Source organism: Oribacterium sp. KHPX15, assembly GCF_900107835.1.
In the GTDB taxonomy this organism is placed as follows: Bacteria; Bacillota; Clostridia; order Lachnospirales; family Lachnospiraceae; genus Oribacterium.
In genome coordinates this window covers 1-57,671 of record NZ_FNRG01000017.1, presented here as the reverse complement: position 1 = coordinate 57,671, position 57,671 = coordinate 1, and the positions used below count along the sequence as shown (strand labels likewise).

The window sequence follows — 57,671 nt, the reverse complement described above, 5'->3', positions numbered from 1 at the left end:
CTTTTGTGATATAAGTCAATTGATCACTACTAACACATGCCTATATAGAGCTTTTCACAATATATTTCGGGATGTATGTATCAAACATTATGGAATTGACCGGTTCAGCTTGCTAAACCCGGCACCTGAGTGTACAATCGACGCTGTGTTTTAATGGATGCATTGTCGCCTGCGGGCGCCGGCATCCTGAAATTGAGCAATCAAAAGACGCGGGCGCTCCAAGCCCCGCATTACTAATCAGAGGAAAACAAATTTGAAAACCATCAGCATAGTAGTACCCTGCTACAACGAAGAAGAAAACGTAGAGCCCCTTTACGAGGCCATAAAAGCCATATTTGCTGAAAAACTCAGCGACTACAGATATGAGCTCATATACATAGACAACGATTCAAAGGACCAGACCCGCGAAAAGATCAGAGGCCTTTGCGCCGCCGACAAAGACGTAAAAGCCATTTTCAATGCCAAAAACTTCGGCCAGTTCAACAGCCCCTACTATGGCATGCTCCAGTCAACCGGTGACGCGACAATGCTTATGGCGGCGGACTTCCAGGACCCGGTGGAGATGATCCCCGAGTTCGTAAAAGCCTGGGAAGAAGGCTACAAAATCGCCATCGGCGTAAAGACCCAGTCCCAGGAGAACCCGCTCATGTACTGGATCAGAGGCATTTACTACAAAACCATCAAGAAAATGTCATCAGTTGACCAGATTGCCCAGTTCACCGGTTTCGGACTCTATGACAAAGCATTCATCAACGTAATGCGAAACCTCAACGATCCGACTCCGTTCCTGAGAGGCATCGTGGCAGAGCTCGGCTTCCGCCGCAAGGAAATACCCTACACCCAGCCCAGAAGAAGAGCCGGAATCACCCACAACAACTGGTATTCCCTCTATGACGCCGCTATGCTCAGCTTCACCAGCTACACCAAAGTCGGCCTCAGAGTTGCGGTATTCTTCGGCGGTGTGTGCAGCGCCATCAGCATGCTGATCGCCATCGCCTACCTCGTAATGAAGCTGATCTGGTGGGACCGTTTCCCCGCCGGCATGGCGCCAATGCTTATCGGCATGCTCTTCCTCGGCTCAATCCAGATCTTCTTCATCGGACTCCTGGGCGAGTACATCCTCTCCATCAATCAGAGGGTAATGAAGAGACCTCTGGTAGTAGAGGAAGAAAGACTCAACTTTGGGGATGCGCCCATTTACCGCGGCGTAAAAGACATGGAGAAAACTCCCAAAACCCCGGAAGTGAAACCCGAATAAGCAACGGAGAATAACATATGATGCGATATAAAGTAGATGTTGCCGTTTCGAGAGAAGGAAAGATTACATTTCTTGGCTGGGCCTTCGGCAGCGACCCTGAGACCCCGGTGGAATTCGACGTGCTGGACGGCGCGGGAAATTCCGTGCCCGGCACCGTCGTGGAGTCCGTAAGACGAGACGAAGTGGTGGAAGCCTTCTTTAAAGATTATGAAAAGCAGCACGGACCCATCAAAAGAGAACTGGGCTATGACATTAACACCCCCTATCAGAAGGGCGAAGTCAGATACCTGGTCATCAAAGCCGATGGAAAAACCAAAAAGATCAAGTTCGATGACAAGATCCTGGAAGCCTTTAACTCAGTGGCTCACAAAAAAAGAGAAAAGCTTCTGGCGCTGTTTCATTGGGAGACAGTGGAAGTGGCCTGGGATTACTTCAAGGAGCACGGCTTCAGGGCACTTTACAAAAAAACCGTACACCGCCTGAAAGGCATTCAGGAGGATTACGATTATAACGAGTGGTACAAAAAGCAGAAGGTGACAGAGGCGGAGCTTCAGGAGCAGAGGAACACTAAGCTTCCTTTACAGCCGAAGTTTTCTATTGTTATCCCGGTATACGAGACTCCCGAAAAGTTCCTCAGGAAAATGCTTAAGTCCATCCAGGACCAGACCTACGGAAACTTTGAAGTCTGCGTTGCGGACGCAACACCTTACGACAAGTATGACCGGTCACAGGCAAACGGAAAGCTTCCAAAAGAAGTTCTGGAGGAGTTCCACAAGGCGGACCCCCGATTCAGGTACGAGATCCTCGAAAAGAACCTGGGAATTTCCGACAACACCAATGCTGCCATCGAAATGGCCACCGGCGATTACATTGTCCTTGCAGACCATGACGATGAACTGGAGCTCAATGCTCTCTTCGAGTGTGCCAAAGCCATAAATGAGCACCCGAAGGTGGACGTGATCTACTCCGACGAAGACAAGATCGACTTCGAGGACACTTACTATTTCGAGCCTCACTTTAAGACGGACTACAACCCGGATCTACTCAGATCTGTAAACTATGTCTGTCATCTTCTGGTGCTGAAAAGAGAGCTTCTGGATGCTATCGCCGAGACTGACGAAGCAGGTCACAAAATATATGAAAGAAAAGCCTATGACGGCGCCCAGGACCATGACCTTATATTGAGGGCAACGGAAAAGGCTCAGGAGAGGGAAAGAGAAGAGATCGGCGGCGACCTCGCCAACTTAAGTGATGCTGACAAAAAGCTTCTTAAGGAAGGCCGATTCACCAGCTCAAGGATCTACCATATACCTAAGGTCCTTTATCACTGGCGCTCACACCAGGCTTCAACAGCCCAGCACCCAGAGGCAAAGCTTTATGCCTTCGATGCAGGTGCGAGAGCAGTTTACGACCATTGTAAGAGACTGGGCCTGCCTGTGAAAAAGGTGGAAAAAGGCATTACCTATGGCTTCTATCACACCATTTATGAAAACGAACAGCCCCTGATTTCAGTGGTTATCCCCAACAAGGACCACACCGCGGACCTCGACAAGGCGATACAGTCCCTGGCAGGAAGCAATTACAAGAACCTTGAATTCATCATAGTTGAGAACAACTCCGACCAGGAAGAAACCTGGAAGTACTATGCTGAGATACAGAAACAGTATCCGGTAGAGGGATTTGTTGAGAAGACGGCGGAAGAAATAAAGAATGAGGGACAGACGGAGATAATTGACTCTGTAGCTGGAACTATTTCAGGAAATAATACTGAAATTATAAATTCCAAACCTGAAGACATGTCAGTGACTGATTCCGGGGTTGCTGCTGATTCATCTTCAGTAGATACACTGGTGTCGGCGCGGGCTGTAAATCAGTGTTCTGAATCAGATTCAGTTGTCAATCCGTCTTTTGAATCAGATCAGTCCGGTAAAACCGTTCGAGATACAAACACCGTCATAGGAGATGAGACACATTTACAAATCACCGTTCGCGTCGTTAAGTGGAAGGGACCGTTCAACTATTCAGCTATCAACAACTTTGGCGTAAAGTTCACAAGCGGAAAGTACATTCTGTTCCTGAATAATGACATTGAGCTTATCGATCCCGACTCAATCGACGAAATGATAGGCTACGTTCAGAGAGAAGATGTAGGCATTTGCGGAGCAAGACTCCTTTATCCGGACGAAGACATCCAGCATGCCGGCGTCATCATGGGAATGGGCGGCATCGCAGGCGCTGCCTTTGTAAGAACCCACGATGCAGAGCTTTCATACATGCACAGAGCAAAATGCGTCCAGGACTACTCCTGCGTGACCGCAGCCTGCCTCCTGACCAAACGGGAGCTTTTCGATGCAGTTGGCGGCTATACCGAAGAACTGGCGGTGGCCTTCAACGACGTAGACTTCTGCATGAAAGTCCGCGCCCTTGGTAAGCTGGTAGTCTACAACCCCTACGCCAAGTTCTATCATTACGAGTCAAAGTCCCGCGGTATGGAAGACACCCCGGAAAAAGTACAGCGATTCAACGGCGAAATAGTAAAATTCGCAAAACGCTGGCCCGAGTGCCTCCGTTACGGCGACCCCTACTATAATCCGGCGCTCACCTTTATGAAGTCGAATTTCACTTTGAAGAATTTGGAGAAGGAAAAGGTAGGTGAGCCTTTCCATATGGATATTCTAGATGGGATTGTATAGTTTTTATTGCTTGCATTTTGTTATATCTAAAAATATTAGGAGCCGGAGGAATTCAAATTGATGCCCTCCGGCTCCTTTCGGTTATAAATAAATATCCAAGATGAAAGGCTATACTGAATCTTGGAAATGAAGGCATCGCTCCCGACAGGCTCTCCGAGGGCTTAGGGCGCCGCCCTAAGAACCCGCAAGGGACTTGTCCCTTGACCCTGCACTCGGGCTCTGCCCGAACCCGTCCTCGCCGGAAGCAGGCCAGCAAGCATACTTGCTGACCAAAACACTAGGATAATCCGTGAACCTTTTGTCAAGGAACTTTCGCGGCATATCCTCGCGCTATTCGCGCTCCGGTATTCCACGGTTTCCTTGACAAAAGGTTCCGCTCCATGTTACCTACTAGATACATTTACATGATTCGTTCTTGACAACAGTTTGGGATTAGAGTAGTTTCTTCTTAAGAAAGAGATGTGGTTTTTTACCGTATGGCATATGCCTAGGCGGGCTACTACGTTTCTTTTTTTATGTCTATAATGTTGGATAAATACATCTTTTCATAGATATTTTTCCTGATAGGCATTTTTTATTTAAAGGCATTGGGTTTTGGCAATCTTTAAGTATGATATTAATTTTCCAACCAGTCATCTCAGATATTTATTTACCAGATTAGTTACAATCTTTGTGTTTAAAACGTCTTTTTCGGTCTCGAAAGTAAGAATCAGCCTCTCCCCTGGGAGGATTCCGTTCATTTGATAGTTGTTAAGTTTTTTTATTGCTGCTGTTGCATATTCCGGGTTATCCATCATTCCCTCATGTTCCCAATAGATTTCTTTCTTAAGTTTCTTCGAGAAAAACGTAAAGTCCGGATAGACAGTTCCGTATCCTGCTAATGTAAGGGGCTTTTCGTATTTATACAAAATATTGTTCCTGTAGAAATAATCAGCAAGTATCTTTTCAGATTTTGATCGTACTCGCTCACCTTTTTCCGAAATAATCACAGGTGTGCCTTCATTGAATTCTTTACCTATGTATGGTTCTGAATACCATTTTTGTTCCAGCTGTGCATAGGTTGGTTCAACAGGAGTAATTAGCTTTTGCCTCTCAGGGTGTAAAGATGTAAACAGTTCTTCGATTTCATTTTCTTTGTAATCTTTTAGAAAGCCGTCTATCAGTTTTTTATGCGCCTCTGCGGCTTTAAGAATAGAATCATTATAAGTTTTCTGCGCTAATTGACGTGGAAGAAGTTCGTTCTCCTTTGGGATATAATCTCCATCTCTACCATTAGTGCAGTTGTAATATCTGACATTGCCATGATTCATTGATATGCGGAGCCTTCCTTCAGGTGTTGAGCTGTTGTTATTGCTTGTCTTAGCCAGTATAGCTTCCAAGTGTTTTTGCTCTTGTAATAGCATTTCTTTCAGTCTGTACATTAGTTTTTCCTCGTTTCTTTAGAATATTTGGTTAAGTTTTCTGATATTAAGGGTTTGAATGATGATTTTTGAAAGGCATCTGTTATTCTTGGATTTGTAGTCACCATATTTAATCAATGGGAAGCTCAAATGGGATGAAATTTGATATGAGGCATGCAATCGCCTTACGACGGGTGACTCAAGAAGAATTATTTAGGATATGAGGTCATGTCTGCAGCGGCCATCGGATGACCCAAAAGGAAGATTCCTTGAAATTAAGTCAAGCCGGCACCTTGTGGTAGATGACCCAAATAGAGCAATATTGGATTTTAGGTCACGCTTACAGCGGCCATCGGATGACCCAAAAGGAAGATTCCTTGAGATTAAGTCAAGCCAGCACCTTGTGGTAGATGACCCAAAAAGAGCAATATTGGGTTTTAGGTCACGTTTACAGCGGCCATCGGATGACCCAAAAGGAAGATTCCTTGAAATTAAGTCAATCCGGCACCTTGGGGTAGATGACCCAAATAGAGCAATACTAAGCTTGAGGTCATGTCTACAGCACTCATCGGATGACCCAAAAGGAATATTTCGTGATATGAGGTCAATCCGCTACCTAGTGGTAGATGACTCAAAAAGAGCAATACTGGGTTTGAGGTCATACCTTAAGGTCTCGTGGTATGACTTTAATTGGATGGAAGCAAGTTTTGGGTCATATAAGAACTATAAGATTGGGTCATATAGGAGCTTAAGATCAAGAACTTAAGATTGTTGATTCGCTTTGAAGAGTATGAATCTGAGATCAAACAACAATAAAAAAATATAGGTCAAACAACAATAAAAATGTATATTGTAATATACTAAATATTGATTTACTATATAGATGTAGAAAGTGCTCGCCGATAGACGGTTAGCCCTTTGCTTGGTTAATAATAACCGCCCAAGTTGTTAGGCTTGTGGGCGGTTATTTTTTTGAGATCTTATAAACAAGACCAATGATAGCAACTATCAGAATCCCAAATTGGAATAAATCAGAATAACTTACCATGGCGCCACTGCCTTCGATTTTTAATCGAAGGAGCCGCGCGGCTTTGAGCGGTTCAAAGGAATCCGTGAGGATTCCCACTTTATCCTTTCTGAAGGGACTTACAAAATGCCCTTCGTGATGAAAGGGCTAACCGCCTACCGCTTTGGCAAGCACTGGATGAGATTGTAGCACAGGATACAGAATTATCCTATAGTCTGAATTTCTACCATATTTCTACCATATATCAAAACTTATGTCTGACATTAAATTTCCGATCCGTCATATCAGATATTTATTTACCGGATCAGTTACAATCTTTGAGTTTAAAACGTCTTTTTCGGTCTCGAAAGTAAGAATCAGCCTCTTCACCATTCCCCTCTCGACTTCCTAAGAAAAAAATAAACTCATTTTTATGGAATTTTTCAAAATCGGGAGTATACTTCCATATATGATAAAAGATAACCAACAATTCCTAAACAATTTCCATGTCGTCCTTGACGCGCTGATCATAGCAGGATCCTACGCGCTGGCATGGTTCCTGGTGATCGCATCACCCATATTCCCTGCAGGCCACGGAGTACTCCCGCCGCAGGTCTATTTTAGTGCCCTGATCCCTGTGATCCCGGGCTACCTCTTTTTGTACTGGATGTTCCACCTCTACGAGCCGAAACGCACCAGAACCAAAAGAAAAGAATTCTTCAACATACTAGAGGCCAATATCGTCGGCCTGATGATCTTCGCCTCAATCCTCTTCGCCTTCAGACGATCAGGCTACTTCGCCAACTTCTCCACCAGGATGATCACCGCCTTCTGCGTAATCGACATCATCGCCACAACAGTGGAAAGATTCGGCATCAGATTCATCCTCACGAGACTCCGCCGCAAAGGCTTTAACCAGAAACACATCATGCTGGTAGGCTTCTCCGACGTATCGGACAAATTCATCGACGCCTGCCACAGAAACCCCGACTGGGGCTACAAAATCTTCGGAATCGTGGACGACATCACAGAATCCGGCACCTCCTACAAAGGAGTGAAAATCGTCGGAAGAATCTCGGAACTGGAGAAAATCCTCTCCACAAACACAATCGACGAGATCGCCATCACTCTGCCCCTGGCAGCCTATGAAAAACTCGGCAGCATCGTGGCAGTATGCGAGAAATCCGGCGTACACACAAAGTTCATCCCGGATTATAACAATGTCATCCCCTCCCGCCCCGTCACTGAAGACATGGACGGACTTCCGGTCATAAACATCAGAAACGTGCCCCTTACAGATCCGGTAAAAGCAGCAGCCAAGAGAGTTATAGACATCATTGGAGCCCTGGTGGGCATCGTACTCTTCAGCCCGGTAATGCTTATAGTTTCCATCATCATCAAACTCACCTCCCCTGGCCCCATCATCTTCAAACAGGAAAGAGTGGGACTTCACAACAAGCCCTTCATGATGTACAAATTCCGCTCCATGGTAGAGCAGAAGCCGGAGGACGAGCAGAAAGGCTGGACCACCCCGGGAGACCCGAGAGTCACAAAGATCGGAAAATTTATCCGAAAGACTTCCATCGACGAGTTCCCTCAGTTCTTCAATGTCCTTTTCGGCAGCATGTCCCTGGTGGGCCCGAGACCTGAACGTACCCAGTTCGTGGAAATGTTTAAGGAAGAAATCCCCCGCTACATGATAAAACACCAGGTCCGCCCCGGTATGACCGGCTGGGCCCAGATCAATGGCCTGAGAGGAGACACCTCCATCCACGAACGAATAAGATTTGACATCTGGTACATCGAAAACTGGACCATGGAATTGGACATTAAGATACTTTTCCTCACCATATTTAAGGGATTTGTTAACAAAAATGCCTATTGAAAAAAGCTTCGTTAAAGATTAGGATTCATTAGAAAAATATTCGGAATCAATTGGTAAGCTTGGGTGCTTTAAGGCAAAAATGATTTGCTGAATATCAGGATTCATAATAAAAACACACTAATTCAATTGATAATCCCGGATGTTTTAAGGCAAAATAAAGAATAGATTTGCCGAATCGACATATATGTGGTAAAATCCCTAGGTTTATAAGATGCGCGTTATGCGAAAAAACGAATCACCTATGTGGTATGAACAGATGCACATGATGTGAAAATCCATTCATGCTGCACAACCAAAGGTTTCACTTATACTTCCAAAGTATATTAATGAGGATATAACAAATGGCACTTGATAACGGCAAGGACACCAGACGACCACACTCCCTTGAGGGTGCTGAAAGTCACCAGAGTGAACTTGAAGACAAGATAGTTAATGACAAAGCCATGGGCGACAAGCTCATGGAGAAGGCGACGGACAGCAGGAGACCTGCCTCTCATTCCGTAGAAGGAAAAGACACCCGTCTCCCTGGAGATGCAGCGGAAAGAGTCTCCGAAATAAAAAAATCCGCAACCCTCAGCACCAAGAGTACAGAGCCCCGAACCGGCACCGAGAGACCCAGAAGAACCGCTCCCGGGGATCCATTGAGGATGGAAAACCGTCCCCAGGTCAAGACCCTTAACCACACCACAGAAGTGGAAAAGGACCTTGAGTACGAGCGCAGAATGCGTGACAAGAAAAAGAAAGCCTTCCGCACCAGGATCATCCTTATGGTAGCCGTAGAGCTCATCACCCTTGTATGTATCTTAGGCTTCGGCTCAGTGTACAGATACATGCACATGACCCAGGATGTATCCTTCGATAAATCAAAGGTAGAAAACAACAACATTGACATCACCCAGAAGCAGAAGATGTCCGGTTACTGGACAGTTGCGGTATTCGGCGTAGACTCCCGAGACGGCGGAGTAGGCAGCGGTGCCAATGCTGACGTCCAGATCATCTGCAACGTAGATATGGCAACCGGCGACATTAAACTGGTTTCTGTATACAGAGACACCTATCTCAAGACCGGAAAGAGCAACAGCCGATATGCAAAGATCAACGAAGCTTACGCCATCGGCGGACCGGAGCAGGCAGTATCGGCCCTTAACGCTAACCTGGATCTGAACATTGAAAACTACGTAACCTTCAACTGGAAAGCAGTTGCGGATGCAGTTGAGATGCTTGGCGGCGTAGACATTGACATCACGGACAAAGAGTTCTATTACATGAATGCCTATATCCACGAGACCTCTGTCAAGGCAGGCATCAATCCTCAGAACCCGGCGGCCAACTACATCAAGGGACCGGGCCCGCAGCACCTTAACGGTGTTCAGGCAGTTGCCTATGCAAGACTCCGTTACATGGACAGCGACTTCGAGAGAACCAAGAGACAGAGAGAAGTTATCTCCCAGTGCCTTGATCACGCAAAGAAGGCAGACCTTGCGACACTTACATCCGTTATCGACGTAGTGCTCCCGCAGGTGGCATTCAACATAGACACCGCAGACATCATCGAGCTTGCCAAGGGCATCTCAAGATACAACATCAAGGAATCCACAGGCTTCCCTAAGGATCTCAAGGATCAGATGATGGGCAAGAAGGGCGACTGCGTTATACCTGTAACCCTTGTTTCCAATGTTAAGTGGCTTCACAGCGTGCTCTTCGATGACGAAGACTACAAGGTATCAAACGCTGTAGAGTCATATTCGCAGAAGATCGCCGATGACTCAGGCTACTATGCGAGCCATAAGGACGAAACAAAGTCAACAAGCAGCAGCAAGTGGGAAAGCAAGTCTACGGAGGAGACTGAAGAGGACGAGAGCGTTATAGAAGAGAACGGTGAAAGTACCGGAAAGAAGTCATCTTCCAAGGAGACAGACGCCGACGGCTACATCATCAAGGGTACAGACGAAGACGGAAATAACATCTACGAAACAGATCCGTCCGGCAACAAGGTTAAATCCGTAAAGGAAACCAAGTCTAAGACCGACGAAACCGAAGAGGGCGAGGAGACCGACGAGGACGAGACCGAAGAAACGGATGAGGACGGAAACGTTATAGAACCGACAGCTCCCGGCCCCGGAGAAGACACAGACGAGACCACAAAGTCAAAGAGCAGCAAGGAAACCACCGAAGCTGACGACGAAGACGATGATGAAGACGGACCATCCGGAACAAAGTCTTCCGATAAGAAAGAAACCACCTCATCTTCAGAGGTTAGTGAACCCGGCCTTATAGATGATAGCGAAGATGATTCAGGAGCAGGCCCAAGCGGCGGCAGCTCATCAAGCTCATCATCTTCCGCAGATTCAGGTGGCCCGGGATCTATCGATTCCCTGGATGACCTGGAAGGCCCCGGCGGAGCAAGCTCAAACGACAGCGTTGGTCCGGGCGGAGCAATATCCGATGGACCGGCGTAAAGAAAAAAGAATAAGAAAACGAAAAAAACTCGGCTCAATTGCCGAGTTTTTTTATGTAAAAAATGAAAATATTATACTGAGGTTTAATTGATGTTCACTCTATAATGCCGTATTTCTTATAAAGCTTATTTCTTTGTTTAGCGGTGGCGTTTAGAGCCTTGTCATAATCCTTGCTGCCTGGAGTTAAAACCTTAAGGAGTTTAGCAAGCATATCAGCTCCTTCCTCACGACCTTCCTCACGACCTTCAGCTCTTTCGTCTTCCAATAATTCCTGGAATGCCTGACACACTCTCATTTTACCTCCTTTCACGTTTCTTGTAGGGATTTTTGTACCAACATAAGTGTTGATCATATCAACGGTATTGAGGTGAATACTTTCTTCAGCCCTTGATTTAATTATATCACGGAGCTTCGCCTTGTCATCTGAAACGTGTATAAACTCCATAATAGTACCCAATTCTGAAGAAAATTTTGAGAAATCTTCTATCTCGTGTGGTGTGATTAAATTTAGCTTGTAATCATTAATATACTCAGATATTCGTGGATCAACTATGCTGAACATATCGGAAAGACGTCTTGGAGCATCCCATTTATCTTTATCAAAGCAGATACATAGTGTAATTACCGGTAATATACGATCATTCTTGGAAAAACCGGATATTTTCTCGTTTCCGGATAAATCATCATTTTCTTCGTGCTTTTTACTGATATCTGCAACCTGTGAAGCATAATTGAGAGCATCGTATAAATAGTCTCTTACCGGCATGGCATAATTAATACCTGCTTGGGCCTCGATTCCCAAAAGAACCAGGCTGCCATGCCTGGAATGTTTGATTGTACATGATTTAAGTACATCCCTGATCTTTTGGTTGGTGAATACTTTGTTCATTTTCCTTATGATTGCCGATTCTGTCGGATCTTGCTCTATAAGATCGTCAGGATTAATTACTTTCTCTCCTTTAAAAAAATAGTAATTAAAGGCGTCAGCAAATATTTCATTTTGTGATAAATATCGTTTGGCCAAAGTATCTTTTGTTCCCATATAGTTCCTTATCTATTATTCAATCACTTCTGTGACTTCAATCTTTTTTCGTTCATGACTTTATATGCTATTAAACGAAGTACATATTCCGGCATAACTCGCCGGCCAAGTTCCCATTCTTGCATTGTTCGGTATGGTATGCCGAGCCATTCTGAAAAATCTTTTCTGTTCATTCCTGACTGTTCCCTTATCATTTTAAAGGCGTATGCCATCTTGCGGCGTTCTGCATCATCACGATCATCAGATATAACTTCATATTCGATTTCAATGCCTTCAACATAATATATTTCAGTTTTCATCCTTCGTACTCCATGGAAAAAGTAGTCAATGCGTATATGTATCTATAAATATAATGTAGTCAAAGACTACAGTCAATACTAAAATTTATATTTGTAACGGACTTTCCTCCATTCGCCCACCCCTATTTCGGTTGATGTTAGATTTGAGTTACGGCCCCACCCCAGCTCATGGAGGAAAGTCTGATTGACTGCTGCAAAGAGATTAGATTAATTGCCTATATGTGAAGTACTTGAGGGTTAAAAGAATATAAGAATACAAAACAAATATCGTCCCCCTTAGAGGTATAGGTATGTTATGAGCCTCTAAGGGGTCTTATTTTAGGTTTTTAAGTCAGAATCGATATGCAGCTTCCTTGTTGCCTCCTAAAACCTGTGGTATCATGTAACGGAATTTGCAAAATATCAAGAAAAACGAGGCAATCAAAACATGAGTGATTCAATGTTTGAAATAATAAAAAATACCGAAGAACCTGAAACTGCCGGGAAGGCAGAAAAAAAGCAAAAATCTGAAACAACATCTAAATCTGAAAAGTCGAAAGATTCATCCGGCAGCGGAACTAAAACAAAACCCGATGACTTATCCGGCCCAACCCCCGCCCCCGGAAAGACCACCAAGCAGCTAAATCGCATCTTCGGCAACATCACCAGATGGCTCATAGACATCTACGTGCTTTTCTTCCTCTGCATCTTTGCCCTCTGCACCCATGAAAAGTATTTTGACGTCCTGAAATTCAGATTCGAAATCTACTGGAAGTCAACCCTTATCTACGGTGCGGTCTTCCTGGGCCTCGGCCTCTTTTATCTGCTTGCAGACACCATCTACAACAAATCCGCCATCCGCCGCGGATTCTTTGCAAGCCTTAAAAAGGGCGGCTGGAAAAGATATATCAGTAAAGTAGACATAGCCTTTTTCGCCCTCATAGTGATCTTCGGCATCTCCACTGCCTTCGCCCAGTACCCCTACGAAGCCTTCTGGGGTAACCGCGGCCGAAGCCAGGGTCTCTTCCTGTGGCTTGTATTCTTCGTCACATATATCCTTGTGACAAGATTCTACCGCTTCAAAAGGTGGCACATCTTCGCCTACATGGGATTCGCCAGCCTGGTGTGCCTTTGGGGAATATCCAATTTCTTCTTATATACATGGGGGATGTTCGAAGGAGCCGACCCGATCTACAGGTATACCTTTGTAGCTTCCATAGGAAACATTAACAACTACACCAATTTCACCGGCATGCTTTACGGCGCCTCAGCCGTAATGTTTGTGGCAGGAAGAAATAAAGCCGAAATACTTTTTTCCTATGTAATACTTGTTATAGCAAGTTTTGCCCAAATCATGGGCCTGAGTGACAATGCGATACTATCGACAGCTACCGTTATTGCTTTTATTCCAATATTTATATGGAAAAGCAGCTCTCACATTATAAGGCACGGTATCACTATCGTTACCTATCTTGCAGCCATGAAGATAACCTCCCTTATAACACAGTCCGGAATTGAGACCATGAACGACCTGGAGCCAAGCACCCAGATTGTTTTAGGCGGAAAAAGCATTACGGTTTATCTCATTTTACTGCTGTTGATAATTGTCATAGCTTTCACTGCCTACACTAGAAAAACAAATTCAGTAAATCCTTCTAATGAAGAAAAGACGGTTAAACAAGCAAAAATCCTGTGGAATATCATTCTTGTATGCGGAGTACTGATCACCATAGCGATCCTCATCGCCGCAAATACCGGCTGGCACCCTGAACTCTGGGAATCCTACAAAGGAATGCTCATATTTAATGACGAGTGGGGAACCGGAAGAGGACTTGCATGGAGGCTGGGCATGGAATACTGGATTAACGACTCAACCTTATTCACAAAGCTTTTCGGTTACGGCCCGGATACCTATTACATCATAACCATGGACCGGTTTATGAATATAATGCAGAATGCAGGTTACGGAATATTTGACAGTGCCCATAACGAATATTTCGAGTATTTCATAACAGTTGGTGTATTCGGCCTTATAGCTTACATAGCTTTGATGTTTACCTCCCTTAAGCAAATATTTAAATCCGGGGAAATAACAGTAAAGGCCGCGGGTATGGCTGTTCTCGCCTACGTAATTCAGGCAGTTGTCAATATAGCAATACCTATAACTACGCCGGTCTTTATGCTCCTGATCTTTGTGGGATTGGCAGGAAATCGAAGTGAAAAATGAAGATTATTAGGAATTTCTTAATTTCGGATTAATATTCATGTTAAGAATTGCGTAAGAAATGGAAAACTTTTATTTATGTACATCACATGGCCATTAGGTTAATATGTACACTGTAATCGATGAGAAGATACATAATTTCGTACATCCTTCTGCCGATTATTTGAGAAAAAGGACTTGAATAATCGAAAAGGCAGGGGTATAATCCTCATCGTAAACCGAACTTTATGTAAAAAGTTCTTAAACACAAAAAGGAGAGTGCATTTATTATGAAGAAGCAGACAAAGGTATTCGCAACACTTTCAGCTGCAGCACTTCTCGCTGTTGGCGTATCAGCTGTATCTATGGCAGCTGGTTGGGATAACTCCACAGGCGTTTGGAGATATCTTGATAACAACGGTGAGGCTGTAACTGACACTTGGAAGTCAGCAAACGGAAATTGGTTCTATCTTGACAGCGATGGAGTTATGGCTACAAACCAGCTCATCGAGGATACAAACAACTCAAAGACAAGATATTACTATGTAGATCAGTACGGTGCTATGGTTACTAACACTTGGAAGGCTGTAGCTATGGACGATGCATCAAACACAGACCTTGATGCTGAGTACTGGTGGTACTACTTCGGAGCAGACGGAAAGGCTTACACATCTGAGGATGATCTTACAACATCTGAGATCAAGACAATCAACGGCCTTAAGTATGCATTCGATGACGAAGGACACATGCTCTATGGTTGGATCGACAAGGACAACGTAGATCAGCAGGATGACAACGATTCAGCTTGGGAGAACGCTACATACTACTTCAACGGCTGGAACGATGGTCACATGCAGACAGGTTGGATCAAGCTTGCTGTAGAAGATGACGACGATACAGAGGAATACTGGTTCTACTTTGATAACAAGGGTAAGAAGCAGTTTGACAAGCGTAAGAAGATCAACGGTCTCTACTATCACTTCGGCGAGAAGGGTAACATGCTTGATGACTGGGCAGCTGGAACATCTGATGAGCTTTCAGGCGCTACTGCAGCTTCTCTTTCATACCTCAACGGTGACGGTTCTGAGAGAAGAAATAAGTGGGTATGGGCTATTCCTGATGAGGACTACCTTGAGAAGGATTACAACGATGATGAGTATTCATGGTGGTACTTCAACAAGTCTGGTAAGTTAACTTCTAACGAGATCAAGAAGATCGGTGGTAAGAAGTATGCTTTCGATGAGTACGGCAGAATGCTTACACAGTTCGTAGCAGTTGATTCTAACGGTCATCCATATGATCTTGGCGATACAGATGACTGGTCAAGAGATCAGTGGATTGCTGGCGCAAACGATGATGATGTAAATACTGGTTGGGATTACATCTACTACTTCTCAAGTGATGAGGAGAAGGATGGTTCTATGAAGAAGGGTTATCAGAACCTTGCTCTTGATGATGGAGATTACCAGTTCTACTTCAACACATCTAATGGTAGAGCAGAAGAAGGCAGCGATGGTTCTACAGATCCATTAAAGAAGGGTTATGTATCAAAGATCAAGAAGTATGTATGGAAGGGTCTTGTACTTGCTCCTGGTTCAGATGATCCATCTAACTACATGGGTGTAGATGTTTACGGAACTAAGAAGGTTTACTTCGGTGAGGATGCTGTAGGTTGTGTACTCGTTGGTAAGTCCGGTACAGTTGTTAAGAACAAGAAGAAGCTTAAGGATGAGAATGATGCTTACTATGTAGTAAGTAAGGACGGTGTTGTTCTTGCATACTATCCTTCATCAGATGATTATGATGATGATCTTACATACACAGATGCTAAGGGCAACGATAAGAAGATCTCTGTTGATAGCAAGTGGCTTGAGACAAACGATCCTGATACTTATCAGTCTAAGAGAGCAGCTGCAGTTGCTGCAAAGCAGGGCAAGTAATTAAATAGTTAAAAGACACTGAATAGTGTGTATAAACTATCTAGTTAAATAGCTTATAAATGGTTCGGGGTTTTGCCTCGAACCATTTTTTTGAGGAAAATATGAAGATTAGAAAATTATGTTTGATACTGGTAATGGCTCAAATGGCTTTGTTGTGTTCCTGTAAGCCAACATATAAGTCTCCGTTGGAAAGTCCTTCTGTAACAAAAGCTCCCGAGGATGCACCCTACAATTTTGATTTTGAACAGATGGAAGAAGATGTAGGAACCAACATCAAATCAGCAAATATGTATGGTTTCATTAAGGATTTTATACTCACAGGTGATAACGATACTCAGAAAATAACAGTAAATTTCGTTATCGAAGAAAATGTAACAGAAAGTGCTATAGAATTGCTTCTAACTGATACTATGAGGTTCATTGTAGATGAAGCCCAAATGCAGGATTTCCGTATCGATGAATACACTGATGAAGATTTCGGAAATCTTTCAAACATTTATGGCATTGATCTCATAGTTAAGTGTAATAATGAAGTAATAACAGAATATAATATTGCAAAGGGCGAAAGTGTTCCCTTTGATCCGACATTAACTATAGAAAATATCATAAGATGATCTGAAAGGATCATCCTTTTTACTAGTATATGGGGATGGAGTTGTATGTCATGGTACATGAACCCTGTCCCTATATATCACTTATGTATAATTAAGATTGGTTAATCTGGAACTATTTGGTAGAATAAAGACTGTCGTTAAAGTAAAGTACTAATGTAGCTTTACGTGGACGGCAGTCTTGTTTTTTTATAATTGATGCCGGGAGCCATATCGATGGGAAAAATATCAATCATCATGCCTGCATATAATTCGTCAAAAACTATAGAGGCATCCATCAAGAGTGTTATCTGTCAGAGCTACAAAGACTGGGAACTTATTGTGATAGATGACTGCTCAAAAGACGGAACTGTAGATTTAGTAAATGGAATTATAGATAAAAATAAAGAATTTGATATAAAACTATATAGAAATAAGGAAAATAAAGGAGTAGCTTATAGTCGTAATTATGGCGTAAAGGTAGCTGCAGGAGATTTGATAGCTTTTCTTGACAGTGATGATCTGTGGGTACAAGATAAATTAGAGAAACAGGTGATGCTGTATGAAAGACAAAATTCACCTCAAGTATTACTTTTCACCGGATCTTCTTTTATAACAGCTAAATCTGAAATAATTGATTTTACTCTTAAAGTACCGACAAAAATAGGAAGGAAGGACCTGCAGAAGCAGAATATTATCTCCTGCTCATCGGTACTTGCAAGTAAAGAGCTTTTGCTGAAACATGAATTTCCGATTACAAATGTTCCTATTCATGAAGATTTTGTTGTATGGATAGAAATATTGAAAGAAATTCCTTATGCCTATGGTATAGACGAACCACTTCTTATATATAGAGTATCTGATAATTCAAAGTCTTCAAAGAAAAGCAAGGCTGCTGTTATGAACTGGAATACCTACAGATATGTTGGCTTGGGGTTTTTGGAAAGAATATATTATATGATGTGTTACACTATAAGAGGACTAAAAAAATGGAGCAAAATCAAGGCTCAGAATAAAAAGTAAAGTACAAATATAGCAAGCATGCTTGAAAAACTGATTAATTATAGATTAATGCTTTCTTTTATTGAAACAAAGAAGCACTGAGAAAGGATTTACATGACAGTTTATTTTATAAATCCTCCTTTTAAATGGGAATATGGAAAATTTTCAAGGGAATCCAGAAGTCCGGCAGTGGCTAAAAGCGGGGTTTTATACTATCCGCTCTGGCTTATTTACGCTGCAGCTTATGCAGAGAAGAGTGGTTTTGATGTAAAATTTCTGGACGCTCCTGCGAAGCGTTATGACTTTGAGAAAAGTCTCGAAATAGTAGGAAGTGAGCTGAAGTCTGTAATAAAAGATGCAGACGGATTAAATGTAATAGAAACTAAACACATTTCTACAGAACATGATGGTGTAGATCAGGTTCATGAAGAAATCGAAACTAACCATTGTCTTTTTGTGGTAGAGACCAGCACTCCATCTATAGAAAGTGATGCTGATTTCTGCAAGAAGTTAAAGGAAAAGTATCCTAAGGCTTTTGTATACATGGTTGGGACACATCCTACAGCAACAGCAGAAGAAACTCTTTCTAATTATCCTTGGGTTGATGGTGTAGCAAGAAGGGAATATGACTTCACCATTTCAAAGCTTGCTAAATTGATTGAAGGCTACTACAAAAATTGTAGTTCCGGAGCAGCAAATATAGACAAGGATGTCATCGGAGATGAGGATAGTACATCAGAGAATACAGCAAGCGGTCTGGATACAACTCTTGCGTCCCTCCCAGGAATCAGCTACAGAAGTAAATTCGAAGGAATCATTAAACACAACCCTGACGCAGAGTATATAACAGATCTGGACGAAATCCCTCTTGCATCAGACTTTATTAAGAGACATCTGGACTATAAAGATTACTTTTTTGCTGCTGCGGAGTATCCGGAGATACAGATTTTTACGGGAAGAGGCTGTCCTTGCAGATGTAATTTCTGTGTTTATCCTCAAACTATGCATGGCCACGGGTACAGACTCAGGAGCCCGCAGAACGTAGTTAATGAGTTTAGGTACATCGCCGAAAACTTCCCGGATGTAAAGGAAATAGTTATCGAGGATGATACTTTTACTATAAACAGGAAGAGAGTAACCGAGATCTGTGAGCTTCTCATAGAGACAGGACTGAACAAACGCTTCAAGTGGCTCTGCAATGCAAGAGTAAATACACTTGACCTTGATACTATGAAGCTAATGAAAAAGGCCGGATGCAGACTGGTTATCCCCGGTATTGAAAGTGGAACCCAGGAGATACTTGATAACATTAAGAAGGGAACTACTATTAAGGAAATCAGGGAATATATCAAAAATACGAAGAAGGCCGGTCTTTTGGTACATGCCTGCTACATGGTGGGAAATCAGGGAGAGACCAGAGAAACCATGCAGAAGACTCTAGAGCTGGCGCTTGAACTCAACACGGACACAGCCCAGTTCTTCCCGCTGATCCCATATCCCGGAACCGAAGCTTACGATTGGAACAAGGCTAGAGGTTACATCAAGAGTGGCTACACAGAGTACTGCAAAGAAGACGGAACCCATAACTGCGTTCTGAACTTGCCGGGAATTTCTGGTGAAGAGATGGTAAAGTTCTGTGATGATGCGAGAAAGAAATATTATCTTAGACCCGGATACATTTTACATAGACTTTGGACAGGACTGAAGGACCCGAATGACCTCAAGAGATCATTGAAGGCTTTCGGACAGTTCAAAAAGTATCTGTTTAAAAAGTAGTAACCCAAAAGGAATTGAAATACACGAATTGGTAATAATTTGGTATAATAAGCAGATTGAGTGAAATCTCAATCTGCTTTTTTGCTTTGAAAAATCAAGCAGTACTCCAAGTGATTTCGGCTCAAATATAGAATCAGGGTGAAATGACAGATTTATGGAGAAGGTTGTTATCCTAATGTCTACCTATAATGGTGACAGATATCTGGAAAATCAAATAGAGAGCCTCTTGGCACAAGAAGGGCTAGAAGTCTGTATCTTAGCGAGAGATGATGGATCCTCGGATAATACGCTGGAAATACTTGATAGGTACAAGAAAGAATACTCTGAAGAGGAAGTCATAAATAAAAACTGTAATACAAGCTTTGATTACTATGTGGGACAGAACCTCGGTCCTGCAGGAAGCTTCCTTGATCTCATGAAGCAAGCGCCGGAGGCTGAGTACTACGCTCTTTGCGATCAGGATGACACCTGGCTTCCGGACAAGCTGAAGATCGCCGTGGAAGCGATAAAGCAGCGAGAGGGTAAAGAGGAAACTCCGATTTTGTACTACGGCATGCCGCGCTTTGCGGACAACGATGGGAACCTGCTGAAGGGTTCAAAAGGGATCTATGAAAAGTCCCTGGATTTTCCGTCCTGCCTGATTAAAAGTAACTCTACAGGCTGCACCATGGTGTTCAATAGAACATTACTCGAGCTCATAAACCGTAAATCTCCGAATCTGAACACCATAACCATGCATGACGAGTGGCTACACAAAGTGTGCCTGGCAGTAGGAGGGATTCTTATATATGATGAAGATGTGCACATACTTTACAGACAGCATGGCAGCAATACCATAGGCGGGCAGCTTTCCATGCGGAAGGTACTGAAAAGATACTGGAAAACACTCATGGAGCCGGACTGTATAAGGAGTAAGTGTGTAAAGTCAGTTGTAGATTGTTACGGGAATGAAATGAGCCCGCAGAACATAAAGATGGCTGAGAAAGTTGCTTCATATAAGAATAGTTTCAGAAAGAGGATTGAGCTGCTTTTGGACAAGGATATCAAAATGGAGTATCCCAAGAGAAATATCATGTTTAAACTGGCGGTACTTTTGGGGATATTTTGATGAAACGTGTTTGTATGGACAGGGTTAGTATTTCAAGGATATGAACCTTCGCCAACTCGGAACGTACTGTGGAGTAAGCCTCAAAGTTATAGGAGAATATGGAAATAAAAGTATATGTAGCCACCCAGAAAAAAATAAAACCAAATCTCGACAAATGTTATGAGCCTGTATACGTAGGTGCTGCTTTAAAGGATAATGCAGACAATATGGAGTTCTTTGGCTATCAACGTGATGACGAAGGCCGGAACATTTCTGAAAAAAACAGGTCCTTCTGTGAACTGACTGCCCTGTACTGGATGTGGAAGAACAGCACGTCAGAGGTTATCGGCCTCGCACACTATCGCAGATTTCTCAGCAAAACAGGGAAACTAAGGGATACGGAGAGCATCCTCAAAGAAAACGACATTGAAGAAGCCCTTCAGGGATGTGATATCCTGCTTCCAAAAAAGGAATGCCTGTTGGGAGAAGTCAGAAGACATTACGGATTCCTGCAGCATATCGAGGACTACGATAAGTTGAGGGATGTGATAGAGGAAATGTATCCTGAGTATGTAGATGATTTTGACAGGATCTCATCACAGGATGAGCTTTACATCTGCAACATGTTTATAGGAAAAAAAGCTGTAATGGACAACTACTGTAAGTGGCTGTTTGATGTTCTGTTTAAGCTTGAAAAAAGAGTGGACATCTCCGGTTATAGTGTTAGTGATAAGCGGATATTTGGATACCTGTCAGAAAGGCTCCTGAATGTCTGGGTTCTTCACAATGATATAAAAATAAAGGAATTTTACCTTTTAAACACGGAAGAAACCCTTATGGACAGGATGAAAAAGTATTTCCATCTGTTTAATTACAAGGTCCTGAAGATCGATGTGCTGAAATATGCACATGAAAGAACACTGAAAAGAGAACGAAAAAAATAGCACATGGATGTTCACTAAAGAATACCGAAAAGAGAATGTAAAAAGTAGTATAGATATGCTCATGAAAGAACGCTGAATATAGAGTGTAAAACAGCAGCAAGAGATAGGAATAGGTATGAAGGTTATATTTGTTGCATCTGACAACAACAGAGCGTCAGGTGCATTTATATGTATGGTTAATCTGGTACAGGAGCTGAGAAACAGGAATCTGGATGCCAGAGTCATATTGCCAAAAGACGGTGATGGAACTGAGCTTTTGAACAAAGCTGAAATACCTTACCGGATTATCAGATCCTATAGCTGGGATACGCCCATTGATTCGGGAATGTATTATCTTTCGAAAATACCTGTAAAAAAGTTCTTAAACCACTTTGCCATAGCCGAAATAAAAAAATATTTTCTGGCTGAAAAACCGGATATCATTCATATCAATACCACCTATTCCTACGTTGCAGCAGTGGCAGCCTACAGTTTAGGTATCCCTGTGGTGTGGCACATCAGGGAATTCTTTGAAGAAGACCAGAATAACCGGATGTGGAACAGAGACTGGGGCTACAGTCTCATGGGAAGGGCTGATGCCATCATAACCATATCTCAGGCTATATATGATAAATATAAGAAGATCCTGCCTGAAGAAAAAATCCGTATAGTGCATGATGGAGTCAGGGAAGACCGGTTTTACGATCCGGAAAAAACAATTTTTGACGATGTCGTGGTAGACCGGTTCTTCACCCCTCAAAAGACTGTCTCTGACGATGTAAAGTTGACAATTTCCGGTGCCCCCAAGGCCAAGATGGTCTGTGTCGGAGGCCTATATCCCGGAAAAGGTCAGTCAACTTTACTGGAAGCCATCGATGCCTACGTCCAAAAAAATGACAGAAACCTTATCTTGAAGCTGGTGGGCAGAGGCCCGGAAGAGAAAAAACTAAAGGAATGGGTAAAAGAAAAGAACCTGGAAGACATAATAAGCTTTGAGGGCTATAGCAATGAGCCTGAAAAATACTATAAAGAGGCTGATATATCCTTTATGACCTCAAGATCTGAGGCTTTTGGCCTCGTAACAGTTGAAGCCATGCTTTCAGGAGCTCTGGTGATAGGTGCGAACAGCGCCGGAACCCGGGAAATAGTTGAAGAGGGAAGAACCGGCCTCCTGTATACACCTGAGGATTCCCAAAGCCTCGAAAATGCTATAGAGTATGCTTTAAAGAATAAGGATAAGTCAAGAGCCATGGCAGCCGCAGGACGTAAAGCCGCCATGGATAGATTTGTCCTCAGAGTCAACGCAGACAAAGTCCTCGACGTATATAAGGATATTTTAGGATTGAAAGAGAACATTCAATCTTAAAAACCCTAAATCCTAATCAGTCTATCAGGTACAAGCCCTTATAGTTACGACTTGTACCCTCCCCACATAGATCACAGAGGTAAGAAAATAGTTTATTAGAGGGAAAAAGAGGGAAAACCTCTGATCATAAAAAAGAGAAGCAGGATAACCAGATGAAGCTTGAGAGAAGCAAAAATACAAAAAAAGGTGTGATAGCCGGAACTCTAAACAGAGTTATCGCCATTCTTTTCCCGTTTTTGATAAGAACCGCCATGATACATAAGATGGGCGTGGATTATCTCGGGTTAAACAGCCTTTTCAGCTCTATCCTTCAGGTACTCAGCCTGTCGGAACTTGGATTCAGCAGTGCTATCATTTACAGCATGTATAAGCCTCTTGCTGAGAATGACACTGATACGGTCAACGCACTTCTTTTTTTCTATAGAAAGGTATACAGAGTTATAGGTTTGTTCATCTCCCTTCTGGGGCTTTTGTTGCTTCCGCTGCTTCCAAAGCTTATAAACGGAACAGTGCCTCCGGATATAAATCTGTATCTCATTTATCTCGTTTATCTTTTTAATACAGTCATCAGCTATTTTTTCTATGGTTATCTGTCTTCGGTTCTTAATGCCAATCAGAGAATAGATATAGTAAGTATAGTTACGATCCTGAGTCAGACAGTGGGTTATATAGGGCAGCTGATAGTGGTGCTGACAATATCAAACTATTACATATATGCGCTGTTTCTTCCTTTATCCACGGTGATCAACAACCTACTGACAGCCTATGCGGTGAAGAAGATGTATCCCGAATACCGATGTGCCGGAGAGATAAGTCAGGAGCAGAAGCTTGACATCAGAAAAAGAGTTTACGGAATAATGATAGAGAAGGTATGCGGAACCACCAGAAATGCTCTTGACAGTATCTGCATATCGGCAGTGGTGGGACTTGCGGCAACGGCTCTTTACAACAACTACTTTTATATCAGTTCCTCCCTGACAACTATTTTTTATGTTGTGCTTAATGCCATGCAGCCGGGAATAGGGAACAGCATGGCGCTGGACAGCGAAGAAAAAAACTATAAGGATATGGCACACCTTAACTTTGGATATATGCTCATAAGCGGCTGGAGCTTTGTTTGCCTCATATGTCTGTATCAGCCCTTTATGACTATCTGGGTTGGAGAAAAGTACCTTCTCCCATTTAGCTCAGTTCTTTTGTTTTCCGTATATTTCTATATCCTAAGGATGGGAGATATAAGAAGTGTTTACGCCCAGGCTGCGGGACTCTGGTGGGAAAACAGATACTTAGCCGTAGCGGAGTCAATAGTAAATGTGGTGCTGAACATCACACTTGTCAGTTTTTTTGGCATAAACGGAATCATAGTGGCAACCATCATATCCCTTTTTGGGATAAATTTCTGCCTGAGCTCCGGAATAGTATTTAAACACTATTTCAAGAATGGAAAGCTAAGAGAGTTTTTCGGACAACACTTTGTATATGCAGTGGTCACAGGTTTGGTGTGCACAGTTACTTACCAGATATGTGATAGACTTCCGTTCAATGGCATTATATTACTTTTCACAAGGGCTATGATCTGTGTTCTGGTCCCTGCCGTAGCATATATGGTAGCCTATATTGGATTTAGATTTGCGAGAGAGTCCTTTAATTGGATTTTGGAAAGAGTTATAGGAAGAAAAGTGGATTTTAAAGAAATTATAAAGAAAATCGATAAAAAGAAAATGCTCCAGGAAACTGTAATATTTATAGTCCTTGTGGTTTGTTTTTTCTTTGCACAGGAGTATATACCGAATCTTTCCTATATGTATTTTGACAGTGTTTCATTGATGGTGAGAGGGCTTTACGCTGTTGTGCTGGCAGATGTTACTATATGGACATTTAGGAAAGCGATACGATTAACGGGCAGAGCAATACCGGATTTTGAGGAAAAGCTCACCATAAGCGAAACATCCCAGACCGGAAACTCCACCATAGTCAATACATCCCAGGATGAAAAATCCATCACAGAAGGCACATCACAAGAGGAAACCATCATGGTCGGAAAATCCTTAGAGAGCTTCTATGATTCAGCAGCATGGAACAAGTTTAGCGACACTATGTTCTATCTGGCCTTTTTTGGCTGCTATGCCCTTGCCTACATAGCTATCACAAAACTTAATGTAGTGATTCCTGTGTATGGGGGTATACACCGTCTGGGTATAACCCTCTGCTGTATGCTTGGGCTGCTTCTCTATAACAGAAAAAATGTTACGGAAAAATGGATATTTGCCTTCCAAACCATAATTCTCATTTCGGCTATAGGATACATGGGTAGATATGGAGACATCTGGATTTACGCTATGGCTATATTTACAGTTGTATCTCATGACAGAAAATTTATGCCCATTATGTACATCACCCTCATCTTTAACGGAGTTATGCTTTTTACCGTATCAAGACTCGCAAATGCAGGAGTTATAGAATTTATTATAAAGCGAGGAAAGCTTGCATTTGGTTATGGTGGTCCCAATGAGGCCTCCATGCAGATACTCTTTTTTGAAATAACTTATTTTTACGTAAGGTATTTTGGAGGAGCGGAGAAATTACTGTCAGAAAAAGTAAATGAAAAGGTGGCAAGGTTCTTTTTTGGACTTTGTGATATGTCAGTGCTTCTTCTTGGAACTGTAGCGATAGTGAAATATACCGCAGGAAGAGCCAGTATAGTGTGCGTCCTCATTCTTTTGATAGGAACAATTATCTTTAAGCTTATACAGTGGTATCCTATCAGGAAATGGCACAAGGGAATTCAATTTGTAATAGACAAAGTGTTTCTCATCGGATTTGTACCCATGTTCATATATGTAACCATAGTAAGCTTTGCTGCATCATATTATTACGATGATGCAAATTCGTATAAGTGGTTAGAACTGGTTGGGAAGGTTTTCGATGTTAGCACATTGAAATCGAGACTGTCCCTTGGAAAACAAGCACTGATGCAGTTTAAGCCGGAATTATGGGGGGCAAATATAGTTGAATCCTCAGAAGAGAACTATTTCTGGGTGGACAATTACTATATCAGAGCCTGGCTTAAGTACGGAATACTGTTGTTTATATGTGGCATCATCGTATTTACCCTGGTGAACTATGTGTGTTGGTTACGGAAAGAGTATTATATTCTCTTCCTTATGGCTATAATAGCAGGACTTGGTTTCCTGGAGGCAACCATAGGGGACATAATGTATGATGTATTTCCACTGCTGCTTTTTACATGTGATAAGGGGATACTTGCAATAGGTAAAAATGAAAAATACTTGTGTAGTTCCATACTGTGTCGGCGTTGTACTTGAGGAATAATAACAGTATCAGTAGGGCATATGTGGCGAGGTTCAGAAAAGTACGAAAAGATTTGCTGTTTTCTCCTTGAGACAGGCGTTCAATGAACTTCGGATACAGACATATAACAGGGAAATAGAAGTAATATCCAAAGCGCTCGAATTCCAAAATCCATCTACCGAAGAAGTAAAGGATGAAATAGAAAATGAGGCCGCGCAAAAAGACGTTATTGCAATCAGGCTGATTGGTTTTTGTATTATTGGCTGTCATCGCTGGTGATGAAGACTTAAAGATGTAAATAAAAGTAATCAGCATAAGTATGAGTATCCATATGGTGTCATAGAGATCAAATGCAAAGGAACGGAACATCTCGTGTCGACCGAAGTATTTAGGTATAAAAGTCGCAACTATCCAGGTAAGGACGGTGTTTTTTGCGGCATTTATGATGGCTGATATAAGGGTGATAAGAACATAAAAGCTTGTGTTAAACCGATAACGCAAGAGGAAATATCCAGGGAGCATGATAAGTGCAGATGTGTGGAAGGTTGAAGCAAGTATAGTTAAAACAAGGTACTTTTTGAAGTTGCCGGTGTTTATGTATCTGTAAGCGTAGAAAACAATGACTACAGCCAGAAGCTGCCTGATATAGTAGAATCCAAGCATGAAAAAAACAGTGATGAACAAGGTCATGCTCATGGAAAAGTCTACAGAGTAATCCTTTATACATTTTGCAAGGATAAAAAAGGCTATAAAGTAGATGACGATATATACACTTTGGAAGGGTAGTCTCAGGTTAGACAGGATCCTGAATATAAGATACACGGCAGGATCTCTCAGTTCGTGGTTTCCGATGGAAGTAAGGCTATATAAGATCTGGTAATTGTCATAGTCGGAGTGAACTGAACACTGAAACGCATAAACTATATATAATGGAAGAAAAGCAAGCAAAGCATAGACATAGGGTTTTATACGGAGGGTATAATTTCCGATGTCTATTATTTTTTCTTTCTGTGAAGTGTTTCTTTTATTCCATAATTTCGCAAGAGGTATGGTGATCAAGATAAGAAGTATATAGGTCATATTAATCTTTATTCCGCCGCTTTGATTCGGTGGCAAAAGTAGATATGAAAGGGATTTTCATAATTGGCGCTCTTATTTAAAATAATTTGAAAGGTATTTTTTGCATTTAGCTGTCTTATTTAATAAGTAGTGTTCCTATTACAGTTCTGCCAAGGAGGTCAAACTGTCTAAGCTCAAAGCTGTAGTCCACTTTTGAAGTATAGTTAAGTTTTTCTACCAACAGGATAAGGGTGTTCTCATCTGCTGCGTCAACTGTGGCAGCAGTATCGGATATGAAGGCTGAGGAAAGATACTCAATGCCAGAAGAAGCATCTTTTTGCCTGAAAAGCTCACATATTCCAGATAATAGTGTATCGTCTACGGATCCGGTGATAAGAACTCTTTTGCAAAGTTTTTCGTCTGAAATATATCTATTTATATAGGAAGCAGTTACCTCGACAGCAGTAGAAAGACTTTCGCAAGGGCGCTCACTTCCCTCAAGTTTATCGATAAGCTGCTGAATCGGATGAAAAATAGCCTTTGATTTTTCGGATTTTACTGTTGTAAGTATAGGAGAACCGTAACTACGGGCTTCTGATACGGAAATGATTTTCTGGCTTGTAACCTCAAGGAAAAAACCTATAAATATAGAACTGAAGGTAGCGATAACTATTCCCCAAAGAGAGGCTTTGAAAGAACCTCTTACAATGGCTGACAGCTTTGGACGTTCGGTAGTGACAACTGATCCGGTGGAAGTGATAGGTATCAGACCATTGTCTGCGGAAGGTAAGGTTATTTCGGTAGCTCTGTCGATAAGCTCATAGTCGAAGGAACCGATAAGAGAACTTACTTCGTTTATCAGAAGTTCGGCCGCCCGGCTGCACATGTTTGTTGAAAGTTCTTCATTGCCTGTGTCAGCGGAAACTACAAGAAAATGATAGTTATCTGTGCTCATGGTGCCTACGTTAGAGTGTCCGCTTGGAATCACGGAGATGTTTGGGTTTATGTAGCAATCCATAATCGAACTGAAATTCCCGAGAGAATAAGGTGATTCAAGAACATCATGAAGACGATAATTATAGGTCACCATACGGTTTCTTAGTTTATATTCTTCGGACATTGCTTCCTTATAGAACTCTGATTCAAGAGTTTCCATCATGGACTTTGACTTGAAGAGAGACAAGGCGCTTTGGGCGATGAGTGAAGCATCTTCTGTAGGGATATATATTATTTTCTTTGAAGTAAATATGTATGGGTAGTCAACATTGATTGAAGTTTCCGTTGCAGAAGAAGTGTCTTCCGTATAGTTTGCATAGGTTCTGTATGCCGGCACGAAGGAGCTTAGAAATCCTATCAGACCGAAAAACACAACAAGAATGAGCCATAGTCCTGTATGGCGGAGTATATGGATAAGAAAGGCGGTCATATCGAAGGAATCTGAAGAGGTAGTCTTGATTGAAGGTGTTTGTTGTGAACTATAAGGTTTTTTCATAGGAGTCTCCAACGAATACTTAGTTTAGCGATGATGCTGACATCATTATAACATACGAGTTATGCTGTGGACACGAAGCTTTGATGATTGCATACTTTTCGATTTATGTTAAAATGTACCTAACATTAAGGGGAGAAGGAAAGCAGGAAGCTCAGGCTCTCTGCTTTTTGGTGTTATGAAAAGAAAGAAACTTGAATTAGCTATAACCATCGTTATCTATATACTTACTGCCTTTCTGGCAAGTGCAGGGTCTCTCTATGTTTTGAGAGCGTACTCAAAGCTTACTAAAGAAGTTCTGGAGATGAATCTATGGTTTGATGCGGTTCTGCCTGCGGTTCTTGCAGAGTGTATCGCTATGTCGCTGTCACTTTTGAATGGCAAATATGAGTTCGAACGGAAGAACATATGGGATTATGCGATTACCGGGCTTAAAAGTACGGTTTATTTTGTCGGAATTTGGGCTGCGATCCTGTTGATTCAGAAGAATGATATTACCCAGTCAAGATATTTCTTTGTGGCGACGGTGGTGCTTCATTTTGCTATTTTGACAATTCTTTTGTTCATGGTTCAAAGAATAGTCATAAGCAAGTTTTATAAGTCGGATGCAGCTTCGCTGGTTGCTGTTATCACAGACAGAGAAAAGGCTCATAAAGCTTCGGAAATTCTGAAAAATGACTGGTCTAGACGTATAGTGGGAATCATGCTTACGGATGAAGAAGGAAGTGCAGTAGCTGAAGCTGTGACAGAAATTGCAGGAAGTGCCAACAGTAAGAAAAGTTCCGATGCGAGGAAAAGGATGTGGACTGAGGGTACAGGAGAGGAAATCGATCATATCCCGGTAGTGGCCTATAAGGATGATATTGTTAATGTGGTAAGGGCCGGAGCCATTGATGAGTTGTTTATCCTTGAGGATGAAAGTTCCGAGAAGATAACGGCTATGGTGGAAGAATTTGCCCAGATGGGAATCTCTGTACACCTGGGGCTCAGTTCACTCCGGAACCTTGAGATGAAGCTAAGAAGCGAGGACCAGAAATACATTCCTAAGATTGAGTCAAGGCTTGGATATATCGGGAAGTATCCTATGGCGATACTTGAGCCGCCGGTTATGAAGCTCCGATATGAATACGCAAAAAGATTTATTGACATCCTGGGAGGGCTTGTAGGAACATTCATCGCAGCAGTACTTTTTGTAATTGTAGGCATCGCCATAAAGCTGGATTCTCCGGGCCCCATAATCTTTGCTCAGGAACGTATCGGAAAGAACGGACGCCGTTTCAAGATGTTCAAGTTCCGGTCAATGTACATAGATGCTGAGGAACGTAAGGCTGAGCTTATGAAGCAGAATGAGATGAATGGTCTCATGTTTAAGATGAAGGATGACCCACGTATCACAAAGGTGGGAAAGTTCATCAGAAAGACAAGCCTTGATGAATTTCCGCAGTTCGTAAACGTTCTCCTTGGCGACATGTCTCTGGTAGGAACCAGACCGCCAACCGTGAATGAGTTTAAGGAGTATTCCAATTATCACAAGAGGAGACTCAGCATGAAGCCGGGAATTACCGGTATGTGGCAGGTTAGCGGAAGGTCGGATATTACGGACTTTGAGGAAGTGGTAAGGCTGGACTGTAAGTATATCGATAACTGGAGTCTTTGGCTGGATTTTCAGATCCTAGTGAAGACCGTGTTGGCTGTGGTAATGAGGAAAGGGTCGGAGTGAGTTATAACTGTGATTTTATCACAGGCAGATGAAGCTATGGCTACCGATTCGTGATGTCACTATCTCGGATGGGTTGGAAGTGCCGTAGATGAGAGGCTTTTTAAGCAGCGAAAGATACAATTTAATTGTTGAATATGAGTAAAAGAAATAAAATTGCTGGATATGATAAGAATGTGGTAAACGAGCAATTGGGAGTTAAGAAACTTGAAACCTTGTTGTTGGGAACGTATCGCTTGATTCCATATTTCACAGTAAATGACAAAACACCAAATTACGATGGGTATTTCGAGTTATGTGATGAAGTAATAGACGATAATAAAATAACTGAACCCAAATCACGATTCAACGTTCAGATTAAGACTGTGAATTCTGACTATAAAAATAAGAATAAACGTGACCATTTGGAATATAAATATAAACATCAATTTGATACTAAAATACTGAATGCAACACTTAAAGAAGTCACGAAAGATCCAACCATATTCTTTATTGTCGATCCGATTAATTCAAAAATCTTTTGGAAATATCTATCTGAAGAATTTTGCATGGCAAATGTAGAGTATAAAAATGGTGCTAAAGATACATTCATTTTATATTTTTCAGATGAAGATGAGATTACTGATACAGAAGCGTTTATTGATAATTTGATAGTTATCAGCAGTACTCATAAAAAACATTTAGAAGAGTCGAAAGATAATAACAGATCAGAAATACTACTCTTAACTGAGAGTGAAGATATTCGTAAAGAAGCTCAGGATGCTTGGGATTATATTAACAATATGTTTTCTGGTTCGTTTAAGTTCATAAAAGATGCCTTTTATCCAAACACATGGAAATTCGGCATCTCCTATGGAAAAGAGAAGAGTTGGTCTCAAGTTGGAATATATAGAATAGAACAAGGCGATAATAATGAACTGATCAAAAAATATGATAGGAATGAGAAGGGCCTGCTGAGTTCTTATTATACTGGCATACGTAACTTGTTGGAGGTGACAAAAGATTATGTTAAAGGTTGCGTGAATGAATTCTTTAGTAGGGATCAGTACATTGCACAATGCAGATATATTCCTGATGTTGCAATTGAAGAATTGATATTTGAGGACATTGATAACCAGTACATGGCGAATAATAATTGTGGAAATGAAGTTTATTATGGCATTCCCACAGAAACTATAGAACTTGATTTTTATGATGAGTTGGTTTGTGATGGAGTTGCTACACCTCGGACGGAATTTTTTTTGGAAGAAATGAGACGAAGGGGTAAAAAACAGATTCAAAGACCTTGGACTAAAGTTTTGAAAGGTGTATTTGGGGATATTAAGTCGGAGCACATAGTTAATCCGATTACTGGAATGAAGGAACAGATAACATATATAGAACCAGTACATGATAGAAGCCATGAAGAAGTATTCAAAGAGAATCGAACTAGATTTTGTCAGGGTATACGAGCTTTTGTTGAAGCATCACTGGAAAGATTTGATAAAAGTTTTGTATCTGAGATTGATGCGGATACGTTGGTTAGAGAAATCGAAAAGATAAGAGTAGATTTATTGCCAGAATATTCTTGGTACAAGTTATGGTATGTGTGTTTTGGAACCATGTCATTAAAGATACTTGGTGAAGAGCCAAGTATGATTGCAATGAACTATATTACTGTCAAGTAAGGGACGTTTTACAAGTGTATCAAAGGAAATATTTGAGAAATCAACCCATCTTTTCCAAAGACAATTATACAATAACTCTTTAGGTAATGACTTATATTTCAGTATTCATAAGCAACTTCGAATTCAAAAGGAAGGATATTAATATGGAATGAAGGGGGTGCGGACGAAAACTTGGACCGTCTCACCCCGTTATTCTTCATCACGGTGTTTTTTATAAGCTTTAAGTAATATCTAGGGATACTGAGGATGTTTAGAGTGGATTATAGTAGGAATAACTCTAAGAGGAATTATGTTATGAATATAGATGACAAGACTTTTGATTTTGCGTATATCATGGCCTTTCGTGATGCGACCATGAGGAATGCTTTTCCGAGACATAGTGATGAGAAGGATAACGATTTTCATACCAGGAAGAGAAGAATAAAGAATCATTCAAAGCCAATAGTTAAAAATTATATTGATGCGATTATGAAAGATGACAATCAGATGGTTCCGTTTACTGTTATCAATAGACTCTGTGATAGAGATAACACTGATCAGGGATTCACCTTCGGCAATGCACAGAAGCTTGTGAATATGACAGCAAAGTATATGTTTTTATCGGCTTACGGTGATACGGAGAAAAGAGAATTGTTTAAAAACTGTCATTGTCCTATGGATGGTGTGATGATGGAGCGTTTGAGGGAGAAATGCGAAGAGTATACTTTGAAATTAGAAAAATTTGAGATACCTTGGAGCAGGTTGAAAAAAGATGATGAAAAATCAATTAAGGAATATGAAAAGTTCCAGTATTACATAAACCAGATTGCAAAACAAGAAAATATTTATCCTATAGAAGTGGATTTTATGTTTTGGGATGAATGAGACCGAGAGATGCAGGTGCATCCTTTTGATAAAGAAGATGCCCGAAGTTTGATGAGGTTTACCGTTTAATGGAATGAAATGAAAACCATATATCCTAAAGCAATCAATTTGGGATCAATCTTTTATTAGTAATTTGATTGTGTTGAAACAAAAAAAGAATAAAATAGACGCGATAGCAAAAAATGAGGGAGCCGTTTTACTTTATATATCTGTCATGCAGATGCCAAGTTAAACGGCTCCTTTAAGGGTATGTTGACAAATATTACCTTAGAGCGTAACATTTAGCAGATAAGTAATTTTAAAAATCAAAGTGCTGATAAAAAAATAACGATGGCAATAGTGATGTTTCAACAAGGTTAACTCGAATGATTTTGAATCATCTTATTAATTTGCAGTTAATAAGATGCGAACTTAAGGCATTATATTAGTTGATAGATGGGCACCTTGATTGTGGCTTTAAAAAGTTTATAAAATTTTAATTGTGACAGGTATCTTTTTTGTGAAGTTAAGATGAAGAACATCTATTATCATGAGACTAATGCACTATATTCATTATGTAATAAGGTTGATGATATTGTTAACTCAAAAGTTGAAGTTGCAACATCATTATTTTCATTACAGGAAATAGTTGAAGGAATTGACGAAAAAAATTCTTTTAAAAGAAAATCTGTTTTGGAAAAATGTATTAGAGCTTCAGGTATTAATATATTTCCTTATGTTGTCAGAGAATGTATAGGTACTGCGTTTAATTTGGATTTATCAATGATTGAATCTATTTTAATAGAAAAGCAGAAGGTATGGCAGGAAGTAGGCATAATAAAAGAATCTAAGGACTATAAAGATTATTCAAAAAGAATTGGAGAAGTCTTTGGCGAAGATGCTTTAAAAAGAAAACAATGGATAGAAGAAGATGATAAAAAATTAAAGGATAGTCTCTCAAAATGCATAAATGATGACAGAATTATGTACAAAAAAATAATAAAGGAGCAAGAAACTCATCCCACATATATTGAAATGGATGTAAATAAAGCATTTGGATTTGAAAGAAATGAAAAAGAGATTGAAAGGAGAGAGGATCCATTTCAAAAGCTGTGTGATAAGTTATTGTTACCACTTATTGAATCATTGGGAATAACATACGACGAGTTTGAGATAGAAGATATAATAAAAAACTGTGATAAGAAAGCTTTGACCGCGTATATGTTTGGAACGGATGCATATAGTAAGGTTAAAATGGCCGAAATGTTTGATGATCATAAATTGGCCGAAAGGAATGATATAAATGATCTTACACATTTGTTATATCTTAGAGATGAGAATTATATTATAGTAAGCAATGATAAAATTTTTGAAAAATGTACTTTCAAAAAAATGAGGATGAGCACACAGGAGTTTATGAATATAGTTAATAAGGATAAAGATGGGCTTTCTATAGTAGATGGAAAGGATCAGAATAAGAAGCCAACAAATGAAATAGTAAAACATGTCTATATTGTAGGAAGTAAGAGCATCGGTCAGTACGGTGGATATGAATCTTTCGTTATGAACCTCCTACAGCATCATAAATATAAAGGAAATATAAAGTACCATGTAATTTGTAAGGCCAATGGACAAGGGTATATGGATATAGACAGGTTGCCGGGAGCTGAGCGAGTGAATGAAAAAGAATTTACATATTGCAATGCTCAATGCATCCTTATCGATATCCCGGAAAAGCTAGGAGCAGCACAGGCAATTTATTATGATTTAAAAGCTCTGAAATGGTGCTGTGATCATATTGAAAAAAATCACATAGAGGAGCCGATTGTTTATATCCTAGCATCAAGGGTTGGACCTTTTGAGAAGCAATATGTTAATAGGATTCATAAATGCGGTGGACAAGTGTGGCAGAATCCGGATGGGTGGGAGCATGCGCGTAGAAAATGGAATAAATATATACGTAAGTATTGGAAATTAAGTGAGAAATATGCAGTTAAGTATGCGGATTTGATTGTTTGTGACAGTAAGCACATCGAGAGTTATATTCAGGACGAGTATTCATGTTATAATCCGAAAACAACATTTATTGCATATGGATCATATATAACTCCTAGTAAATTGAATGATGATGATCCTAAATATACAGGATGGCTCAGGGAACATAAATTACGAGACAAAGAATACTATTTAAGCGTCGGAAGATTCGTACCGGAAAATAACTTCGATGTTATGATCAGAGAGTTTATGAGAAGCAAGACAGACAAAGATTTTGCAATCATAACAACTGAAAACCCTAAGTACGCCGAAGAATTACAGCAGAAGTTCAATTTTAAAGGTGATAAGCGAATCAAGTTTGTAGGCACAGTATATGATGCAGAACTTCTGAAGAAAATTCGCGAAAATGCTTATGGCTATTTCCATGGTCATGAGGTTGGTGGAACCAATCCGTCGCTTCTTGAATCACTTGGAAGTACAAAAGTTAATCTTCTGTTTGATGTTGGATTTAACAAAGAGGTTGCCGAAGATGCAGCTTTCTATTGGAACAAAGAAGAAGGAAGTCTCGTAGATGTAATAAACAAATGTGATGCAATGTCTGAAGAGCAAAGAAATGAAATGGGACAGAAAGCCAAGAAAAGAATTGAAGATGGATATAGTTGGGAATATATTTGCGATATGTATGAAAAAGCTATATTGAGTAAATGATTTTAAACTTATTATTCTGATTTTGTTTGGAGTGAATTAAAACCATATGAAGTATACTAAAAGAAAATATCTATATATTGCGTTTGTGATTGTTGCATCCCTATGTATTGTATCTATGGGGGGGGTAAACTCTATCAGCATGAAAAATGGCAGAGTAGAATGATTCATTTTTTAATGGACAATGCTGCTTTTAAAAAAGATGAATTATCATCAGAAATTAAATATGCCGAACATTCAAAGATACTGCCAAACGGAATTACAATTACGAGTAAAGGTGGTGAAGGATTGGGATGTCCTCCAAATAGTGAGATATCAGCTATTTATGCGTTCAATAATGGATACGATGGTTATAGGATAAACATTTGCAAAACAAAAGATGGAATTTTGGTATGTTCGCATGATGCTAGCATAAATAGTATTGCAAGAAATAAAGATGGTACAGAGATAAAAGAAGCTATAATCATAAGTGAACATACACTTCGTGAGATAAATGCCTATGATTTTGGAATTAAATATGGCGAAGAATATTCTGGTTTAACGATCACAACGTTTAAGGACATGGTTGCAAAAACAGCTAAGCTAGGACTTAAGTTAGATATTGAATGGAAATATCCGGATCCTAAAAAAGAAGATTTTGAATATATATACAACGTTATATCAAAAAATGGCTACTCAAACAAGAATTGGCATTGGATAGGATATAATAAAATGTATCTTGATTGGTTTAAAGAAATTTGTGACTATGTTGATGAAGAAGTGCTGATTCACCCATCAAGTATAGATTAGGATTTAATATATTATGCGATGTCTGCTAATCACGATGTTATAGTTGGATATTGGGAATCGGAGATAGAAGATGAATACATTATTCGACTACATAAACTAAATATCAAACAAAAAAGAGGTACAGCAGGGAATACTGATGCTTTGATAGAGGATATTGAATCTGGAGTAACAGAATTAGAAGCTTGCTTTAAGAATCCAAAAGAGGCGCTTGTTGAATATGCGTTGAAGTATAATAAGGAATAAAAATGAATGACAATAAAAGAGTACAGGAACTAACTATATTTACATTAAAAACATTTATAGATTATTGTGAAAAATACAATCTGCGTTACTATTTTACGGGAGGCGCATTAATTGGCGTGCTGAGACACAAAGGCTTTATCCCATGGGATGATGACATAGATGTTGGAATGCCACGTAAAGATTTTGACAGGTTTCATGAGTTACTTAAGAAAGACATGCCGGAAGGGTTTGGTATATGCAATAGATATACAGATTCAAACTGGCATTTTGCAATGAGTCAGTTTATTGATCTGGAATCCGAAATAGAGATACATCTTGCGGAAAAGCCGAGAAAGGCTCACATTTGGATTGATGTTTTTCCTTTGGACGGGCTGCCAAATAACAAAATTTTAAGATGGCTGAGAGTTAAAAATATACTTCTTCATAGATATTTGGTCCAGATTGCTAATATTAGCATTCAAGTAGATGCCAATCGTAGCAGACCCAGAATGGAGAAGATGATACTGGATTTTTGTAAAGTGATTCCGATATCCAAACTGATAAATACAAATAAAACCATAGATAAATTGGAAAAGATCCTAAGGAAATCTGATTTTTATAAATCAGAATGGTGTGGTAATATGCTTGGACGTTACAGAGAGCGAGAAGTTGTAAAAAGAGAGTGGTTTGGTACTCCGGTGAAGGGAATTTTTGAGGGAATTCAAGTGGATATTCCTGAAAAAAGTGATGCTATTCAAAGGTCTCTATACGGAGACTATATGAAATTACCACCTGAAAAAGATAGAGTTGCTCATAATGTAACTATTCTTAAGTGCAGAAATATATGGGAGAACAAATAATGACAGTAGCGATTATTATAGCTGGTGGATCGGGACACAGAATGGGACAGGATATCCCAAAACAATTTATAAATGTATATGACAAGCCTGTTCTGATTTACACATTAGAGGGATTTCAGCGACATCCTCAGATAGATGCAATAGAAGTAGTTTGCATTGATGGATGGCATGATATTCTCTGGGCTTATGCTAAACAGTTTAATATTGATAAATTGAAGTGGGTAGTATCCGGTGGTAATACCGGTCAGGAATCTATAAGAAATGGTGTATATAATTTGGAAGGTAAAGTATCCGATGATGATGTGATCATAATTCATGATGGTATCAGACCGCTTGTTGATGAGACCGTTCTTACAGATGTAATTATGAAAGCTAAGAAATATGGAAATGCAGTAACATCGCTTCCTTACAATGAGCAAATATTTGTTGTAGACGATGAAATAAGTACTGTGAAATATATACCGCGAGAAACTCTTCGTCGTGTGTCTACGCCTCAGGCATATAAGTTTGGAAAGCTTAATTGGGCATACCATGAGGCATATGAGAAGGAAATCGGCATCTATGGTTCGGCCTATACCAATACAATGATGGTTGAGCTTGGAGAGAGGCTATATTTTGCTGCAGGATCGGATAAGAATATAAAGCTTACGACGAAAGATGACCTGGAAATGTTTAAAGCATATTTGAAGTCAGACAAGGATAATTGGTTGAAGTAGGTGAACGCCATGAATTTATATGAAAATGAGCTTTATATAAAAGATCTTGATTATGTAGCCGGCCTTGATTTGCCTTGGGATAAGTTAAATGGAAAGAGTGTATTGATTTCAGGTGCAACCGGATTGGTAGGTTCATTTCTTGTTGACGTATTGATGCAGAAAAATGAAGGTGGACTAAATTGTACAGTATATGCACTTAGCCGAAATGCGGAGAAGGCAGCAGATAAGTTCTCAAAATGGAATGAAAATAAACTACTTAAATTCATACCATATGATATTAATAAACCTTTTATATGGGATGACTTTAGCACCATAGATTATGTGCTTCACATGGCATCAAATACTCACCCGATGCAGTATTCAACTGACCCGATTGGTACAATCACAACCAATATTATAGGTGTCCAGAATATGCTTGATTTTGCAGTGGAACATCATGCAACACGATTTGCATTTACAAGCTCAAATGAAATATATGGAGAAAACCGTGGAGATGTTGAACTGTTTGATGAAGATTATTGTGGATACATAAACTCGAACACGATGCGTGCCGGATATCCTGAAAGCAAGAGATGCGGTGAAGCATTATGTCAGGCATATAAAGCTCAAAAGAATCTTGATGTGGTAATTCCACGACTTACACGCTCATATGGTCCGACAATGCTTATGAGCGATACAAAGGCAATCAGCCAATTTATAAGAAAAGGTATTGCCGAAGAAGATATTGTATTAAAGTCTGCAGGAACACAATATTACAGTTACACTTATGTTGCTGATGCTGTAAGTGGATTACTTTATGTGTTACTAAAAGGCGAAAATGGTGAAGCTTATAACATTGCTGATGAAAAGTCGGATATTATGTTAAAAGATCTTGCTGCAATAATAGCTGATATAGCCGAAAAAAAAGTTGTATTCGAACTACCGGATGAGGTTGAAGCGGCGGGATATAGCAAAGCGACAAAGGCGAGACTTGATGGCAGTAAACTTAAAAAGCTTGGATGGCAAGCTAGGTACGATATACAAAGTGGTATGAGAAGAACTATAGAGATGCTCAAGTAGGAGAAAACAATATATGGGACTCAAAGAAACATTTGAGAAACAAGGTGGAATGAATCTGATTAAACAGTATGCGAGGGCAGGTGTACTTGGTACAGCAATAGGTGAGTTTTTATTGTTGGGAAAATCAAGAATAGCGCTTGAAATTCTTAGGTTATCTACTCAGCTTAAGACAAAACAGAAGCTGGAAAAAAAATACAGATATGTTTTGGAAGGATTTGATCGAAAATATGATGATTCTCTACCACATGAGTCCAGTAAGAAAGTTTGGATTTGTTGGTTTCAGGGAATGGAACAAGCTCCTGAACTTGTGAAAAAGTGTTATGAGTCCATTAACGTAAACTTATCAGATAGGGAGATTATCCTTATTACATCTGAAAACATGAAGCAATATGTCCAGTTTCCAGAGTATATTATGAATAAATGGAAATCTGGCGTAATAACAAATACGCATCTTACTGATTTGTTAAGGTTAGAACTATTAATAAAATACGGAGGGCTGTGGTTGGACGCAACTGTTTTCTGTAGTGAACAGGAATGCGATATTCCAGAATATTTCTTTAATTCAGAACTGTTTTTTTATCAGAGTCTAAAACCTGGGAGAGATGGTAAATCAACATATATTTCATCATGGCTTATGAGTGCAAAGACTAACAATAAAGTACTAATGGCAACAAGAGAATTGTGTTATGAGTATTGGAAGCGGGAAAAACAAATGCTTGATTATTTTTTGCTTCATGACTTTTTTTCAATTGTACTTGATAGATATCCGGAAGAGTGGAAGAAAGTAGTACCTAGAGATAATGCAACTCCTCATATTTTATTACTAAGATTATTTGATTTATATGATGGTGACAATTGGAAAGCTATAAAGGGACAAACTCCATTTCATAAGTTAAGTTACAAGTTTAATAAAATAGAAGAACAAAAACAGGACACATTTTATAAGACTGTAATTCTAAAATACTAAATAATAAAATGAACAAAATATTATTATCGATAATAATTCCTATATATAATACTCCTAAAGATAAACTTGAAAGATGCAAGAGTTCAGTGGATCGGCTTATTATGAATTCTGATTTTAAAGTGGAGTGTATTTTTGTTGACGATGGATCTGATGAATATGTAGAAGAGTGGTTTAGAACTTCAAATTTACAAACTTCATACAGTTTTATAAAAAAGGAGAATGGTGGCGCAAGTTCAGCGAGAAATGTTGGCATTGAAAAAGCCAAAGGCGAACGTATTATGTTTGTAGATGCTGATGATGAAATAATACCGGATAAGATAGAGTCAATTCTTCAAAAGGATTTCGATGCAGATATTATTATTTCTGATTTGATATATAAAAAGGGTGATGATTATTCAGTGTGGAAATTGCATCCATACAATAAAAGTGATATTTCAATGGAAAATGTATTGGACAAATTATCACAAAATGGAAAATTGAATGGACCGGTATGCAAAATGATAAATTATAATTATCTTATTAATTCTGGAGCAGTATTTCCGGAAAATATGATCGTTGGTGAAGACGCTGTGTTTTTTTATAGATTATTAAGAAATAAACCTATAATTCAGTATTTTCCCGAATCAACCTATATTTACCATTCTGAATTAACATCCTCTAAAAATCGATTGCATATGTATGCGGATGGTATTTTAAATGATTATAAGACCATGTATGTGGAATTCTTAATGCTTTTGAAGTCATTGAGAATAGATGATAAAACAGGCAATATGTTGATAAAGAATAAAACGGAGTACTACATTAAACAAATCTTTGATTTTTTGCTTGATTCAGTATCATATCATTTATGTTCTAAGAATATCAAGGAAAAGATTAAAGAAAGAGTAGATTTGCCTTTGAATTATAGTCCTTTTATAATAAGAAAATGCAATATATTAACAAGGATGGAGTACTTTTATATAAAAAATAATAGCAATACGATAACTATTATTTTAAATATATTTCGAAAAATATATTTAAGGTGTAAAAAGGTGTATCATGAGAACAATAAGAAGCAAGATTTTTAGGAGTGCTTTTGCTATTTACTACATTGGTTTGTTAGTTTCTGTTACAATGATGCCATTTAGTGATCAATTAAGAAAAATCTGCATGGCGATTTCTTTTTTATTGTATTTATTATTGATAGTTATCAATCTTTACAATTCAGGAAGAGTGAAAAAGAATAGAATATTAATTATTCTAATTATAGCATTATTTTCTTGTGTTTCTTTTTTTGTGCGAGATTTTTTTCTCCTTATGATATGTACAATGGGTTTGGCCTCGAGATATGTTACAGATAGGGATATAGATAAGATTTTTAAGTTGGCGATTAAATTGACTATTGGAGTTTCGATAATAGCCGTATTTGGGTGTGTTGTGGGGATTGTGCCGAATATTAATACACCTAGAGGATGGGAGACAGCTGATAGATACGCATGGGGGTTTAATCATAGTCAAACCCCTACGCTTCTGTTTTATTATGTGTTATTGTACTACTATTGTATTCAAAAAAGAGTAAATTTTTTCTCTGCCGTGGTATTCTGTATAATCTCGATGTGCTTGGGTAAAATATTTGATGCGCGAAATGCCGTACTCTCAACATTGCTTTTTTTTAGTTTAGTAGGAATATACTACTTTAATAGGATTATGAGGTTGGCATGGTCTGAAAAATGGCCTTCACAGATGACAAAACTGGCCCCAATCATAATGTCAATCAGCACTTTTGTATCAATTTTTCTTTACAATAAAGGGAAGATTGTGGCTTTTTGCCTTGATAAGTTCTTGTCGGGTAGAATTAGGATTTCTGCCCTTAATCTTCAATCAGTACCGATTAAGATACTAAATTTTGTATCATATACTAATTATGAGGAAATGTTGGTAAGTACCGTTGATAATGGGTATTTATATATAGTTTTAAGATATGGCTTGGTTTTTATGCTTTTTGTGTTCGTTTTAATCGGCCAAATTGTAAAGTATTACAAAAAAAATAAAAATAGTGTTGCGTGTTTAGCTTTATTATCAGCATGTGTATCAGCTGTAATTTCTAACCCTTTTACAGGCTGTTATTATTTACCGTTTTGGATGATTGGGATTATAAGTCTTATGAGAAATATAGAAAGGTACCATAATCAATTCGGTACAAGTTGAGATTTTTTGTCTGAGTGTTTGTTGTAAAAGGAAGGGAAGGACCTTGGAAAAAAAAGAGCTTATAAGTGTGATAGTACCTATTTATAATATGGAAGAATACCTGGATGATTGTATACAGTCTCTTATTCATCAAACGTATCAACCATTAGAGATTATTCTCGTGGACGATGGTTCTTCAGATAATTCAGGTAAAATGTGTGATTATTATGCTGGAAAATATGATAACATAAAAGCTTTTCATAAAGAAAATAAAGGTGTATCTTCTGCTAGGAATTATGGTATTAGCATTGCAAAGGGAAAATATATTGGATTTATTGACCCAGATGATTATGTTGATGTGCATATGTACGAGATTTTATATTCATTGCTAAAAAAGTACGAAGTTTCAGTTGCATGTGCAAGGTACGATCTGGTTGGAGAAGATCCGGGATATAAATTGCCAGTAGATAATGGAAAAGATGAATTAGTGTCAGCTCATGATTTAATAAAGACTCAAATTTTGGGAATCGATTGCTTGGATAGGTTTTGTACATACTCTGTATGGGATAAGTTATATTCTAAAGATGTTATAAAAGATTCTTGGTTTCCTGAAAAAGTACATTATGCAGAAGATGCCTTGTTTAATATAGAGGTCATTTTAAAAGCTAATAATGTGGCTTATATTAATAAAACACTTTATCATTACAGAATTATCAGGAAAAAAAACGAAAGGATTATTGAAAAAAAAATCAAAGATAAAATTCATTCAGAAGAGATACAAAAAAAGGTTTTGATTGATTCAGAAATGGAAGACCTTGTAAAGCTGAAAAAGATGAAAATCTATGATGATTTGGTTAGAATTTATTTATTTAAAGCTTGTCCCAATATAAATTCGTTCATCCTGGAAACAATTCGCGATAATAAAGTATCATGTAGAGAAATGATGAGAAGTGACTACTCGGTGTCTCGTAGATTCAAATTATTAACAATTCGTTTACTGTTTGAATTTTTCGCCCATTTTATATGTAAGAGTTCAGAGAATGTAAAAAATACTGCTAAATAATAAAAGTTTTGGAGTTAAGTAATATGGAAAAGAGTTTAATTGTGGCTTTTGCTGGCGGTCTAGGAAATCAGATGTTCCAATACGCTTTATATAGAAGATTGAAAAAAGATGGAAGACAGGTGAAGTGCGTTATTACCAATGATAGTGATGGTCCAATGCCTTTTAGTTTGGATATATTTCCGTCGGTATCTATTGATGTTGTTGAATCAAGTTTATTTTATGAAAGAAAGAAAGAATATGAAAATCGAAGTTTCTTAAAAAAAGTAATAGGTAAAATAATGCCCTGGAAGAAGGAGTTTTATTTTGAGAACGAAAACAAAGTATTTGATAATAATCCTTTCAAAATGGAAAAAGGCATAATATATGGCTATTTTCAAGGAGTTAATTATGTTGATCCAATAAGAGATGAATTACTAGAGGCTTTCAGATTTCCTGAAGGTGAAAGAAAACTAATTGATTTAATAAGAACATTGCCTCCGGATGCCGTATCAATACATATTAGAAGAGGAGATTATCTTGAACTGTCAAATAAATTTGGCGGGATATGTACAAAAAGGTATTATGAGAAAGCAATGGATTACATGAAAAAATTAGGATATGAAAATTTTGTTTTTTTTAGCAATGATATTTCATGGGTAAAAGATAATTTCAAGTTGAAAAATGCTATCTACATAGAAAAAACAATGTTTGAAGAATATCAAGATTGGTATGATATGAGCATTATGAGTAGGTGCAGTCATAATATTATTGCAAACAGTACTTTTAGCTGGTGGGGAGCATGGCTTAACAACAACCCTGACAAAGTGGTTATTTCTCCCCCTTACTTTGACAATGAGCATAAAAACAAGCAAATGGTTGAAAAAGATTGGATTATAATATCAGGGTAGATATTTAAATGAGAATTGAAAATACTTTAAAAAATAGCGGATACGCTATTGTATCATACATATTACTATCAGTTTTATCGCTGGTTGTTAGGAAAGTTTTTCTTGAAACTTTATCGATTGACTTACTTGGATATGAGGGCTTATTTGGAAATATATTCTCGTTACTTGCTTTGGCGGATTTGGGTTTGGATAATATAATTCTATATAAACTATTTCCTGCCTACACAAATAACGATAAAGAAGAAATAAATATAATTATGAGTGTTTATAAAACACTATATATATACGTGGGCCTTGCTGTGTTGGTTGTGGGAATTATGATCACACCAATACTGAAATTTATTATTCCTGATAATAATTTAGAGTGGAAATATGTTTATCTTATATATTTTGTTCAGTTGGCGATTACATTGTGTACATATTTTCTTGCATATAAGAGACTATTGTTTTCGGTATATCAAAATGAATATGTCTGCACAAGGATTGATACGTGTGTTCATGTCGTATCAAACATTGTAAGAGTTACCACTTTGTTTTTGTTTCGGAGCTATCTAATTTATTTATTCTGCAATTTCTTTTCAAATCTGATTAGTAATATAATTATATCCTATGAGGCAAATAAGAAATTTAGTTATATAGATTGGGGGAAAAAAGCAAATAAAAAAGAAATTCAGTCTATAGGAATAGGTAAGGATATTAAGAATAATATTATTCAAAAAGTATGTATTACAGTGTATGGTGGAACTGATAATATTGTTATATCTGCATTGTTGGGAATAGGCCAAGTTGGATTACTTGCTAACTATACAATGATTCAAGGTTATATAACCACATTTATGTTGAAGTTATTAAAACCTTTTCAGGCTTCGATAGGGAATTATATATATGACAAACCCTTGGAGGAGGGTTATCCATTATTTAAAATGTTCGATTTTGTGAGTTTCAATATAGCGTGTATTATTGCAACTTGCTATTTGACAATCTTTAATCCATTTATAAATATTTGGCTTGGTAATCAATACTGTTTGAGTATGGGTTTTGTATTAGCTTTCTCTATAAATCAATATATACTTTGGAATCATCAGTTTTTGACTTATTACAGATATTCCTTTGGCAAATATGAATTAGATAGAATACCTGCATTGATAGCTGCTGTGTTAAATGTTGTATTATCTGTTATTTTAGCTAAACCATTTGGGATGGCAGGTATTATGATTGGTACTTCTGTTGGTCATTTGGGATTATGGTTTGGAAGGGTTAGGGTAGTCTTTTCACAGTATATATTTGAAAAAAAGGAGCAAGTGAATTATTGCCTAACTCAGGCTAAAAGAATTTTGTTGTTCGTGTGCGAACTTGGTTTTGTTTTTTTTACAGATAAAAAGATCCCAGAATCTTTCGTGGGGATAATTATGCGAGTTATATTAGGTTGTATTGTCCCGTTGATAATAAATTTTGTTATTTTTTGGAAAACTGAAGAAATAAAATACATTATATATTATTTAAATAAAATATTAAAAGTGGTTAGAAACAAAAATAATTAAATATGATTATGTTTTAAAAAGCTAAACTATAAAATGTAGTGACTGTTTTTGCAAGACTATATATTTTAGAGAAAAGTATTATATATAATTACAACCAATGACTTTAATGCTTTTTGATATCCGGTTTTATTAATCGAGGAAAGTTCTTTTTTAAATGTGGAAGATATCCACACTGGCTTGATACATAAAAGTTTGTGCGTAAGGGTGACAGGTACCTTTAGGAAATGATGACATTAATCTTAAGAAATAGTTGGTGTGGCAGTGGACCAAAATACATTGTGAATTTCCTGAAGGATTAACTCGCGAATAAAAAATATCGAAAAAACCACGGATTTCCGCCAAAAAGTCTGGATTTTTGGTGTGAATGAATATTCTCGTGCGGCGGAGCCGCCTGTCCGGCAGAGACAGAGCCAATCTTCCGGTAGTGTAGAGCCAGTAGTTTTATGCCGCGAAAGGCTCTTGATATGAGTAACACATGATAGGATATTTGCCACGGCAATAGAGCTAAAAGCGCCTATCTGCCTCATTGCCGGACAATCATGTGTGATAGAGACTCATGTCAAGAACACCGTGGAATAAACTACTGGCGGGTGGCTCTCAAATATCGGAATGGTGGCTCTCAAACTCCGGACAGGTGGCTCAACCAGCCCCGGATTATTCATGTGAACTTCCAAAACTTTTGTGCAACTAGCGATGGATTGTAAACAACCAAACGGTCAAAACACCTTGAAAATACTGGAGCGTATGGGATGAAAAGATATACACGTCAGTACAAGAACGGATAAAGAAAAGATGTGATAAGAATAAAAAGCACATTTTAAAATATGAAAATGAGCTGTGGATGAAACATGTAATAGGAAAACTATGATGATTGTGGATAGCAAATATATGACAGAACAGTATGAAAAAGATATTTATAATTATGTTAAGAAAAAAGGCATCACGGATATTCATTCTATTGCTGATAAACTTAAATTGGAAGAAATCATTGTTTTGAAGCATGTTAATGATTTACAAAAGAAAGGATATTTGATGATTTCGGCTGTTCTTCCTTTAATTAACCAAGATATAAAAAATAGCCCTTACTATAGTTGTACAAGTAAGGTATACAATGATTAAGATGGGAGGTAAGCATAGATGGAACATCATGATATTGATCCATATACATTGCCGAGGGATAAAAAAGCATTATATATAAATGAACCGTGGTTGGTGGACAAGACTTTGTTGGAGCTTCCGATGCATCCGGAACCGGAAGAAGAAAAGGATAATTTAAGGGTGTATATTCCACTTGATATAAACAAAGAAGCAATACTTAGAAGACTGGACAGGCTTATTGTGCAGTATGGAGAAGCCAATGAAGAAAATGAATTAGAGTTCTCGATTGATGTTGACAGGTTGGTTTCTCAGGTGGAAATTTATGACCAGATTTGGAGTATTCGACATATGCCGGAAGAGGGGAAGCACAGTACAGAGGCGGTAGAACTTGTTAAGGAGTTCGTTGAAAGACTCGGGGATATTCCGGATGGCTGTGCAGAGTGTTTTCCATTCGACACTATAGATGAGTTGTCAAGGGAGTATCTTGATTAGAGGTGATTTGAATGATTGAGCTTTTTGCATCAAATCCGCCCTTGGTTGTTGATTCTAATCGAGTATTATACACAGCCAGCCCCTTTGCCAGAAGTTCGCTGTTTCATCTGCAGGAAATTGGTGAGCTTAAGGCATTGCATCAGCATCAATCTTCCCGTTCCAACTTACAATCTTTTCTGTTTTTTACGGTTATCTCCGGTTCCGGAGTGTTGATTTATGAAGGACATAAGTATGAGTTAAAACCATCGGATTGTGTCTTTATTGATTGTGAAAAATCATACATTCATCAAACGGATGAGAATGAGTTATGGACGCTTCGCTGGATACACTTTTATGGGCCGGCGTTGCCATCTATCTATCAGAAGTATTGTGAACGTGGGGGACGTCCGGTTTTTCAGCCCTCTTCAGATGATAAGTTGAAAGCTATCATGGAAGAACATCTTGCTTTAATGAATATAGCGAAGTCAGATGATTACATGCGGGATATGTTGATAAACCAGTACTTATCTGCGCTCATGACCCTTATCATGTCTGAGTCCTGGCATCCGGAAGATCAGGAAGAGATGCCTAAGAAGAGGTCAGTGCTTTTACCCATCAAGGAGTATCTGGATACCAACTATGCTCTAAAGATTTCTTTGGATGATTTGGCTGAACGGTTCTTTATTAACAAATTCTATTTATCAAAATCATTCAAAGAGCAGTACGGAGTTAGTGTGAACAACTATTTATTGTCCGTCCGTATTACAAAAGCAAAACAGCTTCTCAGGTTTTCTGATAAGCCTATAGAACAGATTGGATTAGAGTGTGGCCTGGGTCAGGCACATTATTTCAGTTCGAAATTTAAGGAAATAGAAGGCGTTCCGCCAAGTGTATATCGAGAGCAGTGGTGAGCTACTGCTCTCGAGTATATTTTTTATAAATGTGAATTTCCCGTAGGATTAATGTGAATTTCCCGTAGGATTAACTCGCGGCTAAAAAAATATCGAAAAAACCACGGATTTACGCCAAAAAACCTGGATTTTTGGGCGAATCCGTGGTAGAATTATAGAGAGTTAAATAACGCTCTACAGAGGAGGCCGATATGTTCTTAAAAGAGCTTGTTCCGATACCAAAAGATGAGAAGGGGATTTCGAAGAAAACCATCGATGGTATAACTTACGTTTATTACACATACGAAAGACACTATGACCCTAAGAAGAAATATACAGTCGGTAGTCTGACGTCCATAGGTAAGTGCGAAAGCCGCGATAGCGACATGATGTATCCCAATACAAACTATCTTAAGTACTTTCCGGATGCAGAAGTTCCGGAAACCAAGAACATATCTGAGCGAAGCGGCGTATTAAAGGTTGGACCGTATCTGGCAATAAAGAAGGTGGCTGAAGATTACCATCTCGATGATATGCTGGCCGATATCATAGGTGAAGATGCCGGTCTCTTCATTGACCTGGCAGCATACAGCATCATCGCTGAGAACAACGCAAATCAGTATTATCCTGATTATGCTTTTGACCATCCTTTGTTTACCAAAGCGATGAGGATATACAGTGATTCGAAAGTGAGCGATTTCATCAACAGTATCAGCCAGTCACAGGCAGTCGAGTTTCAGAACCAGTGGAACCTGCAGCATGATCACCGACAGAAGATTTATATCTCTTATGATTCAACTAACAAGAACTGCGAGGCTGGAGACATTGATCTGGTTGAGTACGGTCATGCAAAAGATGATCAGGGGAAACCAATAATAAATTATGCCGTAGCTTACGATTGTGATAATTCGATACCTCTGTTTTATGAAGATTATCCGGGAAGTATTACCGATGTTGCCCAGCTTCAGTTTATGCTTGAAAAAGCAAAAGGTTATGGTTATGAAAATGTAGGATTCATCCTTGACCGTGGATATTTCAGTGAAGAGAACATCCACTACATGGACAAGTGCGGATATCAGTTCGTGATAATGGTCAAAGGGATGAAGAAGTTTGTAAATGAACTGATTTTGTCAAGAAAAGGCATGTTCGAAAACAGAAGGGAAAACAGTATCAGGGAGTATCAGGTGAGTGGCATAACTGTGAAGAGAAAGCTGTATGCTTCAGATACGAAAGACCGTTACTTCCATATTTTCTACAGCGACCGAAAGAAAACTGCAGAAAGAGAGAACTTTGAAGAGCGAATAGATAAACTGGCTGCATTCCTGAAGAAGCATGAACATGAAAAGATACAGCTCGGTAAGGAACTGGAAAAATACTTTGATCTTATATACAGCAAAAAGGGAGAGCCAGATGAAAAGTTCATGTTCGCCAAAGAAAAGTATGAAGAGATCAACAAAGTGATAGACCTCTGCGGGTACTTCGCGATTATCACATCTGAGAAAATGACCGCAAAGGAAGCGCTGGAATTGTATAAAGGCAGAGATGTTTCGGAGAAGCTTTTCCGTCAGGACAAGTCCTATATGGGAGACAGGAGCTTCAGGGTACACTCTACGGAATCTATACATGCAAAGATTTTCATAGAATTTGTGGCGTTAATCATCAGAAACAAGCTTTATAGGATGCTGAAGGACTACAAGATAGAAACTGAAAGCAAGCAGAATTATTTCTCGGTTCCGGCTGCGATAAGAGAACTCAGCAAGGTAGAAATGATAAGGCAGGCTGATGGTAACTACAGACTTGACCATGCGGTAACAGCCACATGTAAAACATTGTTCAAGGCATTTGGAATCAACGATGCAAAGATCAAATCCGGTGTCAGAGAGATCACCGCACGTTTAAAATACTCTGAGGAGGCATAAAGAAAATGAAACGAGGAAGGAAACCGGCATCATCGATAGACGAACGAGTTGAGAAACAGAAACTGATCGTGCTTAAGGATAAAGAAAAGATGGACAAGGACATAGCGATCCTTGACGATCTGATGAAAAAGCAGGAGGAGCTCCGAAACAAGAAGCTCCTCAGCGCTATAACTAAGAGTAATAAGAGTTTTGAGGATATAATGGCTTTCTTAACAGAAAATACGGATGGGGAAAGCGAGGAGAGTTAAAAGGGCAGGAAATTCACAATAAAAATCATCAAAACAAAAAGCCAAGATTTTGTAAGTGGAAGCCAAGATTTTGAATTCGAATTTATGATGACTTCGCTTATAATACGCATATTATAAAGAATCTCAGCATGGATGGTCAAAGATTATCTATGCTCGGATTAAGTAAATATATTACAAAGAGTATTAGTCCCAGGAAGGAATTGATAGCATGAAGAAAGCATTGATAACCGGAGTGACCGGACAGGACGGATCATATCTGTCAGAATTTTTGATTGATAAGGGCTATGATGTCCATGGCATAATTCGTAGATCCTCTGTGGATTTCAGAGAGCGTATTGCACATCTTGAAGGTCATCCACAGTTCCATCTGCATTTCGGAGATCTATCTGATACAAGTTCTCTTGTAAAGGTTATCGGGATGGTAAGACCTGATGAGATATATAACCTTGCAGCTCAGAGCCATGTGCAGGTAAGCTTTGATTCTCCTGAGTTCACAGCGGATATCGATGCTACAGGAGTGTTGAGAGTACTGGAAGCCGTTAGAATCACAGGATTGGCAAGTACTTGTCGTATCTACCAGGCTTCGACCTCAGAGCTTTACGGCAAGGTTGAAGAGGTACCTCAGAACGAGAATACTCCGTTCCATCCATATTCACCATACGCTGTAGCAAAGCAGTATGGTTTCTGGATCACAAAGGAGTATCGTGAGGCATACAACATGTTTTGCTGTTCCGGTATCCTTTTCAATCATGAGTCCGAGAGACGTGGCGAGACGTTTGTTACAAGAAAGATAACTCTTGCAGCATCTCGTATTGCTCAGGGCAAGCAGGATAAGCTCTATCTTGGAAATCTTGATTCTCTTCGTGACTGGGGATATGCAAAGGATTACGTTGAGTGTATGTGGCTGATCCTCCAGAACGATAAACCGGAAGATTTCGTAATTGCGACCGGTGTACAGCACAGTGTACGTGAGTTCACACAGCTTGCATTCCATCATGCCGGTATCGAGCTTGAGTTCACAGGTTCAGGCATGGATGAGAAGGGTATTGATAAGGCAACCGGAAAGGTACTAGTTGAGGTATCTCCGGATTTCTATAGACCGACTGATGTAGTTAACCTTTGGGGTGATCCTTCTAAGGCAAAGAGAGAACTTGGATGGAATCCTACTAAGACAAGCTTTGAGGAGCTTGTTAAAATCATGGTTGACTATGATATGAAGAAGGTTGCTGTTGAGAGAGCTGAAGAGCATATTAGGACCAACCTCGCAGAGTACCTTGAGAAGGGTGTTGTTAAGTAAATAGATTTGAAAGAAGGTAAAATCGTTATGATGCCTGAACAGTATAGAGCCAAACAGGCTCCTATGGCTAAGGATGCAAAGATTTATGTCGCAGGTCATCGCGGCATGGTGGGTTCTGCTATCGTAAGAGAGTTACAGAGACAGGGCTATACAAACATTATTACAAGAACACATAAAGAACTTGATCTGACCAGACAGGACCAGGTTGAAGCATTCTTTGAGGCTGAGAAACCGGAGTACGTGTTCCTTGCGGCTGCTAAGGTTGGCGGTATTATCGCAAATCAGGAGCATTTGGCTGATTTTATGTATGAAAACATGATACTTGAGATGAACGTGGTTCATTCAGCATGGCAGAACGGATGCAAGAAATTGGAGTTCCTCGGTTCATCCTGCATTTATCCTCGCATGGCGCCTCAGCCTATGCCGGAGTCGTGTCTCTTGACATCTGAGCTTGAGAAGACTAATGAGGCGTATGCTCTTGCCAAGATTTCCGGACTTAAGTATTGCGAGTTTTTAAACAAGCAGTATGGTACAGATTACATTTCTGTAATGCCTACAAATCTTTATGGACCGAATGACAACTATCATCCGACACACAGTCATGTTCTGCCGGCTCTGATCCGTCGTTTTCATGAAGCTAAGGTGAATGGTCTTACAGAAGTTACCTGTTGGGGGGATGGTTCACCGTTACGTGAGTTCCTGTATGTTGATGACCTTGCTAACCTTTGTGTATTCCTTATGAATAACTACAGTGGCGATGAGACTGTTAACGCAGGTACCGGTAAGGAACTGACAATTAAAGATCTTACTGAGCGTGTTGCAAAGATCATCGGTTACACAGGAGAAATCAAGTGGGATACGACCAAGCCTAACGGAACTCCGAGAAAGCTTCTTGATGTTAGTAAGAGCAAGGAAATGGGATGGGAGCCGAAGTACAGTCTTGATGAAGGTATCAGACTGTCTTATGAGGATTTCCTTAATAATCCGATGAGGGCAGAGAGATAAAATCGGTGTAATGTAAAAGGAATAGTTTGCCAGTGGCAACTATTATGCAATAGCTTACATATAGTGCTCCTGGTCTTTGAAAGCTCTAAATATCTAAGAAAAATATCGTAAGTCAATGGTTAATGGGCTGCTGTGAGGAAGAGATGACTTACAGTGGCTCGTTTTGTTTATTAATAAAGGAACTCAGTGGATGTACTTGTGAATTTCATTTGGGGTCATCAGAAGTATAACAAAAAAGTTCTTCACTGGAATCATGGCAACTGAGTGGTCAAAAAAGAGGTAATGTGTATGAATATAGTTCTTTTATCAGGTGGTTCAGGAAAGCGTTTGTGGCCACTGTCAAATGATGTTCGCTCTAAGCAGTTTATTAAGATATTCAAGGATGAAAAAAATGAGGGCGAGTATGTCTCTATGGCACAGAGAATGTACAACTCCATCAGGAAGATCGATACTGGTGCCAAGGTTACAGTGGCAACCTCCAAGAGCCAGGTGTCTGAAATTCATAATCAGTTGGGCGAAAACGTAGGTGTGTCCATCGAGCCTTGCAGAAGAGATACTTTTCCGGCTATCGCATTGGCAACAGCTTATCTTCATGACGTAGCAGGTGTGGGTGAGAATGAGGCAGTTGTTGTCTGTCCGGTGGATCCTTACGTTGAAGATGATTATTTTGCTGCTTTGAAGAAGTTGGCTGAACTTGCAGAGGAAGGAGCGGCTAATCTTACGCTTCTTGGTATGGAACCGACATATCCTTCTGAGAAGTATGGATATATCATTCCTGAAACTAAAGATACTGTGTCAAAGGTTGCGAGCTTTAAGGAGAAGCCTGATCTGGAGACGGCAAAAGAGTACCTGAAGCAAGGGGCGCTTTGGAATGGGGGAATATTTGCTTATAGGCTTGGCTATGTTCTCAAACGTGCACATGAGCTGATCAAATTTGATGATTATTATGATCTTTATCAACATTACGATGAGTGCACGAAGATCAGTTTCGACTACGCTGTCGTCGAGAAAGAGGCTGACATTCAGGTGCTCCGTTTCAATGGTCTCTGGAAGGATCTCGGAACATGGAATACCCTCACTGAAGCTATGAGCGAAAACATTGTCGGAAAAGGTGAGATGAATGAAACATGTGAAAACGTACACATTGTAAACGACCTTGATGTACCTGTTTTGGCAATGGGACTGAAGGATGTAGTTATATCAGCTTCTCCTGAAGGGATTCTGGTATCTGATAAAGCTCAGAGTTCTTACATAAAACCTTTTGTGGATAAGTACGAGCAGCCGATTATGTTTGCTGAGAAATCATGGGGATCATATTTGGTTCTCGATGTTGAAAAGGAATCCATGACAATCAAGGTGACTTTACATAAAGGCCACTCTATGAATTATCATAGTCACCAAAACAGGGATGAGGTGTGGACTATCATTTCCGGTAACGGAAGAACTGTGGTAGATGGTATGGTGCAGAATGTTAAAGCCGGAGATGTCGTTACCATGCAGGCAGGCTGCCGTCACACAATAATCGCCGATTCTGAGCTGCAGCTTATCGAAATCCAGCTTGGAAAGGAGATCAGCGTACATGACAAGAAGAAGTACAAGCTTGAGATCTGAGGATGTTGTGGTTTCTGATTGTGGTTGTGTGAGTGAGAGTAAAGGCACAGATAAGCTGAGAAATTCTGGTGAGAATAAAAGTGATGACAGGGAGAATAGCGTGATCAAAAAAGATAGCATGATCGACCGGAGAGGTATGGCAAATCAGGATAGCATTAGCTTTGGAAATAAGCCGTTCTTGCTATCACCGGCCGGTAAGGATTACATTTGGGGTGGTCAGCGTCTTAATGATGAATATGCAAAAGGGATAGATCTGACCCCTCTTGCAGAGACCTGGGAGTGTTCTACACATCCGGATGGACCAAGCGTCGTTGCATCCGGTGAATATGAAGGAATGACCCTGGCAGAGGTGCTTAAGTCTCATCCGGAGTTTCTGGGAACTCATCCGATATCGGTCATCGACGAAGGAATTCCGATTCTTGTAAAGTTTATTGATGCCAAGAATGATTTGTCAGTTCAGGTGCATCCCTCTGATCAGTACGCAAAAGAGCATGAAAATGGTCAGCTTGGTAAGACGGAAATGTGGTATGTGGTTGATGCTGAACCCGGTGCTGAACTCGTCTATGGGTTTAAGAATGAAGTGACGAAGGAGCAGGTTAGGTCTAGCATAGCTGACGGAAGCATTGAAAAATACATGCACACTGTTCCGGTTCATAAAGGCGATATGTTCTACATCGAAGCCGGAACGGTTCATGCCATCGGTGGGGGTATCCTGATCGCTGAAATTCAGGAGAGCAGTAACTTGACATACAGACTCTATGATTACAACCGTGTAGATAAAAACGGAAAACTCAGAGAACTTCATATCGAAAAAGCTCTTGATGTAATGAATTTAAGTTCATCTGCAGAACCACGTCAGCCTATGAGAAAACTGCAGTACAAACCGGGTAGTGCATATGAACTACTTAGCCGCTGTAAGTATTTTCAGGTTGAAAGAATGCTGATCAACACAGAACGGATCAAGACCATGGCTGAGTTCCAGAGCAGTGAGACGTCGTTTGAAGTGTTACTCTGTATCGATGGTTGCGGAGTGATGTTCGGTGAAGATGTCAGCATTAACATATTCAGAGGCGACTGCATCTTTGTTCCGGCGAATAGCGAGAAGCTGAAGATACATGGGAAGGCGGAGTTTTTGAGGATCTCTTGTTGATGTAAAGGGTGGATATTATGAATATAAAGGATGAATACAAGCGCTGGCTTGAAAAAGCTACCGCAGATCAGGATTTGATTCCTGAACTTGAGAAACTTGATGACGAACATTGGCGCATGACACCATTAAATCCGATTTTTAAACCGTCAGTCTAAGGATTGGCGGTTTTATTATGCTTATTTTTAAGATATAGACCTGAAGAAAAGGAGGTAATTGAACATGAGTAAAGAAACTATTTATGGCTACGCTAGAGTTTCAACAAGAGAGCAGAACGAGGATAGGCAGATTATTGCCTTGATGGAAATGGGAGTACCAGAGCAGAATATCTATCTGGACAAGTTGTCCGGTAAAAATTTTGAACGCCCACAGTACAAGAAGTTGTTGAGGAAGCTGAATAGTGATTCAGTTCTGTATATTAAGTCAATTGATAGGTTGGGACGTAGTTATCGAGATCTCAGCGAACAATGGCGTATCATAACAAAGGAAAAAGGTGCTGATGTTGTAGTTATTGATATGCCTATTCTGGACACAAGAAGAGAGAAGAATCTTCTGGGAACGTTTATAAGTGACTTGATACTTGCACTTTTGTCTTATGTAGCGGAAACGGAATACCGAACTATTCACCAGCGACAAGCGGAAGGTATTGCGGCGGCAAAAGCGAGGGGAGTTAAACTTGGTAGACCACCAAAGCCATTGCCAGATAATTTCCATGAAGTTTATCAGAAGTGGGAGGCAGGAAAAGTATCAACGGAAGAGGCGGCTAGGCGTGTAAATATGCCACCTTCCACCTATCGTTATAGAGCAAGCATATACAAGAATGCCACTTTATAGTGAGTGCATCTTCTCACAAGAAGGTGTACATTCTCGTGGAGTTAAATATAGGAGCTATTTTGAGGAACAAGAATTCTTGAAAATGCTGATTTATATGGCTTTTACTCAGTAAAAGTCTTATAATGAAAAATGTTGATTTTACATTTTATAGAAAACAAAAAAGTACACATTTTGGAGGCCTTAATGAAGGGGAAGAACATCAGTTATATAGATGCTTTAAAGGGCTTAGCAATCCTAGGAGTAACGATGGTGCATACAGGGGGGAGTGCATTACCAGGTGTATTTGGTAATATTGGTTCAAATGGTGGAAGAGGCGTGCAAATGTTTTTCATTATTTCTGCTATGCTTACATTTGAATCTCTTAGTAATTATTTTCCAGAACGAAAAGATGTTATAGTTTCGCAGATATTGAGATGGTATAAGAAAAAAGTATTGAGACTTATGCCTATGTATTATTTTGCAATAATTTGTAGCATGCTAACAAAATCATGGAGCACATATTGGCTTGGTAATGAAGGACATGTAACCGTTAAAAACATTATTGCGCATATATTCTTTATTCATGGATTTTTTCCACATTACACAGATAGTATTCTGGGGGTGGATTGGTATTTAGGTGTGCTCATAATTTTTATAATTATTTCTCCACTTTTATATAAATTTGTTGATTGTTTGGAGAAATCAATAGCTTTATTTATATTAGTTTATCTGGCTAATCCATGGCTGAATGCTAGACTTGCTAATGTAATTCCTGTTGATAATGATCCTGTTATTTACAACACATATATTTCGTCTTTCGGACCATTAACGCAGATACTTGTTTATACAATGGGAATTGTATTGTTTTTCTATGTTAAAAGAATCAATGAATCTGAAATTAAGCATAGGAAAGTATTGTCATATATAATCTTGATATTTGCAATTGTGCTGCTTTATGGACAGGTCAATGGAGCTCCGCAAATTTATAGGTTTTCCTACACAGAAATGTTTGGTTTGTTCTTTGTAATAGTCATAATAAGTCAGGCTATTCATAGTTCAAAAATAATTGATAATCCTTTTTTCAGATTGTTTGGTAAATATTCATATGGTATTGTAGACTTTGCAAAAAAGTTACACTAAACCATTAAATAGGGGATTTCTCCCCTATACTTCAAGGAACGTCAGAACCTCCTGCAGGCTCTTGTTA

The 57,671-nt window shown here is 39.4% G+C and carries 46 protein-coding genes; 40 read left to right on the top strand and 6 right to left on the bottom strand.

Annotated features, from left to right (window positions below; genetic code table 11):
- The first annotated feature begins 253 nt into the window (after positions 1-253).
- The gene (locus BLV86_RS10975; protein WP_090817193.1) at positions 254-1,258 is read left to right on the top strand and encodes a glycosyltransferase family 2 protein; all 1,005 of its coding nucleotides are present in this window, start codon (positions 254-256) and stop codon (positions 1,256-1,258) included.
- A 20-nt stretch (positions 1,259-1,278) separates the two neighbouring features.
- Positions 1,279-3,951: a glycosyltransferase gene (locus BLV86_RS18300; RefSeq protein ID WP_242873295.1), complete on the top strand. Its 2,673-nt coding sequence runs from the start codon at positions 1,279-1,281 to the stop codon at positions 3,949-3,951.
- A gap of 632 nt (positions 3,952-4,583) precedes the next feature.
- Here BLV86_RS18300 and BLV86_RS10960 read toward each other — a convergent pair.
- Positions 4,584-5,372, bottom strand: a complete 789-nt coding sequence (locus BLV86_RS10960; RefSeq protein ID WP_090817190.1) for a hypothetical protein — start codon at positions 5,370-5,372, stop codon at positions 4,584-4,586.
- A gap of 943 nt (positions 5,373-6,315) precedes the next feature.
- Entirely contained in the window at positions 6,316-6,399 is an 84-nt protein-coding gene (locus BLV86_RS18665) for a putative holin-like toxin (protein WP_242826603.1), read from the bottom strand.
- A gap of 427 nt (positions 6,400-6,826) precedes the next feature.
- On the opposite strand from BLV86_RS18665, the gene BLV86_RS10955 reads away from it, so the two are divergent.
- Both BLV86_RS10955 and BLV86_RS10950 read left to right on the top strand, forming a co-directional pair.
- A complete protein-coding gene (locus tag BLV86_RS10955; protein WP_090817187.1) occupies positions 6,827-8,242 on the top strand; it encodes an undecaprenyl-phosphate glucose phosphotransferase in 1,416 nt (471 codons plus the stop codon).
- Between the two features lie 341 nt (positions 8,243-8,583).
- Complete coding sequence (locus tag BLV86_RS10950; RefSeq protein ID WP_090817184.1) at positions 8,584-10,701, top strand: LCP family protein; 2,118 nt, start codon at positions 8,584-8,586, stop codon at positions 10,699-10,701.
- A 94-nt stretch (positions 10,702-10,795) separates the two neighbouring features.
- Here the strand turns inward: BLV86_RS10950 and BLV86_RS10945 are convergent, their stop codons facing one another.
- Both BLV86_RS10945 and BLV86_RS10940 read right to left on the bottom strand, forming a co-directional pair.
- A complete protein-coding gene (locus tag BLV86_RS10945; RefSeq protein ID WP_090817180.1) occupies positions 10,796-11,743 on the bottom strand; it encodes an Rpn family recombination-promoting nuclease/putative transposase in 948 nt (315 codons plus the stop codon).
- 23 nt (positions 11,744-11,766) lie between these two features.
- Positions 11,767-12,042: a helix-turn-helix domain-containing protein gene (locus BLV86_RS10940; protein WP_330373128.1), complete on the bottom strand. Its 276-nt coding sequence runs from the start codon at positions 12,040-12,042 to the stop codon at positions 11,767-11,769.
- A 427-nt stretch (positions 12,043-12,469) separates the two neighbouring features.
- Here BLV86_RS10940 and BLV86_RS10935 point away from each other — a divergent pair, with 427 nt between their 5' ends.
- The 9 genes from BLV86_RS10935 to BLV86_RS10895 all read left to right on the top strand — a co-directional run bounded on the left by BLV86_RS10935 (position 12,470) and on the right by BLV86_RS10895 (position 26,234).
- The gene (locus tag BLV86_RS10935; protein WP_090817177.1) at positions 12,470-14,248 is read left to right on the top strand and encodes an O-antigen ligase family protein; all 1,779 of its coding nucleotides are present in this window, start codon (positions 12,470-12,472) and stop codon (positions 14,246-14,248) included.
- Between the two features lie 266 nt (positions 14,249-14,514).
- Positions 14,515-16,164: a hypothetical protein gene (locus tag BLV86_RS10930; RefSeq protein ID WP_090817174.1), complete on the top strand. Its 1,650-nt coding sequence runs from the start codon at positions 14,515-14,517 to the stop codon at positions 16,162-16,164.
- A 101-nt stretch (positions 16,165-16,265) separates the two neighbouring features.
- Positions 16,266-16,778 carry a hypothetical protein gene (locus tag BLV86_RS10925; protein ID WP_090817171.1) on the top strand — a complete coding sequence of 171 codons (513 nt, stop codon included), beginning with the start codon at positions 16,266-16,268 and terminating at the stop codon, positions 16,776-16,778.
- 213 nt (positions 16,779-16,991) lie between these two features.
- Positions 16,992-17,777, top strand: coding sequence for a glycosyltransferase family 2 protein (locus tag BLV86_RS10920; RefSeq protein ID WP_242873290.1), 786 nt, complete (start codon positions 16,992-16,994; stop codon positions 17,775-17,777).
- A gap of 93 nt (positions 17,778-17,870) precedes the next feature.
- A complete protein-coding gene (locus BLV86_RS10915) occupies positions 17,871-19,532 on the top strand; it encodes a B12-binding domain-containing radical SAM protein (protein WP_090817165.1) in 1,662 nt (553 codons plus the stop codon).
- 154 nt (positions 19,533-19,686) lie between these two features.
- Positions 19,687-20,640 (top strand): glycosyltransferase, encoded by a 954-nt coding sequence (locus BLV86_RS10910; protein ID WP_090817162.1) that lies wholly within the window; start codon positions 19,687-19,689, stop codon positions 20,638-20,640.
- A 98-nt stretch (positions 20,641-20,738) separates the two neighbouring features.
- Positions 20,739-21,563: a DUF4422 domain-containing protein gene (locus BLV86_RS10905; protein WP_090817159.1), complete on the top strand. Its 825-nt coding sequence runs from the start codon at positions 20,739-20,741 to the stop codon at positions 21,561-21,563.
- Between the two features lie 115 nt (positions 21,564-21,678).
- The gene (locus tag BLV86_RS10900; protein ID WP_090817157.1) at positions 21,679-22,908 is read left to right on the top strand and encodes a glycosyltransferase family 4 protein; all 1,230 of its coding nucleotides are present in this window, start codon (positions 21,679-21,681) and stop codon (positions 22,906-22,908) included.
- A 152-nt stretch (positions 22,909-23,060) separates the two neighbouring features.
- Positions 23,061-26,234 (top strand): MATE family efflux transporter, encoded by a 3,174-nt coding sequence (locus BLV86_RS10895; RefSeq protein ID WP_090817154.1) that lies wholly within the window; start codon positions 23,061-23,063, stop codon positions 26,232-26,234.
- On the opposite strand, the gene BLV86_RS10890 is transcribed toward BLV86_RS10895, so the two are convergent.
- Complete coding sequence (locus BLV86_RS10890; RefSeq protein ID WP_090817151.1) at positions 26,152-27,300, bottom strand: EpsG family protein; 1,149 nt, start codon at positions 27,298-27,300, stop codon at positions 26,152-26,154. The genes BLV86_RS10895 and BLV86_RS10890 overlap by 83 nt on opposite strands.
- 115 nt (positions 27,301-27,415) lie before the next feature.
- Positions 27,416-28,771 carry a hypothetical protein gene (locus BLV86_RS10885; protein WP_090817148.1) on the bottom strand — a complete coding sequence of 452 codons (1,356 nt, stop codon included), beginning with the start codon at positions 28,769-28,771 and terminating at the stop codon, positions 27,416-27,418.
- Positions 28,772-28,946: 175 nt separating this feature from the next.
- On the opposite strand from BLV86_RS10885, the gene BLV86_RS10880 reads away from it, so the two are divergent.
- The 27 genes from BLV86_RS10880 to BLV86_RS10755 all read left to right on the top strand — a co-directional run bounded on the left by BLV86_RS10880 (position 28,947) and on the right by BLV86_RS10755 (position 57,604).
- Positions 28,947-30,488: a sugar transferase gene (locus BLV86_RS10880; RefSeq protein ID WP_242873289.1), complete on the top strand. Its 1,542-nt coding sequence runs from the start codon at positions 28,947-28,949 to the stop codon at positions 30,486-30,488.
- 125 nt (positions 30,489-30,613) lie between these two features.
- Complete coding sequence (locus tag BLV86_RS10875; RefSeq protein WP_090817145.1) at positions 30,614-32,152, top strand: DUF4365 domain-containing protein; 1,539 nt, start codon at positions 30,614-30,616, stop codon at positions 32,150-32,152.
- 294 nt (positions 32,153-32,446) lie between these two features.
- The gene (locus tag BLV86_RS10870) at positions 32,447-33,016 is read left to right on the top strand and encodes a hypothetical protein (protein ID WP_090817142.1); all 570 of its coding nucleotides are present in this window, start codon (positions 32,447-32,449) and stop codon (positions 33,014-33,016) included.
- A gap of 510 nt (positions 33,017-33,526) precedes the next feature.
- A complete protein-coding gene (gene cps2T / locus BLV86_RS18550) occupies positions 33,527-35,698 on the top strand; it encodes a beta 1-4 rhamnosyltransferase Cps2T (RefSeq protein ID WP_330386228.1) in 2,172 nt (723 codons plus the stop codon).
- A gap of 159 nt (positions 35,699-35,857) precedes the next feature.
- Positions 35,858-36,484: a glycerophosphodiester phosphodiesterase gene (locus BLV86_RS10860; protein WP_175456515.1), complete on the top strand. Its 627-nt coding sequence runs from the start codon at positions 35,858-35,860 to the stop codon at positions 36,482-36,484.
- An 18-nt stretch (positions 36,485-36,502) separates the two neighbouring features.
- Positions 36,503-36,727: a hypothetical protein gene (locus tag BLV86_RS10855; protein WP_090817136.1), complete on the top strand. Its 225-nt coding sequence runs from the start codon at positions 36,503-36,505 to the stop codon at positions 36,725-36,727.
- Positions 36,728-36,729: 2 nt separating this feature from the next.
- Positions 36,730-37,566 carry a LicD family protein gene (locus BLV86_RS10850; protein WP_090817133.1) on the top strand — a complete coding sequence of 279 codons (837 nt, stop codon included), beginning with the start codon at positions 36,730-36,732 and terminating at the stop codon, positions 37,564-37,566.
- Positions 37,566-38,282 (top strand): IspD/TarI family cytidylyltransferase, encoded by a 717-nt coding sequence (locus BLV86_RS10845; protein ID WP_090817131.1) that lies wholly within the window; start codon positions 37,566-37,568, stop codon positions 38,280-38,282. Before BLV86_RS10850 ends, BLV86_RS10845 begins: the two co-directional genes overlap by 1 nt.
- 9 nt (positions 38,283-38,291) lie before the next feature.
- Positions 38,292-39,341 carry an NAD-dependent epimerase/dehydratase family protein gene (locus tag BLV86_RS10840; protein WP_090817128.1) on the top strand — a complete coding sequence of 350 codons (1,050 nt, stop codon included), beginning with the start codon at positions 38,292-38,294 and terminating at the stop codon, positions 39,339-39,341.
- Between the two features lie 13 nt (positions 39,342-39,354).
- Positions 39,355-40,308 carry a capsular polysaccharide synthesis protein gene (locus BLV86_RS10835; RefSeq protein ID WP_090817126.1) on the top strand — a complete coding sequence of 318 codons (954 nt, stop codon included), beginning with the start codon at positions 39,355-39,357 and terminating at the stop codon, positions 40,306-40,308.
- A gap of 8 nt (positions 40,309-40,316) precedes the next feature.
- Positions 40,317-41,375, top strand: a complete 1,059-nt coding sequence (locus BLV86_RS10830; protein WP_090817123.1) for a glycosyltransferase family 2 protein — start codon at positions 40,317-40,319, stop codon at positions 41,373-41,375.
- Positions 41,347-42,495: a hypothetical protein gene (locus BLV86_RS10825; RefSeq protein WP_090817120.1), complete on the top strand. Its 1,149-nt coding sequence runs from the start codon at positions 41,347-41,349 to the stop codon at positions 42,493-42,495. The genes BLV86_RS10830 and BLV86_RS10825 overlap by 29 nt, the downstream gene beginning before the upstream one ends.
- 43 nt (positions 42,496-42,538) lie before the next feature.
- Positions 42,539-43,537, top strand: coding sequence for a glycosyltransferase (locus BLV86_RS10820; protein WP_090817117.1), 999 nt, complete (start codon positions 42,539-42,541; stop codon positions 43,535-43,537).
- 23 nt (positions 43,538-43,560) lie between these two features.
- Positions 43,561-44,424 carry an alpha-1,2-fucosyltransferase gene (locus BLV86_RS10815; protein WP_090817114.1) on the top strand — a complete coding sequence of 288 codons (864 nt, stop codon included), beginning with the start codon at positions 43,561-43,563 and terminating at the stop codon, positions 44,422-44,424.
- Positions 44,425-44,432: 8 nt separating this feature from the next.
- The gene (locus BLV86_RS10810) at positions 44,433-45,965 is read left to right on the top strand and encodes a lipopolysaccharide biosynthesis protein (RefSeq protein ID WP_090817110.1); all 1,533 of its coding nucleotides are present in this window, start codon (positions 44,433-44,435) and stop codon (positions 45,963-45,965) included.
- Positions 45,966-46,829: 864 nt separating this feature from the next.
- The gene (locus BLV86_RS10805) at positions 46,830-47,084 is read left to right on the top strand and encodes a hypothetical protein (RefSeq protein WP_139297910.1); all 255 of its coding nucleotides are present in this window, start codon (positions 46,830-46,832) and stop codon (positions 47,082-47,084) included.
- Positions 47,085-47,102: 18 nt separating this feature from the next.
- Positions 47,103-47,555 (top strand): hypothetical protein, encoded by a 453-nt coding sequence (locus BLV86_RS10800; protein ID WP_090817106.1) that lies wholly within the window; start codon positions 47,103-47,105, stop codon positions 47,553-47,555.
- An 11-nt stretch (positions 47,556-47,566) separates the two neighbouring features.
- On the top strand, positions 47,567-48,445 hold the full coding sequence (locus tag BLV86_RS10795) for an AraC family transcriptional regulator (RefSeq protein ID WP_090817103.1): 879 nt from the start codon (positions 47,567-47,569) through the stop codon (positions 48,443-48,445).
- A 191-nt stretch (positions 48,446-48,636) separates the two neighbouring features.
- A complete protein-coding gene (locus BLV86_RS10790; RefSeq protein WP_090817100.1) occupies positions 48,637-50,343 on the top strand; it encodes an IS1634 family transposase in 1,707 nt (568 codons plus the stop codon).
- A 5-nt stretch (positions 50,344-50,348) separates the two neighbouring features.
- On the top strand, positions 50,349-50,591 hold the full coding sequence (locus BLV86_RS10785) for a hypothetical protein (RefSeq protein ID WP_090817097.1): 243 nt from the start codon (positions 50,349-50,351) through the stop codon (positions 50,589-50,591).
- Between the two features lie 208 nt (positions 50,592-50,799).
- The gene (gmd, locus tag BLV86_RS18105) at positions 50,800-51,888 is read left to right on the top strand and encodes a GDP-mannose 4,6-dehydratase (RefSeq protein ID WP_090817094.1); all 1,089 of its coding nucleotides are present in this window, start codon (positions 50,800-50,802) and stop codon (positions 51,886-51,888) included.
- 63 nt (positions 51,889-51,951) lie between these two features.
- Positions 51,952-52,893 (top strand): GDP-L-fucose synthase family protein, encoded by a 942-nt coding sequence (locus tag BLV86_RS18100; RefSeq protein ID WP_090817251.1) that lies wholly within the window; start codon positions 51,952-51,954, stop codon positions 52,891-52,893.
- Between the two features lie 288 nt (positions 52,894-53,181).
- A complete protein-coding gene (locus tag BLV86_RS10770) occupies positions 53,182-54,504 on the top strand; it encodes a sugar phosphate nucleotidyltransferase (protein ID WP_090817091.1) in 1,323 nt (440 codons plus the stop codon).
- Positions 54,473-55,654, top strand: coding sequence for a mannose-6-phosphate isomerase, class I (gene manA, locus BLV86_RS10765; RefSeq protein WP_242873288.1), 1,182 nt, complete (start codon positions 54,473-54,475; stop codon positions 55,652-55,654). Before BLV86_RS10770 ends, manA begins: the two co-directional genes overlap by 32 nt.
- Positions 55,655-55,671: 17 nt before the next feature.
- The gene (locus BLV86_RS17845; RefSeq protein ID WP_175456514.1) at positions 55,672-55,809 is read left to right on the top strand and encodes a hypothetical protein; all 138 of its coding nucleotides are present in this window, start codon (positions 55,672-55,674) and stop codon (positions 55,807-55,809) included.
- 64 nt (positions 55,810-55,873) lie between these two features.
- The gene (locus BLV86_RS10760; RefSeq protein ID WP_090817088.1) at positions 55,874-56,485 is read left to right on the top strand and encodes a recombinase family protein; all 612 of its coding nucleotides are present in this window, start codon (positions 55,874-55,876) and stop codon (positions 56,483-56,485) included.
- A 183-nt stretch (positions 56,486-56,668) separates the two neighbouring features.
- On the top strand, positions 56,669-57,604 hold the full coding sequence (locus BLV86_RS10755; RefSeq protein ID WP_175456513.1) for an acyltransferase family protein: 936 nt from the start codon (positions 56,669-56,671) through the stop codon (positions 57,602-57,604).
- Positions 57,605-57,671 lie beyond the last annotated feature (67 nt).

Bases quoted from the DNA above. Each gene is read 5' to 3' on its own strand.
- manA (WP_242873288.1), top strand. From the start codon at position 54,473: ATGACAAGAAGAAGTACAAGCTTGAGATCTGAGGATGTTGTGGTTTCT.
- BLV86_RS10905 (WP_090817159.1), top strand. From the start codon at position 20,739: ATGGAAATAAAAGTATATGTAGCCACCCAGAAAAAAATAAAACCAAAT.
- BLV86_RS10895 (WP_090817154.1), top strand. From the start codon at position 23,061: ATGAAGCTTGAGAGAAGCAAAAATACAAAAAAAGGTGTGATAGCCGGA.
- BLV86_RS10835 (WP_090817126.1), top strand. From the start codon at position 39,355: ATGGGACTCAAAGAAACATTTGAGAAACAAGGTGGAATGAATCTGATT.
- BLV86_RS17845 (WP_175456514.1), top strand. From the start codon at position 55,672: ATGAATATAAAGGATGAATACAAGCGCTGGCTTGAAAAAGCTACCGCA.
- BLV86_RS10935 (WP_090817177.1), top strand. From the start codon at position 12,470: ATGAGTGATTCAATGTTTGAAATAATAAAAAATACCGAAGAACCTGAA.
- BLV86_RS10755 (WP_175456513.1), top strand. From the start codon at position 56,669: ATGAAGGGGAAGAACATCAGTTATATAGATGCTTTAAAGGGCTTAGCA.
- BLV86_RS10925 (WP_090817171.1), top strand. From the start codon at position 16,266: ATGAAGATTAGAAAATTATGTTTGATACTGGTAATGGCTCAAATGGCT.
- BLV86_RS10815 (WP_090817114.1), top strand. From the start codon at position 43,561: ATGGAAAAGAGTTTAATTGTGGCTTTTGCTGGCGGTCTAGGAAATCAG.
- BLV86_RS10840 (WP_090817128.1), top strand. From the start codon at position 38,292: ATGAATTTATATGAAAATGAGCTTTATATAAAAGATCTTGATTATGTA.
- BLV86_RS10885 (WP_090817148.1), bottom strand. From the start codon at position 28,771: ATGAAAAAACCTTATAGTTCACAACAAACACCTTCAATCAAGACTACC.
- BLV86_RS10900 (WP_090817157.1), top strand. From the start codon at position 21,679: ATGAAGGTTATATTTGTTGCATCTGACAACAACAGAGCGTCAGGTGCA.
- BLV86_RS10825 (WP_090817120.1), top strand. From the start codon at position 41,347: ATGAGAACAATAAGAAGCAAGATTTTTAGGAGTGCTTTTGCTATTTAC.
- BLV86_RS10945 (WP_090817180.1), bottom strand. From the start codon at position 11,743: ATGGGAACAAAAGATACTTTGGCCAAACGATATTTATCACAAAATGAA.
- BLV86_RS10855 (WP_090817136.1), top strand. From the start codon at position 36,503: ATGTCTGCTAATCACGATGTTATAGTTGGATATTGGGAATCGGAGATA.
- gmd (WP_090817094.1), top strand. From the start codon at position 50,800: ATGAAGAAAGCATTGATAACCGGAGTGACCGGACAGGACGGATCATAT.
- BLV86_RS10770 (WP_090817091.1), top strand. From the start codon at position 53,182: ATGAATATAGTTCTTTTATCAGGTGGTTCAGGAAAGCGTTTGTGGCCA.
- BLV86_RS10920 (WP_242873290.1), top strand. From the start codon at position 16,992: ATGGGAAAAATATCAATCATCATGCCTGCATATAATTCGTCAAAAACT.
- BLV86_RS10810 (WP_090817110.1), top strand. From the start codon at position 44,433: ATGAGAATTGAAAATACTTTAAAAAATAGCGGATACGCTATTGTATCA.
- BLV86_RS10930 (WP_090817174.1), top strand. From the start codon at position 14,515: ATGAAGAAGCAGACAAAGGTATTCGCAACACTTTCAGCTGCAGCACTT.
- BLV86_RS10845 (WP_090817131.1), top strand. From the start codon at position 37,566: ATGACAGTAGCGATTATTATAGCTGGTGGATCGGGACACAGAATGGGA.
- BLV86_RS10880 (WP_242873289.1), top strand. From the start codon at position 28,947: ATGAAAAGAAAGAAACTTGAATTAGCTATAACCATCGTTATCTATATA.
- BLV86_RS10800 (WP_090817106.1), top strand. From the start codon at position 47,103: ATGGAACATCATGATATTGATCCATATACATTGCCGAGGGATAAAAAA.
- BLV86_RS10785 (WP_090817097.1), top strand. From the start codon at position 50,349: ATGAAACGAGGAAGGAAACCGGCATCATCGATAGACGAACGAGTTGAG.
- BLV86_RS18665 (WP_242826603.1), bottom strand. From the start codon at position 6,399: ATGGTAAGTTATTCTGATTTATTCCAATTTGGGATTCTGATAGTTGCT.
- BLV86_RS18100 (WP_090817251.1), top strand. From the start codon at position 51,952: ATGGCTAAGGATGCAAAGATTTATGTCGCAGGTCATCGCGGCATGGTG.
- BLV86_RS10795 (WP_090817103.1), top strand. From the start codon at position 47,567: ATGATTGAGCTTTTTGCATCAAATCCGCCCTTGGTTGTTGATTCTAAT.
- BLV86_RS10955 (WP_090817187.1), top strand. From the start codon at position 6,827: ATGATAAAAGATAACCAACAATTCCTAAACAATTTCCATGTCGTCCTT.
- BLV86_RS10830 (WP_090817123.1), top strand. From the start codon at position 40,317: ATGAACAAAATATTATTATCGATAATAATTCCTATATATAATACTCCT.
- BLV86_RS10960 (WP_090817190.1), bottom strand. From the start codon at position 5,372: ATGTACAGACTGAAAGAAATGCTATTACAAGAGCAAAAACACTTGGAA.
- BLV86_RS18300 (WP_242873295.1), top strand. From the start codon at position 1,279: ATGCGATATAAAGTAGATGTTGCCGTTTCGAGAGAAGGAAAGATTACA.
- BLV86_RS10860 (WP_175456515.1), top strand. From the start codon at position 35,858: ATGATTCATTTTTTAATGGACAATGCTGCTTTTAAAAAAGATGAATTA.
- BLV86_RS10950 (WP_090817184.1), top strand. From the start codon at position 8,584: ATGGCACTTGATAACGGCAAGGACACCAGACGACCACACTCCCTTGAG.
- BLV86_RS10805 (WP_139297910.1), top strand. From the start codon at position 46,830: ATGATGATTGTGGATAGCAAATATATGACAGAACAGTATGAAAAAGAT.
- BLV86_RS10940 (WP_330373128.1), bottom strand. From the start codon at position 12,042: ATGAAAACTGAAATATATTATGTTGAAGGCATTGAAATCGAATATGAA.
- BLV86_RS10870 (WP_090817142.1), top strand. From the start codon at position 32,447: ATGAATATAGATGACAAGACTTTTGATTTTGCGTATATCATGGCCTTT.
- BLV86_RS10850 (WP_090817133.1), top strand. From the start codon at position 36,730: ATGAATGACAATAAAAGAGTACAGGAACTAACTATATTTACATTAAAA.
- BLV86_RS10910 (WP_090817162.1), top strand. From the start codon at position 19,687: ATGGAGAAGGTTGTTATCCTAATGTCTACCTATAATGGTGACAGATAT.
- BLV86_RS10760 (WP_090817088.1), top strand. From the start codon at position 55,874: ATGAGTAAAGAAACTATTTATGGCTACGCTAGAGTTTCAACAAGAGAG.
- BLV86_RS10915 (WP_090817165.1), top strand. From the start codon at position 17,871: ATGACAGTTTATTTTATAAATCCTCCTTTTAAATGGGAATATGGAAAA.
- BLV86_RS10890 (WP_090817151.1), bottom strand. From the start codon at position 27,300: ATGACCTATATACTTCTTATCTTGATCACCATACCTCTTGCGAAATTA.
- BLV86_RS10790 (WP_090817100.1), top strand. From the start codon at position 48,637: ATGTTCTTAAAAGAGCTTGTTCCGATACCAAAAGATGAGAAGGGGATT.
- cps2T (WP_330386228.1), top strand. From the start codon at position 33,527: ATGAAGAACATCTATTATCATGAGACTAATGCACTATATTCATTATGT.